This is a genomic window from Burkholderia sp. LK4, assembly GCF_001043615.1.
GTDB classification, from domain to species: domain Bacteria; phylum Pseudomonadota; class Gammaproteobacteria; order Burkholderiales; family Burkholderiaceae; genus Burkholderia; species Burkholderia cepacia.
Window position 1 is genome coordinate 1 of sequence record NZ_LDUL01000074.1, and the last position, 57347, is coordinate 57347.

The 57347-nt window shown below is 68.0% G+C and carries 50 protein-coding genes (1 of these 50 running past the window's edge); 34 read left to right on the plus strand and 16 right to left on the minus strand.

All coding sequences use genetic code 11. The features are described from left to right. Window positions 1–64: 64 nt before the first annotated feature. From VK92_RS31495 to VK92_RS31505, 3 genes are all read left to right on the plus strand, one after another. On the plus strand, window positions 65–1720 hold the full coding sequence (locus VK92_RS31495; RefSeq protein ID WP_048028247.1) for a S8 family peptidase: 1656 nt from the start codon (window positions 65–67) through the stop codon (window positions 1718–1720). A 715-nt stretch (window positions 1721–2435) separates the two neighbouring features. Then, complete coding sequence (gene mgtA, locus VK92_RS31500; RefSeq protein WP_082160828.1) at window positions 2436–5201, plus strand: magnesium-translocating P-type ATPase; 2766 nt, start codon at window positions 2436–2438, stop codon at window positions 5199–5201. A gap of 76 nt (window positions 5202–5277) precedes the next feature. Beyond that, window positions 5278–6021, plus strand: coding sequence for a transporter (locus VK92_RS31505; RefSeq protein WP_048022477.1), 744 nt, complete (start codon window positions 5278–5280; stop codon window positions 6019–6021). Between the two features lie 70 nt (window positions 6022–6091). Here VK92_RS31505 and VK92_RS31510 read toward each other — a convergent pair whose 3' ends face one another. Together VK92_RS31510 and VK92_RS31515 are read right to left on the minus strand one after the other, a co-directional pair. After that, window positions 6092–6376 carry a transcriptional regulator gene (locus tag VK92_RS31510; RefSeq protein WP_122982904.1) on the minus strand — a complete coding sequence of 95 codons (285 nt, stop codon included), beginning with the start codon at window positions 6374–6376 and terminating at the stop codon, window positions 6092–6094. 74 nt (window positions 6377–6450) lie between these two features. Continuing rightward, window positions 6451–7326, minus strand: a complete 876-nt coding sequence (locus VK92_RS31515) for a LysR family transcriptional regulator (protein ID WP_048022479.1) — start codon at window positions 7324–7326, stop codon at window positions 6451–6453. Between the two features lie 51 nt (window positions 7327–7377). Between VK92_RS31515 and VK92_RS31520 the strand changes: the two genes are divergently transcribed. Beyond that, entirely contained in the window at window positions 7378–7656 is a 279-nt protein-coding gene (locus VK92_RS31520) for a hypothetical protein (RefSeq protein WP_048022480.1), read from the plus strand. On the opposite strand, the gene VK92_RS39090 is transcribed toward VK92_RS31520, so the two are convergent. Continuing rightward, entirely contained in the window at window positions 7653–8642 is a 990-nt protein-coding gene (locus tag VK92_RS39090; RefSeq protein WP_053076257.1) for a hypothetical protein, read from the minus strand. The two genes, VK92_RS31520 and VK92_RS39090, sit on opposite strands and share 4 nt — an antisense overlap. A 230-nt stretch (window positions 8643–8872) precedes the next feature. Between VK92_RS39090 and VK92_RS31530 the strand changes: the two genes are divergently transcribed. The 5 genes from VK92_RS31530 (at window position 8873) to VK92_RS31550 (ending at window position 12842) form a co-directional block, all read left to right on the plus strand. Further along, on the plus strand, window positions 8873–9955 hold the full coding sequence (locus VK92_RS31530; protein WP_048022481.1) for a serine hydrolase: 1083 nt from the start codon (window positions 8873–8875) through the stop codon (window positions 9953–9955). Window positions 9956–9996: 41 nt separating this feature from the next. Next, the gene (locus VK92_RS31535; RefSeq protein ID WP_048022482.1) at window positions 9997–10230 is read left to right on the plus strand and encodes a DUF7661 family protein; all 234 of its coding nucleotides are present in this window, start codon (window positions 9997–9999) and stop codon (window positions 10228–10230) included. Window positions 10231–10303: 73 nt separating this feature from the next. Beyond that, window positions 10304–10759: a MarR family winged helix-turn-helix transcriptional regulator gene (locus VK92_RS31540; RefSeq protein WP_021162055.1), complete on the plus strand. Its 456-nt coding sequence runs from the start codon at window positions 10304–10306 to the stop codon at window positions 10757–10759. 68 nt (window positions 10760–10827) lie between these two features. Continuing rightward, a complete protein-coding gene (locus tag VK92_RS31545) occupies window positions 10828–11391 on the plus strand; it encodes an isochorismatase family protein (protein ID WP_048022483.1) in 564 nt (187 codons plus the stop codon). Then, window positions 11388–12842, plus strand: a complete 1455-nt coding sequence (locus VK92_RS31550; RefSeq protein ID WP_048022484.1) for a DHA2 family efflux MFS transporter permease subunit — start codon at window positions 11388–11390, stop codon at window positions 12840–12842. Before VK92_RS31545 ends, VK92_RS31550 begins: the two co-directional genes overlap by 4 nt. A 36-nt stretch (window positions 12843–12878) precedes the next feature. Here VK92_RS31550 and VK92_RS31555 read toward each other — a convergent pair whose 3' ends face one another. After that, window positions 12879–13478, minus strand: a complete 600-nt coding sequence (locus tag VK92_RS31555; protein ID WP_082160829.1) for a LysE family translocator — start codon at window positions 13476–13478, stop codon at window positions 12879–12881. Between the two features lie 95 nt (window positions 13479–13573). On the opposite strand from VK92_RS31555, the gene VK92_RS31560 reads away from it, so the two are divergent. Continuing rightward, entirely contained in the window at window positions 13574–14449 is an 876-nt protein-coding gene (locus VK92_RS31560) for a LysR family transcriptional regulator (protein ID WP_048022485.1), read from the plus strand. Between the two features lie 8 nt (window positions 14450–14457). Here VK92_RS31560 and VK92_RS31565 read toward each other — a convergent pair whose 3' ends face one another. Beyond that, a complete protein-coding gene (locus tag VK92_RS31565) occupies window positions 14458–16176 on the minus strand; it encodes a SulP family inorganic anion transporter (RefSeq protein ID WP_048022486.1) in 1719 nt (572 codons plus the stop codon). A gap of 493 nt (window positions 16177–16669) precedes the next feature. On the opposite strand from VK92_RS31565, the gene VK92_RS31570 reads away from it, so the two are divergent. Beyond that, window positions 16670–17920: a mechanosensitive ion channel family protein gene (locus VK92_RS31570; RefSeq protein WP_048022487.1), complete on the plus strand. Its 1251-nt coding sequence runs from the start codon at window positions 16670–16672 to the stop codon at window positions 17918–17920. Between the two features lie 52 nt (window positions 17921–17972). Here VK92_RS31570 and VK92_RS31575 read toward each other — a convergent pair whose 3' ends face one another. Beyond that, window positions 17973–19394 (minus strand): aminotransferase-like domain-containing protein, encoded by a 1422-nt coding sequence (locus tag VK92_RS31575; protein ID WP_048022488.1) that lies wholly within the window; start codon window positions 19392–19394, stop codon window positions 17973–17975. Window positions 19395–19549: 155 nt separating this feature from the next. Here VK92_RS31575 and VK92_RS31580 point away from each other — a divergent pair, with 155 nt between their 5' ends. Together VK92_RS31580 and VK92_RS31585 are read left to right on the plus strand one after the other, a co-directional pair. Next, window positions 19550–21874, plus strand: a complete 2325-nt coding sequence (locus VK92_RS31580; protein ID WP_048022489.1) for an FdhF/YdeP family oxidoreductase — start codon at window positions 19550–19552, stop codon at window positions 21872–21874. 12 nt (window positions 21875–21886) lie between these two features. After that, a complete protein-coding gene (locus tag VK92_RS31585) occupies window positions 21887–22807 on the plus strand; it encodes a bestrophin family protein (RefSeq protein WP_048022490.1) in 921 nt (306 codons plus the stop codon). Window positions 22808–22862: 55 nt separating this feature from the next. Here VK92_RS31585 and VK92_RS31590 read toward each other — a convergent pair whose 3' ends face one another. Then, entirely contained in the window at window positions 22863–24893 is a 2031-nt protein-coding gene (locus tag VK92_RS31590; protein ID WP_048022491.1) for an FUSC family protein, read from the minus strand. A 145-nt stretch (window positions 24894–25038) separates the two neighbouring features. Between VK92_RS31590 and VK92_RS31595 the strand changes: the two genes are divergently transcribed. After that, window positions 25039–25941, plus strand: coding sequence for a LysR family transcriptional regulator (locus VK92_RS31595; protein WP_021161341.1), 903 nt, complete (start codon window positions 25039–25041; stop codon window positions 25939–25941). A 93-nt stretch (window positions 25942–26034) separates the two neighbouring features. On the opposite strand, the gene VK92_RS43190 is transcribed toward VK92_RS31595, so the two are convergent. Next, window positions 26035–26472 carry a hypothetical protein gene (locus VK92_RS43190; RefSeq protein WP_165589120.1) on the minus strand — a complete coding sequence of 146 codons (438 nt, stop codon included), beginning with the start codon at window positions 26470–26472 and terminating at the stop codon, window positions 26035–26037. On the opposite strand from VK92_RS43190, the gene VK92_RS31600 reads away from it, so the two are divergent. From VK92_RS31600 to VK92_RS31625, 6 genes are all read left to right on the plus strand, one after another. After that, complete coding sequence (locus tag VK92_RS31600; protein ID WP_021161342.1) at window positions 26354–27913, plus strand: DHA2 family efflux MFS transporter permease subunit; 1560 nt, start codon at window positions 26354–26356, stop codon at window positions 27911–27913. The genes VK92_RS43190 and VK92_RS31600 overlap by 119 nt on opposite strands. A 175-nt stretch (window positions 27914–28088) precedes the next feature. Further along, window positions 28089–28418, plus strand: a complete 330-nt coding sequence (locus tag VK92_RS31605; protein WP_021161343.1) for a hypothetical protein — start codon at window positions 28089–28091, stop codon at window positions 28416–28418. Between the two features lie 257 nt (window positions 28419–28675). Beyond that, the gene (locus tag VK92_RS31610; RefSeq protein ID WP_021161344.1) at window positions 28676–29011 is read left to right on the plus strand and encodes a hypothetical protein; all 336 of its coding nucleotides are present in this window, start codon (window positions 28676–28678) and stop codon (window positions 29009–29011) included. Window positions 29012–29148: 137 nt separating this feature from the next. Further along, entirely contained in the window at window positions 29149–30738 is a 1590-nt protein-coding gene (locus VK92_RS31615) for an ABC transporter substrate-binding protein (RefSeq protein WP_021161345.1), read from the plus strand. 178 nt (window positions 30739–30916) lie between these two features. After that, window positions 30917–31459, plus strand: coding sequence for a class I SAM-dependent methyltransferase (locus tag VK92_RS31620; RefSeq protein ID WP_021161346.1), 543 nt, complete (start codon window positions 30917–30919; stop codon window positions 31457–31459). A 27-nt stretch (window positions 31460–31486) separates the two neighbouring features. Further along, window positions 31487–32740 (plus strand): hypothetical protein, encoded by a 1254-nt coding sequence (locus tag VK92_RS31625; RefSeq protein ID WP_048022492.1) that lies wholly within the window; start codon window positions 31487–31489, stop codon window positions 32738–32740. Between the two features lie 32 nt (window positions 32741–32772). Here VK92_RS31625 and VK92_RS31630 read toward each other — a convergent pair whose 3' ends face one another. Continuing rightward, a complete protein-coding gene (locus tag VK92_RS31630) occupies window positions 32773–34098 on the minus strand; it encodes an Nramp family divalent metal transporter (RefSeq protein WP_048022493.1) in 1326 nt (441 codons plus the stop codon). A gap of 90 nt (window positions 34099–34188) precedes the next feature. Beyond that, the gene (locus tag VK92_RS31635; protein ID WP_048022494.1) at window positions 34189–35445 is read right to left on the minus strand and encodes an oxalate decarboxylase family bicupin; all 1257 of its coding nucleotides are present in this window, start codon (window positions 35443–35445) and stop codon (window positions 34189–34191) included. A gap of 540 nt (window positions 35446–35985) precedes the next feature. On the opposite strand from VK92_RS31635, the gene sapR reads away from it, so the two are divergent. From sapR to VK92_RS31680, 9 genes are all read left to right on the plus strand, one after another. Beyond that, window positions 35986–36873: a sap1 transcriptional regulator SapR gene (sapR, locus tag VK92_RS31640; RefSeq protein ID WP_048022495.1), complete on the plus strand. Its 888-nt coding sequence runs from the start codon at window positions 35986–35988 to the stop codon at window positions 36871–36873. Window positions 36874–36900: 27 nt separating this feature from the next. Beyond that, window positions 36901–37464, plus strand: a complete 564-nt coding sequence (ddpX, locus tag VK92_RS31645) for a D-alanyl-D-alanine dipeptidase (RefSeq protein WP_048022496.1) — start codon at window positions 36901–36903, stop codon at window positions 37462–37464. Window positions 37465–37525: 61 nt separating this feature from the next. Further along, window positions 37526–39127, plus strand: coding sequence for an ABC transporter substrate-binding protein (locus tag VK92_RS31650; protein ID WP_048022497.1), 1602 nt, complete (start codon window positions 37526–37528; stop codon window positions 39125–39127). Between the two features lie 10 nt (window positions 39128–39137). Then, window positions 39138–40208: an ABC transporter permease gene (locus tag VK92_RS31655; protein ID WP_048022498.1), complete on the plus strand. Its 1071-nt coding sequence runs from the start codon at window positions 39138–39140 to the stop codon at window positions 40206–40208. A 67-nt stretch (window positions 40209–40275) separates the two neighbouring features. Beyond that, window positions 40276–41190: a nickel transporter permease gene (nikC, locus tag VK92_RS31660; RefSeq protein WP_021161354.1), complete on the plus strand. Its 915-nt coding sequence runs from the start codon at window positions 40276–40278 to the stop codon at window positions 41188–41190. Between the two features lies 1 nt (window position 41191). Beyond that, window positions 41192–42106, plus strand: a complete 915-nt coding sequence (locus VK92_RS31665) for an ABC transporter ATP-binding protein (RefSeq protein WP_048022499.1) — start codon at window positions 41192–41194, stop codon at window positions 42104–42106. Further along, window positions 42103–42879, plus strand: coding sequence for an ABC transporter ATP-binding protein (locus tag VK92_RS31670; RefSeq protein ID WP_048022500.1), 777 nt, complete (start codon window positions 42103–42105; stop codon window positions 42877–42879). Before VK92_RS31665 ends, VK92_RS31670 begins: the two co-directional genes overlap by 4 nt. Window positions 42880–43008: 129 nt before the next feature. After that, window positions 43009–43263, plus strand: a complete 255-nt coding sequence (locus tag VK92_RS31675) for a GlsB/YeaQ/YmgE family stress response membrane protein (protein WP_021161357.1) — start codon at window positions 43009–43011, stop codon at window positions 43261–43263. 328 nt (window positions 43264–43591) lie between these two features. Further along, on the plus strand, window positions 43592–43927 hold the full coding sequence (locus VK92_RS31680; protein WP_048022501.1) for a hypothetical protein: 336 nt from the start codon (window positions 43592–43594) through the stop codon (window positions 43925–43927). 68 nt (window positions 43928–43995) lie between these two features. On the opposite strand, the gene VK92_RS31685 is transcribed toward VK92_RS31680, so the two are convergent. The 3 genes from VK92_RS31685 to VK92_RS31695 form a co-directional block, all read right to left on the minus strand. Continuing rightward, the gene (locus VK92_RS31685; protein WP_048022502.1) at window positions 43996–44868 is read right to left on the minus strand and encodes a LysR substrate-binding domain-containing protein; all 873 of its coding nucleotides are present in this window, start codon (window positions 44866–44868) and stop codon (window positions 43996–43998) included. Window positions 44869–44974: 106 nt separating this feature from the next. Then, a complete protein-coding gene (gene bla, locus VK92_RS31690; RefSeq protein ID WP_048022503.1) occupies window positions 44975–45874 on the minus strand; it encodes a class A beta-lactamase in 900 nt (299 codons plus the stop codon). 219 nt (window positions 45875–46093) lie between these two features. After that, window positions 46094–46951 (minus strand): peptidoglycan DD-metalloendopeptidase family protein, encoded by an 858-nt coding sequence (locus VK92_RS31695; protein WP_021156945.1) that lies wholly within the window; start codon window positions 46949–46951, stop codon window positions 46094–46096. Window positions 46952–47472: 521 nt separating this feature from the next. Here VK92_RS31695 and VK92_RS31700 point away from each other — a divergent pair. Together VK92_RS31700 and VK92_RS31705 are read left to right on the plus strand one after the other, a co-directional pair. Continuing rightward, window positions 47473–48369: a LysR substrate-binding domain-containing protein gene (locus tag VK92_RS31700; RefSeq protein ID WP_048022504.1), complete on the plus strand. Its 897-nt coding sequence runs from the start codon at window positions 47473–47475 to the stop codon at window positions 48367–48369. A 631-nt stretch (window positions 48370–49000) separates the two neighbouring features. Further along, window positions 49001–51187 (plus strand): hypothetical protein, encoded by a 2187-nt coding sequence (locus VK92_RS31705; protein WP_048022505.1) that lies wholly within the window; start codon window positions 49001–49003, stop codon window positions 51185–51187. A 102-nt stretch (window positions 51188–51289) separates the two neighbouring features. On the opposite strand, the gene VK92_RS31710 is transcribed toward VK92_RS31705, so the two are convergent. Next, window positions 51290–52030, minus strand: a complete 741-nt coding sequence (locus VK92_RS31710) for a sulfite exporter TauE/SafE family protein (protein WP_048022553.1) — start codon at window positions 52028–52030, stop codon at window positions 51290–51292. Between the two features lie 232 nt (window positions 52031–52262). Next, on the minus strand, window positions 52263–53255 hold the full coding sequence (locus tag VK92_RS31715; RefSeq protein WP_042973001.1) for an aldo/keto reductase: 993 nt from the start codon (window positions 53253–53255) through the stop codon (window positions 52263–52265). 138 nt (window positions 53256–53393) lie between these two features. Between VK92_RS31715 and VK92_RS31720 the strand changes: the two genes are divergently transcribed. Next, window positions 53394–54305, plus strand: coding sequence for a LysR family transcriptional regulator (locus tag VK92_RS31720; protein WP_048022506.1), 912 nt, complete (start codon window positions 53394–53396; stop codon window positions 54303–54305). 43 nt (window positions 54306–54348) lie between these two features. Here the strand turns inward: VK92_RS31720 and VK92_RS31725 are convergent, their stop codons facing one another. Continuing rightward, window positions 54349–55503 (minus strand): porin, encoded by a 1155-nt coding sequence (locus tag VK92_RS31725; RefSeq protein WP_021156938.1) that lies wholly within the window; start codon window positions 55501–55503, stop codon window positions 54349–54351. A gap of 380 nt (window positions 55504–55883) precedes the next feature. Between VK92_RS31725 and VK92_RS31730 the strand changes: the two genes are divergently transcribed. Both VK92_RS31730 and VK92_RS31735 read left to right on the plus strand, forming a co-directional pair. Continuing rightward, window positions 55884–56981: an OpgC domain-containing protein gene (locus tag VK92_RS31730; protein WP_042973026.1), complete on the plus strand. Its 1098-nt coding sequence runs from the start codon at window positions 55884–55886 to the stop codon at window positions 56979–56981. A gap of 61 nt (window positions 56982–57042) precedes the next feature. Continuing rightward, a protein-coding gene (locus tag VK92_RS31735) for an alpha/beta hydrolase (protein ID WP_048022507.1) crosses the window boundary here: on the plus strand, window positions 57043–57347 show its 5' portion. Its footprint extends 628 nt past the window's final position; only the first 305 of its 933 coding nucleotides appear in the window; the start codon lies at window positions 57043–57045; its stop codon lies off the right edge, out of view.

The window sequence follows — 57347 nt, forward strand, 5'->3', positions numbered from 1 at the left end:
TCCGGGTCAGCCGGACCAGCGCCACCGCCGGCACGACGGTTATCTACGAGGATCGAGTTTCAACATGAGAACCAAGCGTTTCAATCTTGCGCTGGCGCGCTCCGCACATGCGCGCATGCTCGCCGGCATGCTGTCTGCCGCCGCCCTCCTGCCCCTCGCCGGTTGCGGCGGCGGAGGCGGCGGCGACGGCAGCAACCCGTCTTCTTCCAACGCGGCACCGGCACCTGCCCCCGCCCCGACGCCCGCTCCCGGCACACCGACGACCCCGCCCGCCTCGGCCGGCAGCAATGCATGCGCGACGCAGCAGGCCGCCGTGCAGATGGCGGCGCAGGCCGCACCGGCAGAAGCGCCGATCGATCACCTGATCGTCAAGCTGAAGACGCTGACGGCCACGCGTGCGATGGCGGCCATCGACAACGGGACGCGGCTCGACGCGGTCATCCAGCGCTCGATGACGCGCTGGACGGCACCGGTCGCCGGCAGTGCACGTGCCTATGCGAGCACGGTCGGGCAAGCCCCGGTGAATGTGCAGGTCGAACGGACGATCTCGAACGGCGCGGCCGTGCTGTCGCTCGGCCAGCGCATGGCCGCCACCGACGCAGCCGCGCTCGCGCAGGCATTCGCGGCCGATTCGGACGTGGACTACGCGGAACCGGATCACCCGATGCAGATCCGCGACACGCCGAGCGATCCGCTCTACAACCAGCAGTGGTACCTGTCCGACCCGACCGCCGGCATCGACCTGCCGCCCGCCTGGAACGTGACCAAGGGTTCGCCGACCGTCGTCACGGCCGTGCTCGACACCGGCTACCGGCCGCATGCCGACCTCATGGGCAACCTGCTGTCCGGCTACAGCTTCATCAGCAACGTCAACACCAGCAACAACGGCCTGACGCGCAACCCTGACGCGACCGATCCCGGCGACTGGGTCACGCAACAGGAACTCGACAACGCAAACGGCCCGTACTATCACTGCGCGAGCCAGCCGAGCGACAGCAGCTGGCACGGCACGCGCGTGATGGGCGTGATCGGCGCGACCGCCAACAACGGCACCGGCATCGCCGGCGTGTCGTGGCTCGGCCAGATCCTGCCGGTGCGCGTGCTCGGCAAGTGCGGCGGCGTGACGAGCGACATCGCCGACGGGATGCGCTGGGCAGCCGGCATCCCGGTGAACGGCGTGCCGACGAACCCGCGCCCCGCGAAGGTCATCAACCTGAGCCTCGGCGGCGTCGGCGCATGCAGCACGACGTTCCAGCAGGCGATCGACGACGTGACCGCGAAGGGCGTGACCGTCGTCGTCGCGGCCGGCAACGACGGCCTGTCGACCGGGCTCGACCAGCCCGCGAACTGCCGCGGCGTGATCAGCGTCGGCGCCACCGACGCGACGGGCCGCCGCGCGTCGTTCAGCAACTTCGGCGCCGATGTCTCGCTGAGCGCGCCGGGCGTCAACATCCTGTCGACGTCGAACACCGGCACCACGACGCCGGGCTCGGACACCTACGGCCTCGCGAACGGCACCAGCCTCGCGACGCCGCAGGTGTCGGGCGTCGCCGCGCTGATGCTGTCGGTGAACGGCAACCTCACGCCCGCGCAGATCCAGCAGAAGCTGCAAGGCGGCGCGCGCACGACCAAGCTCGCGGCCGGCACGTCGTGCACCGCGATGCCGGCTGGCTCGGGCATTGTCGACGCAGGGGCCGCCATCGCGGCAGCGGGCCAGTAACCCGCCCCTGCTTCCACGCGGCCGCGCGCATGCCGATCACGCATGCGCGCGGCCGTTTCATTCGCGGCAATCCGGGGCCGCGCCGCGCACACGTCACCCCGATTACGCATCTCGAAATAACACCTGACAAAAGGGTTGACGCTTCGCACAGCGAGCCATTACCATCGCTCCCGTCAAATTACATGGAGTGTTCTGTGAACACCGATGCGAGTTGTAGTTGGTGCTTGACCAACTTGACTGCTGCCTGAGGAAAACGCGCAGAGCCTCGTCTTCTGCCGCATCCCGGGAAGCAGGATGCGGCGTCTTTCCAGCCTGACCACGGGCCGGATCTCCCGCCGAATTTTCGATGTTGTCGAATGCACGCGACGCGCCCTCGCGCGTGTGCGTTCGTGTCGCGCGCGGCGCCAGCCGCGTGCGCCCTCCGTTCGCGTGCCGTCCGGCCGCGCGCCCTCGTGCGTGCGCGGCTGCCGATCGCCCGTGCCGCCTATCCGCAACCGACAGGAGTGCAGATGAACTCAGACGACAGTAGTCGATTACCGCTCGCCGGTGCGACGCTGCGCATCGCCCCTCCGGCTGCCCCGCACGCGCCGGCGAGCGTTCCATCCATCACCGATCCACAGCCGATCGCGCCTGACGCGACGCGGCGGGGAGCGCTCGTGCGTCGATAACGTCACGGTCGCTCCCCGCCCGCCGCCTCGTGCGCAAGGAGCGACTCATGACGACACGACACAACACCTCGCAGAAGAATCAGCGCGGCTTCATCAAGACCGGCGCCGGCCAGCAGAACGAACCGCGCATCATGCGCGTCGCGCAGGAAGCGGCCCGTCCGCTCGAAGACACGCTGAAGGCGCTGCATACCAGCACGCGCGGCCTCACCTACGACCAGGCCGCCGATCGCCTGCAGCACTACGGCCCGAACGAAATCGCGCACGACAAGCCGCCGCACTGGACGCGCCAGCTGCTGCTTTCCTTCCACAACCCGTTCGTCTACGTGCTGCTGGTGCTGGCCGCCATCAGCTTCTTCACCGACGTCTGGTTCGCCGCACCCGACGATCGCGACTATGTCGGCATGACGATCCTGCTGACGATGGTCACGATCAGCGCGCTGCTGCGCTTCGTGCAGGAATTCCGCTCGCTGCGCGCGGCCGAGAAGCTGAAGGCGATGGTCCGCACGACGGCCACCGTGCAGCGTTCCGTGACCGACACGTCCGAGCCGGCGCGCCGCGAAGTGCCGATGCGCGAAGTCGTGACCGGCGACATCGTGCACCTGTCGGCCGGCGACATGATCCCGGCGGACGTGCGCCTGCTCGCATCGCGCGACCTGTTCATCAGCCAGGCCGTGCTGACCGGCGAAGCGCTGCCCGTCGAGAAATACGACACGCTCGGCGCGGTGGCCGGCAAATCCGCGAGCTCGCCCGCGGACGGTGCGGCGAACGATGCATCGGCATCGCTGCTCGACCTCGAGAACGTCTGCTTCATGGGCACCAACGTCGTCAGCGGCACGGCGACGGCCGTCGTCGTCGCGACCGGCGAAGATACGTACTTCGGCTCGCTCGCGCGCAACGTCGTGAGCCACAAGCGCATCGAGACGAGCTTCGACCGCGGCGTCGCAAGCGTGAGCTGGCTGCTGATCAAGTTCATGTTCGTGATGGTGCCGATCGTGTTCATGATCAACGGGCTGACCAAGGGCGACTGGCTGAGCGCGCTCACGTTCGCGCTCGCGGTGGCCGTGGGCCTCACGCCCGAGATGCTGCCGATGATCGTCAGCGCGAACCTCGCGCGCGGCGCGGTCGCGATGGCGCGCCGCAAGGTCGTCGTGAAACGCCTGAACTCGGTGCAGAACTTCGGCGCGATGGACGTGCTGTGCACCGACAAGACCGGCACGCTCACGCAGGACAAGATCATCCTCGAGCATCACCTCGACCTGTCGGGCCACAAGAACGAGGACATCCTGCGGCTCGGCTGGCTGAACAGCTTCCACCAGAGCGGCCAGAAGAACCTGATCGACATCGCGGTCGTCGCACGTGCCGACGAGATCGGCGAGCGCGTGAAGCCGCAGGGCTACAAGAAGATCGACGAACTGCCGTTCGACTTCGTCCGGCGGCGCCTGTCGGTCGTCGTCGAGGATACGCGCGGCACGCACCTGCTGATCTGCAAGGGCGCGGTCGAGGAGATGCTGGCCGTCTCCACCCACGTGCAGGATGAGGACGGCGTGCGTCCGCTCGACTTCGTCGCGCGCAAGCGGCTGCTCGAACAGGCCAGCGCGTACAACGAGGACGGTTTCCGCGTGCTCGTGCTCGCGACGCGCACGATCCCGCGCGGCGACGAGCGCGAGCAGTACCGCACCGCCGACGAACACGACCTCGTCGTGCGCGGCTTCCTGACCTTCCTCGACCCGCCGAAGGAATCGGCTGCGCCGGCACTCGCCGCGCTGCGCGAAAACGGTGTCGCGGTGAAGGTGCTGACGGGCGACAACCCGATCGTCACGATGAAGGTATGCCGCCAGGTCGGCCTCGAACCCGGCAAGCCGATCCTCGGCACGGAGATCGAAGCGCTCGACGACGCGACGCTCGCGCAGGTCGTCGAACGCACGACGGTGTTCGCGAAACTGACGCCGCTGCAGAAGGCTCGCATCGTCAAGGCGCTGCAGGCGAACGGCCACACGGTCGGCTTCCTCGGCGACGGCATCAACGACGCCCCCGCGCTGCGCGACGCCGACGTCGGCATCTCGGTCGACAGCGGCGCCGACATCGCAAAGGAAACCGCCGACATCATCCTGCTCGAAAAGAGCCTGATGGTGCTCGAGGAAGGCGTGATCAAGGGCCGCGAGACGTTCGGCAACATCCTGAAGTACCTGAACATGACCGCGAGCTCGAACTTCGGCAACGTGTTCTCGGTGCTCGTCGCCAGCGCGTTCCTGCCGTGGGAGCCGATGCTCGCGACGCAGCTGCTCGTGCTGAACCTGATCTACGACACGTCGCAGATGCTGCTGCCGTGGGACAAGATGGACCCCGAGTTCCTGAAGAAGCCGCGCAAGTGGGAAGCCGGCAACATCAGCCGCTTCATGCTGTGGGTCGGGCCGACGTCGTCGGTGTTCGACATCACGACGTACATCCTGATGTGGACGGTATTCGGCGCGGGTGCGATGTATCACCTGAACGGCGGTTCGGGCGGCCAGATCGTGATGAACTCCGGCTGGTTCATCGAGAGCCTCGTGTCGCAGACGCTCGTCGTGCACCTGCTGCGCACGCAGAAGATTCCGTTCCTGCAGAGCACGGCCGCGCTGCCGGTGCTGCTGTCGACGTTCACCGCGATCGCGATCGGCTGCTGGCTGCCGTTCTCGCCGTTCGCGGAGTCGCTCGGCTTCATGCACCTGCCGGGCACCTTCTGGCTGTGGCTCGCCGCGACGATGGTCGGCTATATCCTGCTCGCGCAGATCGTCAAGACGATCTACGTGCGCCGCTACAAGCAGTGGTTCTGATTCCGTTCGGATGACGATGTACCGGCCCGCGCAACGCGCGCGGGCCGGCCTTTCACGACGCTCTATCGGTAATGTGATGAAAAGAATCCTTCCGCTCGCCGCCGCGAGCGCACTCCTCGCACCGTTCGACGCCTATCCGGCTCACCCGCTCGTCAGCGACGATACGGGCACGCAGGGCAATGCGAACTGGCAGTTCGAGTTCAACGGCGAGGAAACCTCGAAACAGGAAGAAAACGGCCGCCACCAGCTATGGAACGCGACGCTCACGCGCGGGTTCGGCGAACACGTCGACCTCTACGTCAACGCGCCTTACACGCATCTGCAAACGCGGACCGACGAGAACGGCGCGGGAATCGGCGATGTCGAGATCGGCATGAAATGGCGCTTCGTCGAACGCGGGCCGCTGTCGCTCGCGCTGAAACCGAAGGTGACGATGCCGACCGGCAACGACGGCCGCGGGCTCGGCACCGGCCGCGTCGGCACCGGCGCGACGCTGCTCGCGCAGGCCGACATCGCTCGCTTCTCGCTGCTTGCGAATGCGGGCCTCACTTACCAGCCGAATCGCCAGGGCGACCTGACGTCGATCTGGGCCGTGTCGGGCGCGGCGATCTACAAGGCGACCGACAAGCTGCAGATCGTGGCCGACATCGGCACGTCGCGCAACACGGAGCGCGGCGCCGGCGCGAATCCCGCATTCGCGATCGCGGGCGCGATCTATTCGCCGAAGCCGTGGCTCGATCTCGACATCGGCTACCGGCGCGGGCTGAACGACCAGACCTATCGTCATTCGGTGATGGGCGGCGTGACGGCGCGCTGGTGACACGCAGGTGTGCGGCATCGAACCGCATACCGAACCGCCAGACGACGGGCCGCTTCCAGCGGCCCGTTTTTCATTGCGTGTCGTTCGCGCCGAACAGTTGCGCGCACACGGCGCGCCCTTCATCGGTCAGCGCGGCGCTGCCGGTGCCGTCTTCGTTCAGCGTCGTCGCACTCAGGCCGGCGGCGTCGAGCTGCGTCAGCACGCGGCGCAGCGTGCTCATCGGCAGTTGCGCGCGTTTCGCGATCTTCGGCAGCGACCAGGTCTTGCCGGCCGGATCGCTCGCGGCGTCGTTCAGCGTTGCGAGCGTCGCGACGAGTGCGGGATCGAGTGGGGATTCGTCGGATTCTGAGGTCATCGATTCGGTCCGTAGCAGACAGGTATTCATTCGCGCATTCAGCGCCGATTGCGGAAACTATATCGCTTCGTCCGTCAGGCTTCCTTGATCGCGGCACGCATGAACGACACGAAGCGCGTGGTCACGGGATCGTCGCGATCCGACCGCCACGCAAGCCCGACGCGCCACTTTGCATCCCGGCCATCGAGCGGCAGCACTGTCGCATCGCGCAGCAGGTACTGCGCGCGCGACGGAATGAATGCGACGCCGACACCGGCCGCGACCGACGTCAGCACCGACTGCACGTCCTCGGCCTGCTGCGTCACGTGCGGCACGAAGCGGCGCTCGACGCACCATCGATCGATCTGCGCGGCGAGCCCCGGGCCCCGCGCACGCTGCAGCGCGATGAAGCCGATCTCGTTGAGCACGTCGAGATCGGCCGGCACGCGCTTGAAGCCGAGATGCGGCGGCACCGCCAGCGCGAGCCCCTCGTCGATCACCTTGAATGACGACAAACCTTCGTCGGACGGCAGGCGCAGAAACCCGGCATCGAGCTTGCCCGCGCGCAGCCGGCGTGTCTGCTCGGACGACGACAGGTCGCTCAACGTGACCGCAATGCCCGGATTGCGGCGACGAAACTCCGCGACCCGCTTCGGCACGATCGTCAGTACCGACAGGCAAATGCCGAGCCGCAGATGCCCGCGCTGCCCGCTGGTCGCCTCCCGTGCGCGCGCGAGGATCTCGTCGGCATCGCGCACGAGCGCCTGCGCGTCGGGCAGGAAACGCTCGCCGAACGGCGTCAGCTCCGCGCCATGCCGCCCGCGCTCGAACAGCTTGCCGCCGAGGCTCGCCTCCAGCGCGCCGATCTGCTTGCTCAGTGCCGGCTGGCTCATGTGCAGCGCATCGGCCGCGCGGCTGAAATGGCACAGCTCGGTGACGGTCAGGAACGTACGCAGCAGTTTCAATTCCATTCTTAAAAGGAATCGTAACGATTAAAACATTCATTTTACCGATCGAATGCAATGGCGTTCAATACGGGCATGCCCTTCCCGGAACCGACTGTCATGCCCCTCGATCATGCCGCCGACTGCGTGGCCGACCAGCCGTGCGACATGGCCGTCGCGAACGAACGCACCGCCGCGGCCGATACGCGTGCGCCGAAACGTCGTGCCGAACGCAGCGACGGACGCAGCCGCCGTTTTCGCTTCGGCGATGCGCTCGACGACGCGCCGCCGCGCGTGGTAACGGGGTCGATCGCGATCAGTTTCGCGGTCGTGTCGCGGCGGAACTGGCCGCGTTAAGCGGTATCGGCCGCGCAAAGCCCCGCCATGTCGATCCGATACACGTTGCCGTCCGTGCCGACAACGTAGAGCGCACGACCACGGCCGACCGCGCGTGCCACGCCCACCGGCGCCGAGCCACCATTCAGCATGCGATACGCGCGTACCGCCCGTACCTGGCCATCGGTGCCCAGACGCACGACCTGCAATACGTCGCGATCGCCGTATGCCCCGCACAACAGCGCCACGCATTCACCGTGTTGCGCCTGGTCTTCCATCACCGCGAACGCGTGACTGCCCTTGACCGGAACACGCCATGACGCAACAGGCTGCCGGTCGCGCAAGTGGACGAGCGCGAATTCGCTGTAGTAATACAGCCAGACGTCGTGGTCCCCTTGAACGTTGAGCGCATAACAGTCGTCGATCGGGCGCAGTCCCTCGGGCGGCGAGAACGCATGCAGCAGCTCGCCGCGCCGGCTCCACGCGACCAGTCCGGGCGCCCCGACCGGCGCCTCCCAGCCGAAATTGCCGAAGACACCTTCGTCGAAATAGGATGTCCAGATTTCTCCCGTGCCCGTGACCTGCACGGACTGGATGCCGTCGCCCAGCAGTATTTCTCCGCAACGCGTGCCGTCGCGGCGATAGAGGCGGCCGTTCAGGTCGAAATCGTCCGGCCCGCGATAAGAGGATCGACAGCAGACCAGCAGCAGATCGTCTCCCACCGGCTGGATCTCGTGAATATCGAACGGTTCGTTGTCGACGATGAGATCGAGCAGCGTGTCGCCGTCCCGCCATGCAATCAAGCGATGGCGCTGCGCAGCCGAGGGTGTCGTGATCGCGAACGAAGCGCCGTCGGAGCGTGCGCGGTCATCGAGCGGTTCCAGTGCAAATGCCATGTACAACGCATCGTCCGCGCCGACGTTGAAGGCAACGAGTTCACCTGTCGCGGACAGGCTGTCGATCGATGCAAGCGGCAGCACGGGCAGCGCGTGCGGTTGGCGTGACATGGGTTCTCCTGACGATGAGCTCGCCATCTTGCCGGCCGTACCATCGTTTGTCACGCCGGCGCGACATATCGACGCAAAACGCGGCACACCGCGGCGGCAGCCGGCAAAACAGCGCGCCGACGGCCGGCCGCTATCGTCATCCTCTCGCGAACGACCTTATAATTTCCCGCACCCGCTGACCGCCCATGCATTCCGCGCCGCCACTTCGCGCGTGGAAAGGAGACTTTCGCTTGACCGGCCTCATCGCGCGCGTGCCTCGCGCACGGACCATGCTGATCCTCGCCCTCTCGTTCCTGCTGCTCGCGTTCGCCGCGAACGTGTCCGCGCAGCGCGTGCAGCCGCATCGCACCGCGCAGGCCCACGCGCACCCGCACAAGAAAACCGTCAAGAAGAAACCCCACCGCAAGCACAAGGCGGTCAAGCATCGTCGCCCGAGTGCGAAGCATCAGACGATCAAGCGTCACGCCGCCCCGGCCCCGCATCGCCGCGCGAAGCGCACGAACGCCGTCCGCCCGCGCCCGGCCGCCGCGAAACCGCGCCTGATGGCAAGCTGCGGCTACTCCCCGCGCGCGCTCAATACCCTGCATTCACGTGCGGCCTACGTGCTCGACGTCGACTCCGGCACGCCGCTGCTGGCGCGCAACGCACGCACGGTGCGGCCGATCGCGTCGATCTCGAAGCTGATGACGGCCGTCGTCGCGCGCGACGCCGACCGTCCGCTGAACGGCGTGCTGCGCGTCACCGCGCGCGACCGCGACACGATCAAGTTCACCGGGTCGCGCCTGCAGGTGGGCTCGGAACTGTCGCGCCGCGAGATGTTCCATATCGCGCTGATGTCGTCGGAAAACCGCGCGGCCGCGGCGCTGAGCCGCGACTATCCGGGCGGGCGCGCCGCGTTCGTCAACGCGATGAATCGCGAAGCGCGCCGGCTCGGCATGCGCCATACGCACTTCCGCGAGCCGACCGGCCTGTCGCCGCACAACGTGTCGACGGCCGAGGATCTCGCGAAGCTCGTCGGCGCGGCGGCGCAGGACCCGCTGATCCGCTATTTCTCGACGGATACGTCGACCACCGTGCGCCCGGGCGACGGCGAGCTGGTGTACGTGAATTCCGACCCGCTCGTCCGCTACCGCCGCCTGCCGATCCGGCTGCAGAAAACCGGCTTCATCAACGAGTCCGGGCACGGCGTCGTGATGCGCATGCGTGTGAAGGGCCGCCGCGAAACGGTCGTGCTGCTCGGCGCACCGACGCGTGCGGGCATCTCGAGCGATGCCATCAAGATCCATCGCTGGCTGTCCTGCTCGATCCAGTGAGCGCGCGGGCGGCCGGCGCATTCACCTACGGGAGCGCAGCCATGCAGGACGAATACCGCTTCAACGCCTTCGGCCGTCTGCTCGCCGTCGTGCGCAAGGACGGCCGCTGGGCCGTGTTCGATCTCGGCACCGAAGGCAAGCGACGCGCGGCCAACCTGCACATTCCGTCCGCGCTCGCCGCCGACGAACTCGCGCAATACCTCGGCGACCTGCTGCACGAAAACGCGACCCCGAGATACAACGAGGTCGTACCGATCCCGCTCCGCGGCGCGTAACCGAACACCCGGCCGTACCTCGATCCGGCGGTCAATTCGACAGTTAAACTTGCAAGTTTAACTGTCGTGTTCTATGATCCGCCGCATGAACCCTCCACGCAAATCCGGCGTTTCCGCCGATATCGTCGCTGCCGACCTGACCCTCGCGGTCGGCCAGCTGATCCGCCGGCTCCGCTCCGCGATCGAATCCGACGGGCTCGGCATGTCCCAGACGAGCGCGCTCGCGCGACTCCAGCGGCACGGGCCGATGACGACCGCCGATCTCGCGCGCGCCGAAGCGATGAAGCCTCAATCGATGAAGGCGATTCTCGCGAGCCTCGAGGAAGACGGTCTCGTCGAGCGCGAACCGCATCCGACCGACGGCCGCCAGATCCTGTTCCGGCTGACCGCGGCCGGCCTCGACGCGCGGCTCAAGCGCAACGCCGCCAAGCACAAGTGGCTCGGCGCCGCGATCGAGCAGCTCGACCCCGCAGACATCGACACGCTCGCCGCCGCAATCCCGCTGATCCGCCGCATCGGCGAGCAGTGAACCCGGCCCGCGCGCCCCGCGGCATTCGCGCGCACGGCTTTCCTCGTCCCTTCCACGGAGCCCCCATCATGAGCGCAACCCGTCTCGACACGAACACGGCACTCGTCGTCATCGACCTGCAGAAAGGCATCGTCGCCCTCCCCACCGCGCACCCGGTCGCGCCGGTGATCGCCCACGCCCGCGAACTGCTCGACGCCTTCCGCAGCCGCGGCCTGCCGGTCGTGCTGGTCAACGTCGCGGGCGGCGCACCGGGCCGCACCGAGCAATCGCCGCCCGTGGCGCAGCTCCCCGCCGACTGGACCGAACTCGTGCCCGAACTGAACCGCCAGCCGAGCGACCACGTCGTGACGAAGCGGACCTGGGGCGCCTTCACCGGCACCGGTCTCGACGCGCACCTGAAGGCAGCCGGCGTCACGCAGATCGTGCTGGCGGGCGTCGCGACGAGCATCGGCGTCGAATCGACCGCGCGACAGGCGCACGAGCTCGGCTACAACGTGACGCTCGCCATCGACGCGATGACCGACCTCAAGGCGGACGCTCACGTCAACAGCGTCGAGCGGCTGTTCCCGCGCCTCGGCGAAACGGGCACGACGCAGGACATCGTCGCGCTGCTCGACCGGCGCGGCGCGTGAGCGACCCACGCATCCAGCCGGCGCCGGGCCACGCGGCCGGCCGGCTCGATCCGTCGATCTGGAAAGTCAGCACGGTCGCGACGCTCGGCTCGCTGCTGTCTCAGCTCGATGCGACGATCGTCAACGTGTCGCTGTCGAGCCTCGCGACCGACCTGCATGCGAGCCTGTCGACGATCCAGTGGGTGACGAGCGGCTACCTGCTCGCGCTGACGCTGGTGTTGCCGCTGAGCGGCTGGCTCGTCGACCGCATCGGCGCGAAGGCGCTGTACCTGTGGTGCTTCTCGGCGTTCACGCTCACGTCGGCCCTGTGCGGGCTCGCGTGGTCCGCGCCGTCGCTGATCGCCTTCCGCGTGCTGCAAGGGGTCAGCGGCGGGCTGCTCGCGCCGATGGCGCAGATGATGATCGCGCGTGTCGCCGGCCAGCAGATGGCGCGCGTGATCGGCTACGCGGCCGTGCCCGTGCTGCTCGCGCCGATCCTCGGCCCGGTCGTGGCCGGCGCGATCCTGCAACATGCGTCGTGGCGCTGGCTGTTTCTCGTGAACCTGCCCGTCGGCGTGCTGGCGCTCGCGCTGGCCGCGCGGTTCCTGCCCGCCGATCGCGACGACGCGCCACGGCGCACGCTCGACTGGGTCGGCCTCGCGTTGCTGTCGCCGGGGCTCGTGCTGTTCCTGTACGGCATCGAGCGGATCAACGAAGCGCCCGGCATCGCGGCGATCGTCGTGTCGGCGCTGTTGCTCGCCGCCTTCCTGCGGGTCGAGACGCGCAACGGCGACGATGCGCTGATCGACCTTGCGCTGTTTCGCGGCAAGGTGTTCGGCGCGGCCGCGTCGACGCAGTTCCTGTCGAACGGCGCGCTGTTCGCGGGCCAGATGCTGATTCCGGTGTTCCTGATCCAGGCGTGCGGGCGCACGCCCGGCGAAATGGGCTGGCTGCTCGCGCCGATGGGCCTCGGCATGCTCGTCACGTATCCGTCGATGGGCGCGCTGACGAGCCGGTTCGGCGTGCGCCGGCTGGCCTCGGCCGGCGCGTTGCTCGCACTCGCCGCGACGCTGCCGTTCGTGTTCCTCGCGCTGACCGGCTACGATCCTTACCTGCTCGTGCCGGCACTGTTCCTGCGCGGCATGGGCCAGAGCGCGATCGGCGCGCCGTCGATCGCCGCCGCGTATGCGTCGGTCGAGCGCCGCAACCTGCCGATGGCGACGACCTCGCTCAATATCGTGCAGCGTCTCGGCGGCCCGACGTTCACCACCGTGTGCACGCTGTTCCTCGCATGGCGGCTGCAGGTCGAATCGGCGGCGGGCGGCGGCACGCCGGCGAACGCGTATGCGTGGGCGTTCGGCCTGCTTTGCGTGCTGCACGCGGCAAGCGTCGTCACGACGCTGCGCCTGCCGTTGTGGTCGACCGGTGCGGGCGGGCAGCCGGCCGGCACCGCGCGCGCCGGTTCGCGCTGACCTTCGGGCGACCGCAAGACACGTGCGGCCGACCCGCTACGGCAGCCACATCGGCACGATCGAGATCACGAGCAGCACGCCGAGCGCCGCATTCAGGCAGTGCCACTGCCGCTCCGTGCGTAGCACCCGCGCGAACAGCAGCCCGGCGAAACACCAGAGCGACAGCGACGCCATCGCGGCCACGCCGAACGCCAGCCCGAGCAATATGCCGAGGCGGGCCGGGCCGGACGCGAGCGCGGCAAACGACGCGGCCGCACCGAGCGTCATCGCCCAGCCTTTCGGGTTGTGCCAGAGCATCCAGACGCCGCTGAGGAATCCCTGCGGCCGGTGCACCTCCGCATCGAGCCGCGGCTTGCCGCCGCGCCCGATGCGCACGGCCAGCCACGCGAGGTACACCGAACCGACCGCCTTCATCACGAGTTGCAACGCGGGCAGCGCGAGCAGCACGCCGCCGAGCCCGGCCGCCGCCGCAGCGGCCATCGACGCCAGGCCGGCCGCGATGCCCGCCATCATCGGCAGCGAACGCCGGTAGCCGAAATGGGCGCCCGACGCAGTGGCGAGCGTCGTCGCGCCGCCCGGCGTCACGGTGGACACGATCACGAACAGCATCAGCGGCAGGTAGTCTCGGAACGGCACGGAAGCTCCCGGTCGGCGTTGTCGAAGCCCTGTTTTACGCGCGATCCCGCCATTACGACAGCGAAAGCTTTTTATGCCTGTCATTAGCGCTCATAATGCGTCGCATGGCACGTCATCTCGACCTCGCGCTGCTGCGCGCCTTCGTCACGGTCGCCGATCATCGCAGCATGACGGCGGCCAGCCGCGCGCTGCACCTGACGCAAGGCGCGATCAGCCAGCAAGTTGCACGGCTCGAAACGCTGGCCGGCCCGCTGTTCGTCCGCGAGCACCGCAACCTGCTGCTCACGGCGGACGGCGAGCGGCTGCTCGAGCAGGCGCGCCGGCTGCTCGCCGTGCACGATGCGCTGCTGGCCGACATGACGGCCGGCGCGGTCGACGGCACCGTGCGCCTCGGCGCGCCGCAGGATCTCGTCGGCACCTGTCTCGCGCCGATCCTGAAGGGTTATGCGCAGGCGCATCCGCAGGTCGCGCTCACGCTCGTGTGCGAGGCGTCGCCGGAGCTGCACCGGGGGCTCGCGCAGGGCGAACTCGACGTCGCGCTGATCGAGGCGCCGGTCGGGCCGTCACGCGGCGAGTGCATCGCCGTCGACCGCCTGGTCTGGGTCGGTGCGAAAGGCGGCACCGCGTACCGGAACACGCCGCTGCCCGTATCGATGGTCGCGCCGACCTGCGCGTTCCGCCCGACGGTGCTCGACGCGCTGCGCGGCTGCGATCGCGCGTGGCGCACCGTGTTCGAGAACGGCAGCATCGACGCCACCACCGCGACCGTGCGCTCCGACCTCGCCGTGACCACATGGCTCGCGTCGACCGTGCCGGCCGACCTCGATATCCTGCCGGCCGACAGCGGCCTGCCCCCGCTGCCGAACTTCGCGATCAACCTTCATCTGCCGCGCGGCCAGCACACGCCGGCCGCGACGGAACTCGCGCGCCACCTGCGCAACGGCTTCGCGCGCTTGCGTGCGGCCGCATAGGCCCGACACTACACGGTGCCCGGCTCCTGTGGCGCCGGCGTCGTGCCGGCGGCCTCGAGCGCCTGGTGCAGCGTCGGGAAGATGCACGACGCGCCGACGATCTCCGTGATCCGGTGGCGATCCATGTCCGCGCGCAGGTAGCGGTTGACACGCCCGAACAGCACGCCGATCCCGCGCGCGTGCAGCATCCTGACGAGATCGGTCAGCGTGCGTGCGGCCGAATAATCGATGTCGGTGACGGCCCCCGCATCGACGACGAACCAGCGCGCCGGCACCGGCGCCGCATCGACGAGCTCGGTCACTTCGGCGGCGAACAGGTGATCGTTCGCGAAAAACAGGTCGGAGCCGAACCGGTAGATGATCAGCCCCGGCGCCGTCATCGCCCCCCGCCGCGTGGGCACCGGCTGCCACCTTCCGTTCCCTTCGACCGGTTCGAGCACCATCGTGTGCGGCTGGTAGCTGTGGCGCACGTGCCGCATCAGCGACAGCGCGACGGCCAGCAGGATGCCGTGCTCGACGCCGACCGTCACGACGGCCACGGCCGTGACCAGCGCAAGCGTGAACTCGCCGGGGCTTTCCTTGCGGATCGCGGCAAGGCTGCGCACGTTGATCAACCCGAGCGCGATCGTGAACACGATGCCGGCCAGCACCGCATGCGGCAGATACTGAAGGTAGGTGCTGAAGAACAGCAGCACGACGGCGACGACCGCCGCAAACGCGAGATGCCCGATCTGGCTGCGCACGCCCGCGCCGTCGGCCATCGCCGTCTGCGTCGGGCTGCCGTTGACGACGAACGCGCCGCCCACCGCCGCCGCGGCGTTCGCGGCCGCGAGGCCGAGGATGTCGGCATTGGTATCGACGTCCTCGCGATACTGCTGCGCGAACACGCGCGCGGCGGCCGCGCTCTGCGCAATGATCATCACGAAACACGACGCGGCGACCGGCACGAGATCGAGGAACTGCTGCCACGTGACGGACGGCCAGCGCAACGGCGGCAGCCCGCCCGCGACCGGCCCGAGCACCGCGATGCCGTGCGCGGCGAATCCGAACGTGCCGCTCGCCGCGATGCTGCCCGCGACCGCGATCATCGGCATCGGCACGCGCGGCAGGAACCGCTTGCCGGCGAGAATCGCGACGACGACGAGCGCCGCGAGCGCGAACGTCGGCCGGTTCGTGTGGACGAGATGCGTGACGACGTAGTCGAGCTGCGCGAGGCTGCGCGACGCCGGGTACGGTACGGCCAGCCCGAGCATGTCGCCGAGCATCGCGATCGACACCTGCACGCCGACGCCGGCGAGAAAACCGACCAGCACCGTGCGCGACAGGAAATCGGCGAGAAAACCGAGCTTGAAGATGCGCGCGAGCAGCAGCATCGCGGCGGTCAGCAGCGCGACCATGCCGGCCAGCGCCACGTATTCGGCGCTGCCGGCCGACGCCATCGACGACAGCCGGCTCGCGAAGATCGTCGCGGTCGCGGAATCGGCGGCCACCACCAGATGCCGCGACGCGCCGAAGATCGCGAACGCGACGAGCGGCAGGAACACCGTGTAGAGGCCCGTGACGGCCGGCATGCCGGCGATGCGCGCGTAGCCAAGCACCTGCGGGATGTCCATCGACGCGAGCGAAATGCCCGCGAGAATGTCGCGGACGGCCCCGCCACGGCGGACCGGGAGGATGCCTTTCAGCAGCCGCACGCCTGACGGGCGGCTTTCGTTGGAATCTTGCATGCGTGAAGTGCGTGAATACGGGGTGACGTGGTTCGCGAAGTCGTTCGCGCATCGTGCCCCTGGCAGGCATCGCATGGCAAGTGCGCGAAGGCGGCACGTGTCGCTCACCGTCGACGGAGGGCCCGCGCGCCAAGGCGGACGGCACGTCGACAACCCTGCGACGCCCGCATGATTGCATGGATCGCCGTGCACGCGCATTGAAGCGCACAGGCCCGCCGCAGCGGCGTCGCGCCGATTCCGGACGAACCGTCGGCGCATCCGGCAACCCGCACGCGCACCGGCTTGCGGTGACGCGCTCTCGTCATCCTCCGTCACCCGATTGCAGAGGAGACCTGCGCAATGGTGAGCCGATCCGGGAGCCGCGCGCCGCGCATTCACGGCGACGTGCCTGGAACCCGATGGCACAATCACGGTCCCTTTCATGTGCCCTTCACCGGGCGCGCGTCGCGTCGCGGCGCCGATTCAACGCACGAGAAGGCCCCTGCTTGCCCCTATGACCCTGAACGAATCCTGGTTTGAGCCGCTCGTCGGCATCCTCATCCTGCTCGCCGCCGCCGGCGCGATCACCACCGTCGTCCATTTCCTGCTGTTCCGCGTGGTCGCGCGGCTTGCGCGGCTTTCCGCCACGCGCGTCGACGACGCGCTGTTCGAGTTCGGCGCATTCAAGTGGCTGAACCGCATCGTCCCGTTCGTCGTGATCAAGCTCGGGCTCGGCGCGGTGCCCGGCATTCCCGATACGGCCGCGCAGGTCGCCGACAAGGCGCTGTTCGCGCTGATCGTGTTCCTCGTGACGATGACCGTGAGCGCGACGCTTTCGGCGCTCGAACACGCGCATCGCACGTACCAGCGCGACCAGCCGCGCCTGTCGCTGAAAGGCGCGATGCAGCTCGTCAAGCTCGTGATGTTCATCACGGCCGCGCTCGTCGTGATCGGCGACGCAACCGGCAAGCAGATCGGCCTGCTGCTGTCCGGCATCGGTGCGATGTCGGCGGTGCTGATGCTGATCTTCAAGGACACGCTGCTCGGCCTCGTCGCGGGCGTGCAGCTGTCGTCGAACGACATGCTGCGGATCGGCGACTGGATCACGATGCCGTCGGCCGGTGCGGACGGCACGGTCATCGACATCACGCTGAATACCGTCAAGGTCGCGAACTTCGATCACACGATCATCACGGTGCCCACGTGGAAACTGATCACCGAGAGCTACCAGAACTGGCGCGGGATGACCGAGGCAGGCGGGCGCCGCATCAAGCGCGCGCTGTTCGTCGACGCGACGAGCGTGCGTTTTCTGTCGAACGACGAGATCGAACGGCTCGAACGCCTGACGCTGCTGAAGGACTATCTCGAGGACAAGGTCGACGCGATCGAGCAATGGAACGGCACGCTCGGCGCGGCCGGCGACTGCCCGGCGAACCGCCGCCAGCTGACGAATCTCGGCACGTTTCGCGCGTATGTCGCGAACTACCTGAAGGGCCATCCGCGCATCCGCCGCGACATGACCTGCATGGCGCGGCAACTGCCGCTCACGGCCGAAGGCATTCCGCTCGAACTGTACTGCTTCACCGACACGACGACCTGGGTCGACTATGAAGCCATCCAGTCCGACCTGTTCGATCACCTGATCGCGGTGCTGCCGGAATTCGGGCTGCGCGTGTACCAGCACCCGTCGGGTTTCGACATGCGGCAGATGGCCGGCGCCGGGCAAGCCGTGCAAGCCGGGCTGCAGGCGCCGCACGCGGGATGACGCGCGACACGGCGGCCGGTCATCGGCCGCCTGCCGCCGGGCATGGCGGCGCTCACCGCGCCGCGCACTCCGACGCGAGCCGCCCGAGCACCTTCAGCGCATCCTCGATCTGCCGCGACCATGGATAGCTGTAGTTGAGCCGGATGAAATGCCGGTAATCGGTGCCGGCCGAGAACATGTGCCCGGGCCCGACCGTGATCCGCTCCGCGAGGGCCAGCGCATACAGCTTCATCGCGTCGACCTGCTTCGGCAGCTCGACCCACAGCACATACCCGCCCTGCGGCTGCGACAGCCGCGTACCCTCCGGGAAGAAGCGCCGCACCATCGCGCTCATCAGGCTCGCCTGCTGCGCATACAGCTTGCGCATGCGCCGCAGGTGAAAGTCGTAGCCGTCGTGTTTCAGGTACTCGGCGATCGCGAGCTGCTCGATCGCGGGCGTCGCGAGCGTGTTCAGGAATTTCAGCTTCTCGACCTGGTCGCGGTAGCGGCCCGGCATCGCCCAGCCGATCCGGTAGCGCGGCGACAGGCTCTTCGTGAACGACGCGCAATGCAGCACGAGCCCGTCGCGGTCGAACGACTTCAGTGCGCTCGGCGTCGTGTCGCCGAAGTGCAGCTCGTGATAGACGTCGCTCTCGATCGCCGGCACGTCGTGCTTCGCCAGCAGCTCGACGAGCGCGCGCTTGCGCGCGTCGGGCATCTGGAAGCCGAGCGGATTCTGGAAATTCGGCATCACCATGCACGCGGCGATGCGCTCGCGTTCGAGGACGCGTTCGAGCGCGTCGAGATCGATGCCGTCACCCGGGTGCGTCGCGACTTCCAGCGCACGCATGCCCATCCGCTCGATCGCGTGCAGCATCGCGTAGAACGTCGGCGACTCCACCGCGATCGTGTCGCCCGGCCGCGCGACGGCCTGCAGGCACAGGTTGATCGCCTCGGTCGCGCCGATCGTCACCACGATCTCGCCGGGTTCGACCGCGATCCCGCGCTCCGCGTAACGCCGCGCGATCTGGCGGATCAGCTCCTGGTTGCCGGGCGGCAGATCGTCGATCACGCCCCAGCGGGTGCGGCGGCGGCCGATCGTCTGCGCATAACGCGCGAGACGCTGCACCGGAAACTGCGACGCATCGGGATACGGCGAGCCGAGCGGCACCGCGTCGTCGCGCGCGATCGAACGCAGCGTCGACAGCACGAGCCGGCTCACGTCCACGGCCGACGGTTCCGCGGCCGGCGCCGACATGTGCAGCTCCGCCTCGGCGGGCACCGACGCGCGCGCACGGACGAAGTAGCCCGATTGCGGCCGGCTCTCGATCAGGCCGCGGCTTTCCAGCACGAGGTACGCACGCAGCACGGTCGTGACGCTGAGCTGCTGCTGCCGGCTCGCCTGCCGCACCGACGGAATCCGCTCGCCCGGCCGGTATACGCCACGCTCGATCTGCGCCTGGAGATCGTCGGCCAGTTGTTCGTAACGCTTCACGCGCCTCCCTTTCAACTTCCCTTCAACAACACAGTTGCGATCCGCACTGCCTGAATGGCCGCAACTGTACTCTTTTTTGAAGCGAACAGGTGTACACACAGCCGGACGGGGCCCGCGCGTACTCTGCGGCCATCGACCCCGACACCCGTTGCATCATGAAAAAGAAATCCGCTACCGCGCGCATCGAACCGTACACCCACCCGGCCGCCGGCTGGGGTGCGCTGAAGGCCGTCACGATCAACCTGATCAAGGAAAAGGTCGCCGGCGGCAACTACCGCACGCTGCTGCGCCAGAACCAGCCGGACGGCTTCGACTGCCCGGGCTGCGCATGGCCCGACCGCCAGCACGCGTCGACGTTCGAATTCTGCGAAAACGGCGTGAAGGCCGTGGCCGCCGAAGCGACCAGCAAGCGCGTGACGCCTGAATTCTTCGCCGCGCACACGGTCACCGAGCTGCTCGAACAGACGGACTTCGAACTCGAGCAGCACGGCCGGCTCACCGACCCGATGGTGTACGACGCGCAGACCGACCGCTACGTGCCGATCGCGTGGGACGACGCGTTCGAACTGATCGCGCGCCACCTGCGCGCGCTGCCCGATCCGAACCAGGCCGCGTTCTACACGTCCGGGCGCGCGAGCAACGAAGCGGCGTTCCTGTACCAGCTGCTCGTGCGGCTGTACGGCACGAACAACTTTCCCGACTGCTCGAACATGTGCCACGAGGCGACGAGCCGCGGGCTGCCGCCGTCGGTCGGCGTCGGCAAGGGCACCGTCACGCTCGACGATTTCGAGCACGCCGACACGCTGCTGATCTTCGGCCAGAACCCGGCCACCAACCACCCGCGGATGATGGGCGAGCTGCGCGAATGCGCGAAGCGCGGCGCGACGATCGTGTCGATCAACCCGCTGAAGGAGCGCGGCCTCGAACGTTTCGCCGATCCGCAAAGCCCGATCGAGATGCTGACGATGTCGGGCACGAAGATCGCATCGACGTTCATCCAGCCGACGATCGGCGGTGACTTCGCGCTGATCAAGGGGATGGCGAAGCGCGTGCTCGAACTCGACGACGCCGCGCGCGCCGCCGGTGCGCCGCGCGTGCTCGACACCGCGTTCATCGGCGAGCACACGGCCAGCTTCGACGCGTTTGCCGACGATCTTCGCAACGAAAGCTGGTCCGCGCTGACCGCCGAAAGCGGCGTGCCGTACGAACAGATCGACAGCCTCGCGCAGCTCTATGCACGCAGCGAACGCGTGATCGCGACGTGGGGGATGGGCATCACGCAGCACAAGCATTCGGTCGCGACCGTGCAGATGCTGACGAACCTGATGCTGATGCGCGGCAACATCGGCCGCCCCGGCGCCGGCCTGTGCCCGGTGCGCGGCCACTCGAACGTGCAGGGCAACCGCACGGTCGGGATCGAGGAAAAGCCGTCGCAGGCGTTCCTCGACCGGCTCGGCCACGTGTTCGATTTCGAACCGCCGCGCCACCACGGCTACGACGTCGTCGAGACGATCGAAGGCATGCTCGAAGGCCACGTGAAGGTGCTGATCGGCCTCGGCGGCAACTTCGCGATGGCGACGCCCGACACGCCGCGCACGTGGGAAGGCATGCGCCGCTGCGATCTTTCCGTGCACATCACGACGAAGCTGAACCGCAGCCACCTGATCCACGGCCGCGACGCGCTGATCCTGCCGACGCTCGGCCGCACCGAGATCGACCTGCAGGACAACGTCGCGCAAGGCGTGACCGTCGAGGATTCGATGAGCATGGTCCACGTGTCGTACGGGATGAACAAGCCGGCCTCGCCGAACCTGATGTCGGAGCCCGCGATCGTCGCGCACATCGGCCATGCGCTGTTCGGCAGCGGCAAGGTCGACTGGCTCGCCTACAAGGACGATTACGCGAAGATTCGCGACGCGATCGAGGCCACCCTCGACGGCTTCTACGACTACAACACGCGCATCGCGCGGCCGGGCGGCTTCCACCTGCGCGTCGCGTCGCGCGACCGCGAATGGCTAACGCCGACGGGCAAGGCGAACTTCATCGCGCACCCGCTGCCCGCCGACACGCCGATCCAGCGCGCCCGCGCGCTGCACGGCGAACGCCTGATGACGCTGATGACGACGCGCTCGCACGACCAGTACAACACGACCGTCTACGGGCTCGACGACCGTTATCGCGGCGTGTTCGGCCAGCGCCGCGTGGTGTTCGCCAACCGCGACGATCTCGCGATGCTCGGCCTGAAGGCCGGCGAATGGGTCGACATGGAAACCGTGTGGCACGACGGCATCGAGCGGCGCGCGGACGGTTTCCTGCTCGTCGAATACGACATTCCGCGCGGCTGCATCGGCGCGTACTACCCGGAAACCAACCCGCTGGTGCCGCTCGACAGCGTCGGCGACGTGTGCAACACGCCGACGTCGAAGTCGGTACCCGTGCTGCTGCATCGCGCGGCCGCGCCGGCAGCGATCGCCGCCTGACGGAGCACGGCGATGATCGTTCGTCCGCGCGAGCACTGGCTGCGGATGCTGCTCGTCTGGAACGGGTCGGTGCTGCCGACCATCCTGCCGCAACTCGTGCTGACGCTCGCGATCAGCGTCGTCGCGGTGTGGGGCGGCGGCCGCGTGCTCGGCGAGAAAGTGCCGCTGAACCCGACGCCGTTCACGCTGATCGGCCTCACGCTCGCGATCTTCGCGGGGTTTCGCAACAATGCGAGCTACGAACGCTACCGCGAGGGCCGTCAGCTGTGGGGCGGCGTGCTGACCGCCACGCGCACGCTGGTGTCGCAGGCGCTCTGCTACGGCGCGATCGACGATGACGACGCGTCACGGCAGGCGTTCGTGCGCAAGGTCGTCGCGTTCGTCTATGCGCTGAAGCATCAGCTGCGCGGCACCGATCCGGCGGCCGACCTGCGCACGCTGCTCGACGGCGCCACCTCTACGCGCATCGCCGCCGCCCGGTATGCGCCGGTCGCGATCGTTCACGAACTGCGCGAAGCATTCGCCGCGCGCGCCGACGCCGGGCGTCTCGCCGATACGCGACTGTGGATGCTCGACGCACGCCTCGACGATCTCGTCGCGATGGTGAGCGGCTGCGAGCGTATCGCGTCGACGCCGATCCCGTTCTCGTACGACGTGCTGCTGCACCGGACGATCTATGCGTACTGCGTGCTGCTGCCGTTCGGCCTCGTCGATTCGATCGGCGCGGCAACGCCGTTCGTCACCGTGTTCGTCGCCTATACGCTGATCGCGCTCGACGCGATCGCGCATGCGATCGCCGAACCGTTCGGCGACGGGCCGAACCATCTCGCGCTCGATGCAATGACGCGGACGATCGAGCGCACGCTGCTCGAACTGAACCGCGAGCCGCTACCGGCGGAAGTGACGCCCGGCAAGGCCTATCGCCTCAGTTGACGCACGGGCCGCCGCGCGCGCCCGTCCGCCCGTCCGCCCTCCGCCTCTCAGTCCCTCAATCCCGGCGGCCGCGCAGGAAGCGGTCATGCGCGGCCGCCGTCTCCGCGATCGTCCGCAGCAGCACGACACCGCGCAGCAGCGCGCGCCCGTCGTCGCTGTCGACCTCGGTCACGCGCCGCAGCAGCACGCGGGCCGCCGCGCCGCAAGCCCGCTCGAGCCCGGCGAAATCCGCGCGCCCGACCCGCCCCCGTACCAACGCGACTGCACGGCGCGCCGCCGGCTCGCGCGCGGCCAGTTCGGCCAGCGCCAACAGGCTGTCGCCGATCGTCCAGGCCGCGAGCAAATCGCGCAGGTCGCGCTCGATGAGGGTGGCCGGCAGACGGCCCGCGAAGCCGAGCTCGCGCCCGAGACGGTCGGCCGTGCGGCTCAGCCACGCGCTCGCCGGCCACGCCCGCGGATTGCGTGCGATGCGGGCGAGGTCGCCGCGCACCGCGCTATGCAGGCGCCGCCGGCTCGCGCCGGGATCGCCGGGAAACACGAGCGCGAACACCATCGCGCCGAACGCGATGCCGAGCAGCGTGGCGAGCGCCGAATTGAGAAAGGCGGCGTCGCCGATGCGCGCCGTGTTGTCCGGCGACGTGAAATTCCAGAAGAAGATCGAGAAGCCGCTGCCGATGCCGGCCGCACGCGGATGGCGCATCGCGATGCCCGCGCCGATCGTGAACACGCCGAGGATGTACGCGAGCATCTCGAAGCCCGACACCGCCGGCAGCAGCACGAAGTTGCAAAGGGCACCCGCGACCGCCGCGCAGGCGGCGCCTTTCAGGAAGCCGACGGTGGCGCCCACCGAGTTCGGGCGCGTCGAGAACAGCGCGCAGACCACCCCCGTGATCGCGACGAACCCGGTGCCCGACGGCCACGCCGTCACGATCCAGAACACCGCGGCGACCAGCACCGCGATGAACGCGCGCATCCCGTTGTGCCACGCGAGCACCGGATCGTGGTGGAACGCATAACGCACCTGCGACGCCGGCGGATTCGGCAGGTCCAGCTGCGCGTTGCCCGCAAAGGCGGCGTCGAACCCGGCAAGCAGCGCCGCCAGCCGGTCGAGCGTGAGCAGGCGCGACGGGTCCGAGCCGGCCGGCTCCGCGGCCTCGGCGCGCACCGCGTCGTCCACGCGCGCCCGCAATGCGGTGAGCGCGGCGCCCGCTTCGCCCGACGCCGCCACGCCGTCGAGCACCTGCGCGGCCTCGGCGACCAGCGGGTCCGGCGTGCCGCCGCTGCGCGCCGCGTGATCGTGCAGCGCCTGCCCCGCGGCCTGCGCGGACAGCACGCCCAGCACCGCCGTGCGCAGATGGCCGATCGCGTTGCGCACCGGCGGCGCGCCGGTGGCCGCGTACTCGGCCGCCGTGTCGAGTTCGAGCGCATCCGCGAACAGCCGGTGCACGGCCGCGACGTTCGGCTCGCGGCGCAGCGCACCCGCGCCGACCGCCGCCGCGCGGTCGAGATAGCGCTTGAGGCGCGTACGGACATCGTCCAGCGGCGTGCCCGGTGCGAAGACCGTATCGAACAGCGCGCCGCACAGGATGCCGACCACCACGTAAAGGAACCGCGCGACCGCGATGTCGAACGCGTGCAGCGGCGCGGATACCGCATCCATCGCGACGATCGCGGCCGTGTAGCCGGCGAGCACCGCCGCGTAGGCGCGGAAATTCCGCTGGAACGTCGCGACGCCCGCGCACAGGCCGATCCAGGCAGCGAGCGCCGGCAGGAACAGCTCGGGGGTCTGCGCGAATGCACCGGTCAGCACGAGCGCGACGGCCGCGCCGATCGCGGTGCCGAGAATCCGGTACTGGCTCTTCGACAAGCCCATCCCGCGGCTGCCCTGCGCGACGATCCACACCGTCGATGCGGCCCATTTCGGGTCGTCGAGATTCATCCGGAAGGCAATGTAGAGCGCGAGCAGCGACGCGGCCGTGTTGCGCAACGCGAAGGCGACCGCACCGGGCGGCAGCGTGGGCCGTGCGTCGCGCAGCACGGTGCGGAAGGCCGCAAGCGGCGGCAGATCGGGCAAGGCGAATTTCATGCGGCGAGCATACGGGGGCGCGCCGCCGCCACTAAGACGCGTGGACGGGATGCGTTATTGCACCGGGCAGGATAATCGCCGCCGCACGGAGCGATCCGGCCGGCGAAGGTAAGATGCGCGCAGGTCGAACACGGAAGCACCCCGTATGAACTTCGAAAGCATCCGCATATTCCTGCGCGTGGTCGAGCGCGGCAACTTCACCGCCGCCGCCACGCAACTCGACATGCCGCTCAGCCGCGTGAGCCGCAAGGTCAAGCAGCTCGAGGACGATCTCGGCGTCCAGCTGCTGTACCGGACCACACGCCGCGTGTCCGTCACCGAGGCCGGACGCGACTACTACGAGCGCTGCCTGCGCGCCGAGGACATCCTCCTCGACGCGGACCGCCAGGCCCGCGCGCTGCGCATGGCGCCGGAGGGCACGCTGCGCGTGCTGGTGCCCTACTCGATCGGCCTGTTCGAACTGGAGCCGGCGCTCGCCGAATTTCGCCGGCGCTACCCGCTCGTCCAGCTCGTGCTGATCTACGACAACAACCCGCTCGATCTCGTCGAACACGGCTTCGACGTCGCGCTGCGCGCGGGCGTGCTGACCGACTCCAGCTACATCGCACGCTCGCTCGGCTGGTCGCAGGCGAAGCTCGCGGCGAGCCCCGCCTATCTCGACCGCGTCGGCCGGCCCGCCACGCCGCAGGACCTCGCGCAGCACGACCTGCTGCTCGTCGGCCGCGACGCGCCCGGCCAGACGCTGCGGCTCACCAATGCGGCCGGCGAAGTCGCCGACGTGCCGGTGCGACCGGTGCTGATCACCAACGAATCGGTGACGGTGCTGCGCCAGGCCGCGAGCGGCGGCGGCATCGCGCTGGCCTCGACGCACTACACGGCCCGCCGGCTCGAACGGAACGAACTCGAAATCGTGCTGCCCGACTGGCACCGGGCCGACGACGTCGAGCTGCACGTGCTGTACCCGCGGCGCGCGACGCTCGACAGCAAGGTGCGCGCGTTCGTCGATTTCCTCGCGGAACTGTTCACCGCATGGCGAACGGCCCCGTAACCGGTACCGTTCGGCCCGGTTCGCACGCCGATTATTGCGCGGCGCGAAATCGATTAATGAGCCGGCCCGTGTTGATGGCGGCACGCCACATCGTTAGCCTGTCGCGATGCACAACGACTCCACCGGCGACGCCAGCCGCCTGACCGCTGCCCGCAGACGCGTCACGCGCGTCCCGCCTTCCTGACCGGCAGCATCCCGCCTTCCGAAGCCCGCCACGGCTTCGTGCATCCGATCGAGCCGCACGTCGCACGCGTCGGCCCCGGCTACCGGGCCGCGTCGCGCGCCGTGCGCTTTCCGTTCAGCAGCCGCGCCGCGCCTGCGTCGCGTTCGCACGCGTGCGTGCGCGGTGGCGCGTGCCCGCCGCGACGGGCCGCAGCCGTCAAGCACCTTACGCTTCTTACGCAGGAAACCCATGTCCACACCGTCATCTCCCGCCCCGCTTTCGGGCGGCAAGCTCGCGATCGGCACGATCGCCGTATCGCTCGCGATGTTCATGAACGTGCTCGACTCGTCGATCGCGAACGTCGCCATTCCGACCATCTCGGGCGACCTCGGCGTGTCGGTCGACGAAGGCACGTGGGTCATCACGATCTTTGCGGCCGCGAACGCGGTGTCGATTCCGTTGACGGGCTGGCTCACGCAGCGCTTCGGCCAGGTACGCCTGTTCGTCACGTCGATCCTGCTGTTCGTGTTCGCGTCGTGGCTGTGCGGGATCGCGCCGAACCTGCCGACACTGCTCGCCGCACGGATCCTGCAGGGCGCGGTCGCCGGGCCGCTCGCGCCGCTGTCGCAGGCGCTGCTGCTCGGCGCGTGGCCGCGGCAGAAATCGTCGAGCGCGCTGGCGCTGTGGTCGATGACCGCACTCGTCGGCCCGATTGCGGGGCCGTCGCTCGGCGGCTGGATCACGTATGACTACAACTGGTCGTGGATCTTCTACATCAACATTCCGGTCGGCTTCTTCGCGGCCGCCGTCACGTGGATCGTGTTCCGGGATCGCGAATCGGCCACGCGCCGCCTGCCGATCGATACGGTCGGCCTGCTGCTGCTCGTGCTGTGGGTCGCGTCGCTGCAGATCATGCTCGACAAAGGCAAGGATCTCGACTGGTTCAACTCGCCCGTCGTCGTCGCGCTCGGCATCGTCGCGCTGATCGGCTTCGCGTTCTTCCTCGTGTGGGAGCTGCACGAGGCCAACCCGATCGTCGACCTGCGGCTTTTCACGCAGCGCAATTTCGCGGGCGGCACGATCGCGATCTCGGTCGCGTACGGGATGTTCTTCGGCACGCTCGTGCTGCTGCCGCAATGGATGCAGGGCTATCTCGGCTACCGCGCGGTCGATTCGGGGCTCGCCACCGCGCCGCTCGGGGTGTTCGCGATCCTGCTCACGCCGGTCATGGGGCGCCTGCTGCCGCGCACCGACCCGCGCTACATCGCGACGCTCGCGTTCGTCGGCTTCGCGGTCGTGTTCATGATGCGCACGACCTTCTACACCGACGTGTCGCGCTGGGACCTCGTGCTGCCGACGCTGCTGCAAGGCATCCCGATGGCGATGTTCTTCGTGCCGCTGACGTCGATCATCCTGTCCGGGCTGCCGCCGGAAAAGATCCCGGCCGCCGCCGGCCTGTCGAATTTCGGCCGCACGTTCTGCGGCGCGGTCGGCACGTCGCTGATCAGCAACGCCTGGAACGACCGCACGATCCTGCACCACGCGCGGCTCACCGAACAGGCGAGCATCGACAACCCGACCTTCGCGCAACACGTCGACACGACGCGCTCGCTGCTGCACCTGAGCCCCGATTCGGCGCTCGCGCTCTTCAACACGTCGGTCGATTCGCAAGCGGCCGTGATGGGGCTGAACGACATCTTCTATGTATCGGCGATCATCTTCGTCGCGATCATTCCGCTGATCTGGATCACGAAACCGTCGCGCTCGGGCGGCGGCGACGCCGACGCGGCAGCGGCCGGCGCGCATTGATCCGGATGCGCGCCGGCCGGGCCCCGCGTCGCGCACGCCGGGCCCTGCGTCGTCACCCGCCCGCGTAATAAAGACTTGCAATCGATACAGGCGGAAACGTCAACAGCCGGTGCCCGCACCGCGTTTTCTGGACAAGCGCTCACGATCCGGGCGCGCAACGACAGGAGAAAACACCATGCGAGCCTTGACGCGCCATCTCGCGATTGCCGCCACCCTGATGTCGGTACTGACCGGCACCGCGTTCGCCGACACGCCGTGGCAACAGGCGCATCCGCGCCGCGAAGAGGTCAACCAGCGCCTCGCAAACCAGAATCGCCGGATCCATCACGAAGTGAAGGAAGGCGAGATGTCGCACGCACAGGCCGCGCGCCTGCACCGTGACGACCGCAAGATCCGCCGGGAAGAGCGGGACATGGCTGCGCAGGACCGCAGCCACATCACGAAGAGCGAACAGCACGTGCTGAACCAGCAGGAAAATGCGGTCAGCCACCAGATCGGCCAATAAGATCGACAACACCGGCAGGTGCCCATTCGCCACTACCTGAAACGCCCGCTGCCGCCGCGCGGCAGCGGGTGCTTGTTGTGTATCGAATCGTTTCAACGCGCCAACGGCTTCAAATGCTGCGGGTATACTCCGTCGTCAGCCGCCTGCCGCATCGTCGTCCGTCAAACATGGCCCGATTCCGGGCGGTTTCGTCGCGAAGCTTCGCGTTTCGCCTACCCCGCGCCCCAGCCTCGATACGAGACCCACGACGACCCACCATGAAACGATTCCTGCTGCTCCTTCCCGCCGCCCTGCTCGCCGCCTGCGGTTCCGCGCCGTCGTCCGACTCGGCCGCCTCGTCCGGCGCGGCGCCGATGATGTACGTGTCGTCGCAACGTCCGGCCTACGCGATCGCCAACTGCCTCGACAGCCGCCTGCCGGGCACCGAGCAATCGCAGCACAACGGCGTGACCGATATCGCCGTCGGCTCGAACTCGTACTTCGTCACGCTGACGCCGTCGGGCAACGGTTCGGTCGTCAAGGTCGTGCGCGGCTCGGGCAGCGAGCCGCCCGAGGAAACGATGCGCTTCGCGCTCGCACGCTGCCTGATCTGATCCGAACCCCGCCGATGCCGGGCGCCCGCCCGGCTCGCTCCTGCGCGCCGGCCCGCCGGCCCGCACGCCGAATATTTTCATCCGGGTGGCCGTCGATGAGAGAATCGCACCCACGATTCCCTTTCAACGGAGCCCGCATGAAGCACCTGCTGTCCCGGCTGTTCGTCAGCGCCGCGCTCGTCGCGCTTGTCCCGGCGCTGCCGGCGCAGGCGGCCACGCCGCCCGGCATCTTCGTCGTCGCCACGCAGCTCGGCGAATTCACGACCCTCGACCCGAGCGGGATTTACGAACTGGTGCCGTCGGAGTACGTCGCGAATACCTACGAACGGCTCGTGCGCGTCGACCTGAAGGACCCGACGCGCTTCGACGGGCAGATCGCGCAATCGTGGACGGTCGGCGCCGACGGCGTGACCTACACGTTCAAGCTGCGCCCCGGCCTCACGTTCCATTCCGGCAACCCGGTCACCGCCGACGACGTCGCGTGGTCGCTGCAGCGCACCATCCTGCTCGACAAGGGGCCGGCCGGCGTGCTCGCCGACCTCGGCCTCACGAAAGCGAACGTGGCGCAGAAGGTGCGCGTGGTCGACCCGCAGACCGTCGTGCTCGAAACCGACCGCAAGTACGCACCGAGCTTCGTGCTCAACGTGCTGAGCGCATGCCCGGCATCGGTCTTCGACAAGAAGCTGCTGCTGTCGCACCAGCAGGGCAACGATTTCGGCAGCGGCTGGCTCCGGACCAACGACGCGGGCTCGGGCCCGTACCAGCTCGTCAAGTGGACGCCCAACGAAAACATCGTGCTGCAGCGCTTCGAGAAATACCGCACGCCGTACCCGATGAAGCGCGTCGTGCTGCGCCACGTGCCCGAAGCGTCCGCGCAACGGTTGCTGCTGGAGAACGGCGACGCCGACGCCGCGCGCAACCTGAGCCCCGACAGCCTCGCCGCGCTGACGAAGGCCGGCAAGATCAAGGTCGCGTCGTGGCCGGTGTCCGCGCTGCTGTACCTGAGCCTGAACACGAAGAACCCGAACCTCGCGAAACCCGAGGTGCAGCAGGCGATGAAATGGCTGGTCGACTATGACGGCATCCAGCGCAACATCGTCAGCACGACGTACAAGGTGCATGAAACCTTCCTGCCCGAAGGCTTCCTCGGCGCGTCGAACGCCCGCCCGTACAAGCAGGACGTCGCGAAGGCGAAGGCGCTGCTCGCCAAGGCCGGCCTGCCGAACGGCTTCGACGTGACGATGGACATGCCGAACGACTATCCGTACCTCGAGATCGCGCAGGCGCTGCAGGCGAACTTCGCTCTGGGCGGCATCCGCGTGAAGCTGATTCCGGGCGATGCGAAGCAGGCGATCGGCAAGTATCGCGCGCGCCAGCACGACATCTTCGTCGGCGAATGGTCGCCCGACTACATGGACCCGAACAGCAACGCGCGCGGCTTCGCGTGGAATCCGGACAACTCCGACCAGTCGCCGACGAAGATGCTCGCGTGGCGCAACAGCTGGGACATTCCGCAACTGACGAAGGACACCGAGGCCGCGCTCGTCGAGCCGTCGCCCGCGAAGCGCGCGCAGCGTTACGAAGCGCTGCAGAAGGCCGTGCTCGCGAACTCGCCGTTCATCATCATGTTCGAGAAGGTCGTGCAGGTCGCGACGCGCCCCGGCGTGACCGGGCCGGAAATCGGGCCGATCAACGACCTCGTGTCATACCGCACGCTCGCGAAATAATGGCGCCCGCCCGCGCGCCCGGCCCTGCCGGCGCGCGGGTAATCGCCGCGGGCCGCCGCGGCGGTGCTATGCCGTGCGGCGCGGGCGATCTACAATGCGCGACGCCACGGACGCCGGCCGCGACCGGCGACGATGGGGACCACCGAATCCGCTAATCCGCTTCGCCAAGGAAAACAGGATGCGCACGCTACAACAACTGCGAATGGAGTTCCTTCAGTACAAGATCGAGCCGATCGGCTGGCTCGGCGACAGCCCTTCCCGCTTCGACTTCTATACGCAAACGGCCGCCGGATGCGACACCATCCTGGAGCTCGGCGTGTTCACCGGGCTGACCACGACGGCCTTCCTGCTCGCGCAGCCGAAGCGCCTCGTGTCGGTCGACATCTCCGACGAGTATTTCCAGATCCGGCCCGAACTGGAGCAGGCGGCGAAAGACCTGTCCATCGACTTCGAATTCCGGATCGCCGACGATCTCGCGATGGAGCCGCTCGCCGCCGACCTGCTGTTCATCGACACCACGCATACGTACGAGCAGACGCTCGCCGAACTGAACCGTTTCGGCCCGCTGGCGCGCAAGAAGATCGTGCTGCACGACATGACCGTGGCCGGCGTGTACCAGGCGGTGTTCCAGTGGCTGTGGGACAACAAGCAGTTTCATATTACGTATCACGACAGCCGCGGTTGCGGCGCGGTCGTCTGCGAGCGCCACGTCGGCTACTGAGCCGGGCGCGCGCAACGGGGGGCGAACATGCAATCGAGCGAACACGCGGTCTGCGTGGCGATCAACGACAACAACCGCGCGTGGTACGAGATGCTCGTGCCGTTCCTGCTGTCGCTGCGGCACACCGGCTACGACGGCCGGATTGCGGTGATCGGCTACGGGCTGTCCGAACGCAAGCGGCAGATCCTCGCGAGCCAGTCGGTCGACGTGATCGACGCGTCGAGCGCGTATGCGCTGCCGGTCGGCCGCTTCATCGAGGCCGCCGAGTATTGCGCACGCAACCCGCAGATCCGCAAGCTCGCGCTGTACGACGCCGACATCTGGTTCTGCGCGCCGCCGTTCGACCTGTTCTCGCAGATCGGCGACGACCGGCTCCACGCGTGCCCCGACCCGCTGTTCTGCACGTTCGTCGTCACGCCGCTGATCGGCGAGCGGCGCGACCATCACTGGCGCCTCGTCGTCGATGAAGTCTCCGCCCGCCACGGCAGCGCGTTGCAGGCCGGGCTCGTCGCCGGGACCGCCGACGCGTGGGCACGCTACGCCGGCCACCTGCGCGACTGCACCGCCCGCATCGGCACCGATTTCCAGGAATGCTTCGGAATCGATACGACGTTCCTGCACCTGTGGAGCGCCCAGGGCGAAACGGCGCTGCTCGATCCGGTCCAGAACTTCGTCAGCAAGTACGGCATTCACGAAGCGTTCGATGCAGGCACCGGCACGACGACGCTCCGGTATCACGGCGAGCCGATCCGCGCGCTCCACATGACCGGCGACATCCGCTTCCTCGACCGCTGGCGCTACTACGCGAACCACGTCGACGCCGCGCTGCGCGACGGCGTGCCGTTCGCGCTGTCGGACGGCACGCGGGCACAGTCCGATACGGTCGCCGCGCGCATCGCGGCGACCGACTACGTGCGCTCGGCCGGGCTGACCGTTGCGGCCGCAACGATCGAGACAAGCGCGGGCGCCTACCTGCAGGCGATCGACGAACCCGGCGGCACGATGCTGATCGGCAGCGGGAACCACGAGGTCGTGTTCACCGCGACACGCGACATCGCGCGGCTGAACGTCTACGTCACGCACCCGTCCGGGTCGCCGTCGCCGCTGCTGTGCGAAGTGCTGGTCGACGGGCAGCCGCAGCGGAAAGGCACCGAGCTGACGGCGCATTTCACGTACCGGATCGCGCCCGGCACCGTCATCACGCTGCGCTCGACGAGCCTCGGCGGCCAGCAGTGCAATGCGATCTGGCGGCTGCGCGAGGCGCCGGACATGCAGCAATAGGCAGCAGGCAGCAGGCGGCGGCCCGCCGCCGGTCAATGGAATGCCGCCCACACCAGGTACGCATTCAACCCGACGATCACGACCGTCGCCGCGCCGGCGACGATCCGCAGCGGCATCCGCATCGCGTAAGCGCCCATCACGTCCGCCCGCGCCGACAGCATCAGCAGCGCGATCATCGGCATCGGCAGCACGAAACTCAGCACCACCTGGCTCGCGACCATCGCGCGCGTGACATCGCAGCCGAGCGCGACCACCGCGAACGCGGGCACGACCGTCACCGCGCGCCGCACCCAGACCGGCACGCGGCGGTGGATGAAACCCTGCATCACGACCTGCCCGGCCATCGTGCCGACCACCGAACTCGACACGCCCGAGGTCAGCAGCGCGACGAGAAACAGCGCGCCGGCCGCCGGCCCGAGCACCGGGATCAGCGTGTGATACGCGTCGCCGATGTCGGTCATGCCCGGCGCGCTCGCGTGAAACGCCGACGACGCCATCATCACCATCGCGAGATTCACGAACCCGGCCAGCCCGAGCGCGACGACCACCTCGCGATTCGAGAAGCGCACGAGCCGCCGCCGCTCCGTATCGTCGCGCGGCGCGGTGCGATCCTGCGTGAGCCCCGAATGCAGATACAGCGTGTGCGGCATGATCGTCGCGCCGATGATCCCGACCGCGATCGTGAGCGCCGCACGATCCGGAATCTGCGGGACGACCAGGTGGAACGCGGCCGCATGCCAGTCCTGCGGCGCGATCAGCAGTTCGCCGAGATAGCACGCGCCGATCACGCCGACCAGCGCTGCGATCGCGGCTTCCAGCGGCCGGAAGCCGCGCTTTTCGAGCGCGAGGATCGCGCAGGTCGCGAGCGCCGTCGCGATCATCCCCGCGAACAGCGACAGGTGGCACAACAGCCCGAATGCAAGCGCGCCGCCGAGGAATTCGGCGAGATCGGTCGCCATCGCGGCGATCTCGGACGCGACCCACATGCCCCATACGACCGGCGCGGGAAACCGGTCGCGGCACAGCTCCGCGAGATTGCGGCCGGTCACGATGCCGAGCTTCGCCGACATCGCCTGGAACAGCATCGCGATCGCGTTCGCGGCCAGTACGACCCACAGCAGCCGGTAGCCGAACGCGGCACCGGCCTGGATGTTGGTCGCGAAGTTGCCGGGGTCCATATAACCGATCGACGCAATCACGGCCGGCCCGACGAACGGCAGCAGCGCGGCGACGCCGGTGCAGCGCCCTTCCAGCGCGGCACGCGCCGCGCCGTCGGTGTGGCCGGTGTGGCCGTTGTGCCCGGTAGGCAGGCCCGGCAGCGCGAAGCCGCCGGCAGGTTTGTTCGTGACGGGAATCATGGCGGTGTTCCGTTCGAATGAGGAAGGATTCCTGAAGGTCGGGCGCCACGGCCGGCATCTCGGCTGCCGGCTGCGGCGCCCGCGGCGGCGTTACAGCGGCACGACGTCGGGACGGTTGCGCGGAAACTGCGCGATCACGTCCGGCGCGACGTTCAGGTGCGCTTCGACGAGCTTCGGCGGCGTATGCGCGAGCCAGTCGGACAGCGACACTTCCGCATAGCGGTCGGTCTTGAAGATCTCGAGGAACACCAGATCGGTGTTGCCGGTGTTCTGCACGTAGTGCCCGAGGCTTGTCTTCACGTAGCCGACGTCGCCCGCGCGGAAGTCGGCCGTCTGCGCCTTCGGCCCCGTGTCGAACACGGTCATCCGTGCCTCGCCCTGCAGGTAGTACTGCCATTCATCCGCGTTCGGGTGCCAGTGGAGTTCCCGCATGCCGCCCGGATGCACGGTGACGAGCGCCGCCGCGACGGTCGTCGACACGTTGAAGTTCGTGCTGTCCGCGATCCGCACTTCACCGCCGCGGGTCTTCCTGACCGGCTTCATGTCGCCGAGCGGGAAGATGAACGGATGCGGCGGCGCCCCTGCCGCCGACGCCGACGCGCGCTGGGCTTCCGCGAGCGGGCCCGGTTCGTCGCCCTGGAAGATCCACAGGTTGTCGAGCGGGATGTTCCGGAATGCGTCGGCCGGCACGCCGAAGTTGAGTGCGAGCACGTCGGGCGGCGTGTGCGCGACCCAGTCGGTCAGCAGCAGCGTGTTGAATTCGGATGCGCGGCCGTTATCGAACGCGAGCAGGAATTCGGCGCCGTCGGTGCCGAGGCCCTGCAGCGAATGCGGCAGGCCGGGCGGGAAATACCAGAGATCGCCGGTTTTCACGTCCTGCACCGATGGCCGCCCGAGTTCGTCGAGCACCGTGATCCGGCACCGGCCGTCGAGCATGATGGCCCACTCGGCCTGCTGGTGCCAGTGCATCTCGCGAATGCCGCCGCGCGTCAGGCGCATGTTGACGCCGGAAATGGTTTCGGAAATCGCAAAATCGTCCTGGGTGACTTCACGCGCCCATCCGCCATTTTGAATTCTTTTATGCGCATTATTGAACGAGGCCCAGAATAACGGCATGCCGTTGATATCGGTGGCAGGCGGATCCTGAAAGGACGGAAACTGGTTGGCAATAGCCGGATTTTTAGGCCCCGGATCGGTCAGGCTCTGGCGGTTGCGCGCATTGACCGCGCCTTCCGGCGGACTGTCCGGATTGCCGAACGAGGCGGCCTTCGCCGATACCGCAATACCGGCGGCGGCAATGGCGCCGGCCGTATTCGCCAGCATCCTGCGTCGAGAAAGATTCGTCATGACTTCTCCTTCATTCTTGCGATCAAGTGAATTCCCATTACGGAACACATGCCGTTTTTCGGATTATCGAAAATCGAACATCCCGTCACGCAAGTTAAATACAATTCGACGAATAAATTAAATGAATTATTAACCTGAATTAATGATTTAAGCTGATCGACTTTAATTTTGTAATTATTGCGGTGCAGCGGGATGGCGGGCAACGATCGAGGGCGGCAAATCGGTCAGATCCGATGAGCCCGGTCGTGAAGTGCGACTGACGGCAAGACGAAATGGAGGCACGTAGCGGACGATCGCGGTTCGATTCGATCAACATGCCTGACAGACATAAACGCAAATTATCTCTGTCAGGAATAAACGCAAAATATGCCTGACAGAGATAAAACCATTCCCCTTCCGGCGCGAACCGCCCCGCCGTCGAACGCACTTCCGACCCTATCACCTATCCTCACACCATAGTTTTTATCCGCTGGCGCGAATGATTTTGGCTTCGTTAGATGGATGACATTCGATCATCAGACGACAACGATCTAACAGCCGATGACCTGCGCGTTCGCCCGTACCGTCGAATCCCGCTATGCCGAGCTCACGCCGACCGCGAAGCGCATCGCGAGCTACATGCTCGCGAACCTCGACCGGCTCGGGCTTGAAACGGCCGACCAGATCGCCCGGCAGGCCGGCACGAGCGGCATCTCGGTCGGGCGCTTCCTGCGCAGCGTCGGCTACCGCAATCTCGACGACCTGAAACGCGAGCTGCGCGGCGGAGGCGATCGCCCGTGGATGATCACCGACCGGCTCGACGAATACCGCCGCGTCGCGGGTACGCAACCGGCCCACCGCAACGGCAATGCCAATGCCGCCAACAGCCCGCTCGCATCGTCGCTCGAGCGCGAGCTCGATGCGATCCGCCACGTGTACCGCCTCGCCGAAGGCCCGGTGTTCGCGCAGGTGGCCGACCGGATCGCGCATGCGGACGCGGTATTCATCCTCGGCATCCAGTCGACGCGCGGGATCAGCAATGCGTTCAGCAGCTACCTCGAGTACCTGCGCCCGCGCGTGTTCTATTCCGACGGCCAGTCGGGCTCGTACGTCGATTCGCTGAACTCCGAATTCGAGCGGCCGTACTGCATCGTCACCGACACCCGCGCGTATTCGCGCAGCGCGCGCCGCTATTGCCAGGCGGCCGCCGAGCGCGGGCAGCCGTTCGCGCTGGTCACCGATCTCTCGTGCCCGTGGGCGCGCGACTGGCCGGCCGACCTGCTGCAGGTGAAGACCGACGTCGGCCAGTTCTGGGATTCGCTCGCACCGCTCACCTGCCTGTTCAACCTGCTGATCACGGCCGTGGTCGACCGCCTCGGCCCCGCGATCGACCGGCGCGTCGCGCGCAACCGCGAACTGCAGCACACGTTCGACCAATTCGAATCCTGAGCGAGCCCGACCGAACCCGAACCGCCAATGAACGACCACCGCCTCGTCGAAATCACGCCCACCACCCATCGCGTCGACATCGACCTCGTCTACGCGACCGACCGCAACCTGACCGGCAAGCCGATCTACCGCCGCGCGCACTGCCTGCTGCTGGCGCCGGCCGAGGCCGCGTTGCGCCGCGCGGTGAACGTCGCCGCGCAGGCCGGCTTCACGCTGCGCATCTACGATGCGTACCGGCCGCCGCAGGCGCAGCAGGTGCTGTGGGATTTCCTGCCCGACCCGAACTTCGTCGCCGATCTCGGCCGCGGCTCGAATCACAGCCGCGGCACCGCGCTCGACCTGACGCTCGTCGGCGCGGATGGCGAGCCGCTCGACATGGGCACCGGCTTCGACGAGATGGTCGCCGCATCCGGCCACTTCCACGCGGGGCTGCCCGAAGCCGTGCAGCGCAACCGCCTGCTGCTGCTCGGCGTGATGCACGCGGCCGGCTTCGCGCACATCGACAGCGAATGGTGGCACTACGAACTGCCCGGCTCGCACGCATTGCCGCAGATCGACAATGCGGCAAGCGGCCCGTGGCGCCTGATGTGATGGCCCGGCGCATGCCCCCCGACGTTCACGTTCAACGACTTCAACGACACATGGAGCGCAGATGAAACCCCTGACATCCCGGCTCGTCGCGGCGCTGGCCGCCGCATCCGTCCTCGCCGCCGTTCCGCTGTCCGCCGCGCACGCGGAGACACCGAAGGACATGTTCGTGATGGCCACGCTGCTCGACGAATTCACGACGCTGGACCCGGGCGAGGTCTACGAGCTGGTGCCGGAGGAATACGTCGCGAACACGTACGACCGGCTCGTGCGCGTCGACCTGCGCGACCCGTCGAAATTCAACGGCGACGTCGCGCAGTCGTGGACGGTGAGCACCGACGGGCTGACCTACACGTTCAAGCTGCGCCCCGGCCTCAAGTTCCACTCGGGCAACCCGCTGACGGCCGACGACGTCGCGTGGTCGATCCAGCGCGCGGTGCTGCTCGACAAGGGGCCCGCGGCCGTGCTGACCGGCATCGGGCTCACGAAGGCGAACGTCGTCGCCAACGTGAAGAAGCTCGACGACCTGACGGTGTCGGTCACGACCGACCAGAAGTACGCGCCGACCTTCGTCCTGAATGTGCTGGGCTCCTGGCCCGCCTCCGTGCTCGACAGGAAGCTGCTGCTGTCGCACCAGCAGGGCAGCGACTTCGGCAACGCGTGGCTGAAGACCAACGAGGCCGGCTCCGGCGCGTACAAGCTGGTCAAGTGGACCGCCGGCGACAGCGTCGTGCTGCAGCGCTTCGACGGCTACCGGCTGCCGCTCGCGATGAAGCGCATCGTGCTGCGCCACGTGCCCGAAGCCGCGAGCCAGCGCCTGCTGCTGGAGAACGGCGATGTCGATGCGGCACGCGACCTGAGCCCCGACGATCTGGCGTCGGTCGTGAAATCCGGCAAGGCGAAGGTGTCGGCATCGCCGCAGGCGACGCTGCTGTATCTCGGCCTGAACACGAAGAATCCGACGCTCGCGAAACCCGACGTGCAGGAAGCGCTGAAGTGGCTCGTCGACTATGCGGGCATCCAGGGCAACGTGGTGAAGACGACCTACAAGGTCCACCAGACGTTCCTGCCCGAAGGTTTCCTCGGCACGCTGAACGCGAACCCGTACCGGCTCGACGTCGCGAAGGCGAAGGCGCTGCTCGCGAAAGCCGGCGTGCCGAACGGGTTCTCGGTGACGATGGACGTGCGCAACGACTATCCGTACACCGAAATCGCGCAGGCCGTGCAGGCGAACTTCGCGCAGGCGGGCATCAAGGTGCAGCTGATCCCCGGCGACAACAAGCAGACACTCGCGAAATACCGCGCGCGCCAGCACGACATCTACATCGGCGAATGGTCGGCCGACTACATCGATCCGCACAGCAACGCGCAGGGTTTTGCGTGGAACCCCGACAATTCCGACAAGTCGAGCTATAAAATGCTGGCCTGGCGCAACAGCTGGGACATTCCGCAACTGACGAAGGAAACCGACGCCGCGCTCGCCGAGCCGACCGCCGCGAAACGTGCGCAACGGTATCAGGCGATGCAGAAGGAGATGCTCGCGCGCTCGCCGTTCGTGATCATGTTCGAGAAAGTCGCGCAGGTCGCGACGCGGCCCGGCGTGAGCGGGCTCGAAGTCGGGCCGATCAACGATCTCGTGTCGTACCGCAACCTGAAGAAGCAATGAGATTCACCGCATGTCGACTCCCGCCTCCTCCCTCGAAGCCCTGCGCACGCTGCCCGCGCGGCACCCGGCCGTGCGCTGGGCACTGCGCGTGCTGCGCTGGGCGCTCACGCTCGCCGTCACGTTCGCGGGGCTGCTCGCGCTGACGTTCGTGATCGGCCGCAAGGTGCCGATCGATCCCGTGCTCGCGATCCTCGGCGATCGCGCGTCGGCCGACGCGTATGCGGCCGAACGCATCGCGCTCGGGCTCGACAAGCCGCTCGTCACGCAGTTCCTGATCTATGCGCGCGACGTGCTGCACGGCAATCTCGGCATGTCGCTGCTGACCGCGAACCCGGTGCTCGACGACATCAAGCGCGTGTTCCCGGCCACGCTCGAACTGGCGACGATCGCGACCTTGATCGGCATCGCGATCGGCGTGCCGCTCGGCGTCGCGGCCGCCGTGAAGCACAACCGTCCGATCGATCACATCGCGCGCTTCGTCGGGTTGATCGGCAATTCGGTGCCGGTGTTCTGGCTCGGGCTGATGGGGCTGCTGCTGTTCTACGCGCGGCTGCACTGGGTCGGCGGGCCGGGCCGGCTCGATCCCGTGTACGACGGGATGGTCGATCCGCGCACCGGCAGCCTGCTGATCGACGCGGCGCTCGCGGGCGAATGGGACGTGTTCCGCAACGCGGTATCGCACATCGCGCTGCCGGCCGCGATTCTCGGCTACTACTCGGTCGCGTATCTCAGCCGCATGACGCGCTCGTTCATGCTCGACCAGCTGAGCCAGGAATACATCGTCACCGCGCGCGCGAAAGGCTTGCCGGAGCGCCGCGTGATCTGGCGGCATGCGTTCGGCAACATCGCGGTGCCGCTGCTCACCGTGATCGCGCTCACGTACAGCAACCTGCTCGAAGGCTCGGTGCTGACCGAGATCGTGTTCGCGTGGCCGGGGCTCGGCTCGTACCTGACCGGCGCGCTGCTGAACGCCGACATGAACGCGGTGCTCGGCGCGACGCTCGTGATCGGCGCGATGTTCATCACCGTCAACCTGCTGACCGACGCGCTGTACCGCGTGTTCGATCCGCGCGCGCGCTGAGGCGCCGACACGACATGACCGCTTCCACCCTGCTTCTTTCATCGCCCATGCCGAAGGTCGTCCAACCATGAACGCCGAGCGTCTCACGCTGCGCGCGTGGCTGCTGTCCGACGCGCCCGCGTCGCGCTCGCAGGCCGCGCTCGGCCTTGCGTATCGCCGCTGGCGCCGTTTCGCCGCCAACCCGCTCAACCTGTTCGGGCTCGCGATCCTCGTCGCGCTGATCGTCGTCGCGATCGTCGGCCCGCTGATCATGCCGCACGATCCGCTGCGCCAGGTGCTGTCCGACCGGCTGCTGCCGCCCGGCTCGCCGTCGCACTGGCTCGGCACCGACCAGCTCGGCCGCGACATCCTTTCGCGGCTGATCGCCGGTTCGCGCCTCACGCTCGGCATTGCGCTGCTCGTCGTCGTGATCGTCGTGCCGATCGGCCTCGCGATCGGCACGACGGCCGGCTATTGCGGCGGCTTCGTCGACAGCGTGCTGATGCGCATCACCGACATCGCGCTCGCGTTCCCGAAGATCGTGCTCGCGCTCGCATTCGCGGCCGCGCTCGGGCCCGGCGTGATCAACGCGGTCGTCGCGATCTCGATCACCGCATGGCCCGCGTATGCGCGGCTCGCACGCGCGGAGACGATCCGCATCGCGCAGGCCGACTTCATCCACGCCGCCCGCCTGCAGGGCGCGTCGGGCCCGCGCATCCTGCTGCGCTACATCGTGCCGCTGTGCATGTCGTCGGTGATCGTGCGCGCGACGCTCGACATGGCCGGCATCATCCTGACCGTCGCGGGCCTCGGCTTCCTCGGCCTCGGCGCACAGCCGCCGAGCCCCGAGTGGGGCTTCATGGTCGCGTCGGGCCGCAACGTGCTGCTCGACGCATGGTGGGTCGCGACGCTGCCCGGCATCGCGATCCTGCTCGTGAGCCTCGCGTTCAACCTGCTCGGCGACGGGCTGCGCGACGTCTTCGATCCCCGCCATGGAGCGTGACATGCCGATGAATACCGCCACCGCGCCCGCGCCGCTCTGCGAGATCGACGGGCTGAAGATCGGCTTTCGCGGGCACGACGGCACCGTCACCGATGCCGTGCGCGACCTGTCGCTGACGCTCGCGCCCGGCGAACGCCTCGGCATCGTCGGCGAATCGGGCTCCGGCAAATCGCTGACGGGCCGCGCGCTGCTCGGCCTGCTGCCCGACGCCGCGCGCTGGTCGGCGCGCACGATGCGCTTCGCGGGCCACGACCTGCTCGCGATGTCGCCGCGCGAACGCCGGCGGCTGTGCGGCAGCCAGATGGGCATGATCCTGCAGGACCCGAAATATTCGCTGAACCCGGTGATGACGGTCGCGAAGCAGATGGGCGAAGCGTTCCGGCTGCACGAGCCCGGGCTGCGCGGCCGCGCGCTGCGCGAGCGGATCGTCGAGGCACTCGAGGCCGTGCAGATCCGCGACCCGGCGCGCGTGGCCGATGCGTATCCGCACGAGCTGTCGGGCGGCATGGGCCAGCGCGTGATGATCGCGATGATGGTGTCGACCGGCCCGCGCCTGCTGATCGCCGACGAACCGACCTCCGCGCTCGACGTCGCCGTGTCGATGCAGGTGCTCGCGGTGCTCGACGCGATGATCGCGCGCCACGGCACGGGCCTGATGTTCATCAGCCACGACCTGCCGCTCGTGATGTCGTTCTGCGATCGCGTCGCGGTGATGTACGCGGGCCGCGTGGTCGAAACCTGCGCCGCGCGCGACCTGCGCAACGCTTCCCATCCCTATACGCGCGGGCTGCTCGCGGCGAACCCGCCGCTCGCGAATCCGCCGGACGAACTGCCCGTGCTGCGGCGCGATCCGGCGTGGCTCGAACCCGCGCCGCATGCCGGCACGCCCGCCGATCGACAGGAGGCCGCACGATGATCGACGTCGATCACGCATCGATCCGTTTCCCGACCCGCACGGGTCACGTCGACGCCGTGCGCGACGCGAGCTTCGCGGTGCGCGACGGCGAGGTGTTCGGGCTCGTCGGCGAATCGGGTTCCGGCAAGTCGACGCTGCTGCGCGCGCTGACGGGCCTCGTGCCGCTCGCGTCCGGCAGCCTGTCGATCGACGGCCGGCCGGTCGGCGGCACACCCGACCGTGCATTTCGCCGCCACGTGCAGATGGTGTTCCAGGACCCGTATGCGTCGCTGCATCCCCGCTTCACGGTCGACCAGACGCTGCGCGAACCGCTGTCGATCCACGGCATGCGCGACACCGATGCGCGCATCGCACGCGCGCTGTCCGAGGTCGGGCTCGGCCCCACGTTCCGGTTTCGTTATCCGCACCAGTTGTCGGGCGGCCAGCGGCAGCGCGTCGCGATCGCACGCGCGCTGATCGTCGAGCCGCGCGTGCTGCTGCTCGACGAGCCGACGTCCGCGCTCGACGTGTCGGTGCAGGCCGAGATCCTGAACCTGCTGCGCCGGCTGCATCGCGAACGCAACCTGACGATGATCCTCGTCAGCCACAACCTCGCGGTGATCGGCTTCCTGTGCCAGCGCGTCGCCGTGATGCAGCAGGGCGAGATCGTCGAGCAGTTGCGGATCGAGGACGTGCGGGCCGGACAAGTGGCGCGCGACTACACGCGCACGCTGCTGAATGCGACCGAAGGCTATCGCCGTCTCGAGCCGGCGCCTGACGCGCCGGCCGCGTGACATCCGCACGTCGCGCCGCCATGCGATACTCGGCGGGCCACGCGCTGGCTTGCCGCCGCATGGAACCCTTGTGCACTGCACGGGTCAATTTACTTTCGTCAACAGCTCAACAGCAATAGGGAGGCGTTCATGCTGCAATTCATCGAAACCCTGGTCGTCGGGCTCATCGTCGGCCTCCTCGCCCGCGCGCTCAAGCCCGGCGACGACAAGATGGGAATCCTGATGACCGTCGTGCTCGGCGTCGTCGGCTCGCTGGTCGCCGGCTACGTCGGCCGTGCGGCCGGCTGGTATGCGCCGGGCCAGGGCGCGGGCTGGATCGCGTCGATCGTCGGCGCAATCGTGCTGCTCGTGATCGTCGGCGCGGTACGCAAGCGCATGAACTGAACCGCGCACCTTCGCCCCAACGCAAAACGCCGCTCGAGACGAGCGGCGTTTTTGCTTTCCGGGCGGCGCGAGGCCGTTGCCCGCACAACGGTCGCGGCGACCGTTCGCCGTTCGATCTTATCTCCCCCGGCTTTTCCCTGACTTGCGATTGCGCAGATTCGGCCTACATTGGTTCAAGCAATTCGCAATCGTTTGCCCATAGCCATTATTTCGATTTTCTCATTCAAGAGGTCCGATGGTTCTGCCGTTTACGCATACAGCATCGCGGCGTTGACGGACTGCCACCCGAGCGGCCCCGCTGCGACGCGCTTCCTCTCTGGAGCCTGTCATGAAGCATCGCCATATCGCCGCCTCGTTCGCCCTGGCTGCCTCGCTTCTGGCCACTTCCTCGTCCTTCGCTGCCGGCGCGTCCGGCATCATCCACTTCTCCGGCATGATCGTCGAGCCGCCCTGCTCGTTCGCGCTCGATACGGCCGATGTCGCCAACGGGCGCGTACGCGCCGACTGTCCGCGCCCGGCAACCGGCCAGATCGCGTTCGTCGACGCGGCGAGCCAGCAGGCGATCAAGACCACGACCTTTACTCAGGCCTCGCGCGCAATCGTTTTACCGAACCGTCCCGGCAACAATCACGCACCGATGATCGCGGTCGTGACATACCAGTAAAGCCGCTCGCCGGCGCGACGCCCGGCGGGTTCCGCCCGCCGGTTCGATGAACGTGCGCGCGTCGCCGCTCAGTCGCGATGGCGCGCGATCCAGTCGCTGAACGCGCGGATCTTCTGCTGGCTGCCGATGGTCTCGGGATACACGAAGAAGTAACGCGCGCCGGTTTCGAGCACGATGTCGAACGGCCGTTCGAGCCGGTGAGCGCTGACGTCGTCGTCGACGAGCGTCACGTCGCCGATCGCGACGCCGAAGCCCTGCATCGCCGCGTTCGTCGCGAGATCGAGCGTGTCGAACGTCGGCCCGCGCGCGGGATCGACACTGCGCTCGCCCGCATGATCGAGCCACGCACGCCAGTCGCGATGGTCTCGCGTCGGATGCAGCAGCGTATGGCGCGCGAGATCGCCGACCGCATCGAGCGGCGACGCCTGCCGCAGCTCGGGCGCGCACACGGGTGTCAGCCGCTCGTCGAACAGCGGCAGTGCGAACACGCCGGGGCCCGGCGCCGTGCCGTAGACGACGGCCGCATCGAACGGCTCGGTCGAGAAATCGACGACGTGCTGCCACGCGGTCGTGATCTGCACATGGAGATCGGGATGCTCGCCCTGGAAGCGCATGATGCGCGGCAGCATCCAGCGCATCACGCAGGTGGGCACCTTCAGCGCGAGATCGGTGCGCTGGCGCGTGAGCTTCATCGAGATGTCCTCGATCCGCGCGAAGCTCTCGTTGACGACCGGCAGCAACTGCTCGCCCTCCGCCGTCAGCGTGAGCCCCTTCGCATGCCGCTTGAACAGCGGAAAGCCGTAATGCGCCTCGAGCGTCTGGATCTGCCGGCTCACCGCGCCCTGCGTGATGCACAGCTGCTCGGCCGCGCGCGTGAAGCTGCGGTGGCGGGCCACCGTCGAGAAGATCTGCAGTGCGTGCAGGGGCGGAAGTCGGCGCATGAAGAAGGCAAACGCAAAAACGGCGCGGAAGGGCCGCGCGCCGGCTCCGGCGCGCGCTGTCCGACACGATAAGCCAAACGCCGGTTTTACGCGAGGAGCGACGCGCTCAGGCCGTCGCGGTGAGCGCACCCGCCACGATGCGCGCCGCCGACACGACGACGTCCGCGCGGGCCGCCGCCGCGGCTTGCGGCTGCGTGAACGACACGGCCATCACGATCGGCGCACGCGACGGCGGCCACAGCACCGCGACGTCGGTCGTCGTGCCGTAACCGCCCGTGCCGGCCTTGTCCGCGATGCGCCAGCCGGGCGGCACGCCGGCCGCGATGCCGGTCGCGCCGCGCGCGCCGCCGACCATCCATTCCGTCAACTGCGCGCGCTGCGGGTCGGGCAGCGTGTTGCCGAGCAGCAGCCGCTGCAGCGTGTCGATCATCTCGACCGGTGTCGACGTGTCCCGCTCGTCGCCGGGCGCCGCGTGATTCAGTTCGGGTTCCCAGTGGTCGAGGCGGAACGACGTGTCGCCGCTCGCGCGCGCGAACGACGTGACGGCCTGCGGGCCGCCCAGCACACCCATCAGCAGGTTGCCCGCCCCCTTGTCGCCCGACTGCAGCATCGCCACGCACAGCTGCTCGATCGTCATGCCCGTGTCGACGTGGCTTTCCGTGACCGGCGAGCCCGACACGATTTCATAGCGGCGGTAAAGAATTCGGCGCGGCAGCAGCGACGCATCGAGCGAGCCGCGCGCGAGCATCGCGGCAGCCGCGACGACCGCATACGTGCCGCACAGCGGGAAGCGTTCGCGCGCATGGTGAGCGATGCGCACGCCGTTCGACGTATCGAGCGCGGCGACACCGAGCCGGCCGTTCGACGCCTTCTCGAGCGCGGTCAATTCGGCCTGGGCGGTATGGGCGCGCCCCTGGTCGGCGACCGGCGCGGACGTGCACGCGGCGACGAACGGCGCGGCCACGGCGGCAAGCAACAGCGAGCGGCGTGTCGGAGAGTGTTCCATGGATGAGGTGTGTTCTGTCTTCTGTCGGAAACGGTGGCACGAAGCAACGCGGGCGCGCTTCAACGAAGCGCCCGCGTTCGCGCCGGCGGCCGGCCCGCGACGGCATTCACCGCGCATCCCCTGAAGATGGCCGTCGGCCCCGCGTGAAGCACGGGATTCGCATGAACAGCCCCTAGCGTAGCAGCGACCGCCGCCACGTTCCAGCGAAACGACCCCGCCTCACCCTTGCGACGAAGGCAGGTACGGCATCGGATTGACCGGCTTGCCGTCGCGCCGCACTTCGAACAGCAACGCGACACGCGAGTTGTCGAGGTCGCCCATCTCGGCGATCTCGTCGCCCTGGCGCACGATGTCGCCTGTCTTCACGAGCAACCTGCGGTTATGCGCATAGGCGGTCAGGAAATCCGCGTTGTGCTGGACGATGATCAGGCTGCCGTAATCGTTCAGGCCAGTGCCGGCGTACATCACGCGACCGTCGGCCGCAGCGCGGACCGGGTCGCCCGGCCGGCCGGCGATCTGGATGCCGCGGTTCTGCCCCGGCCGGAACCCGTCGACGATCTTGCCGTTGGCGGGCCACTTGAGCGCGACACCGCCTGCATGCCGCTTCGTTTCCTTGACGACCTGACGGTCGCTCGCGGTCGACGCGGTGGCCTGCGCCGATGCCGGGCTGCTCCCCGCGCCATTGCTCGCAGCCGACGACGCGGCCTGCATGCCGGCTGCGCCCGGCGGCGGCAACGGCTGCTGCCTGACGATGCGCAGCACCTGCCCCATGCGCAGCCTGCCGTTCGCGCCCAGCTTGTTCCAGGTGCGCAGGTCGGCAATGCTGCAGCCGTTCGCGGACGCGATGCCCGTCAGCGTGTCGCCGCGCTTCACGATGTACTTCTGCGCAACGAGAATCGGCGCGGGAGGCGGGGTGACGGCCGCCGGCGCAACGGCCGGCGGGCTCGACGGTAATGACTGTGCCGCCAGCGTATCGCTCGGCGGAACGGACTGCGTGCTTGCACAACCGGCCATGACGAGCACGGCGGCCAGGCCCGGCAGCCACGCCGCGTGACGGTGAATCTCGCGCGATTTCATGGACGATCCGACTCCGGTTTGACAATCTTTCAAGCATCTCAAAAACGGAACGGCCGACGTGTAACCGGATGAAAACAATGATGACAAACGATCACGAACCGGATGCCGGCCGGCATTCGCTACCGGTAATACGGTCCGATTCGGAAAAACTTGATGGTCTTTTCGCGTGGAAACGGAAGAATTTTCGTTCTGTAAAACTATGGTGAACTCATTTTGATAGGCGACGCAGCGTGCCAATGCGGCGCGCCGCGACGCTCAACGCAGCCACGCGGCGAGTTCGGAACAGGCCCACGCGATGCCGATGCACAGGAACAGCACGTGCAGCGCGATCTTGAACGACACGCCCCACGATGGATCGATCCGCATGACAGGCTCCCCCGGTTGATGTGCGGCCATGATCCGTCATCGATCGTGCCCCGAAAATTCGGAACCGGCGAATCGGGCCTCAGGCCAAGCCTGAGACCCCGGCCGCGGTTCCCTGCTAACTTATCGGCCATTCCAACACGATCACCCCCACCCTCATGCGCTTCGACCTGACCGACCTGCGGCTCTTCCTGAACATCTGCGAGGCCGGCACGATCACGAGCGGGGCCGAGCGGACCCACATCACGCTGCAGGCCGCGAGCGAACGCATCCGCGGCATGGAGGACGAGCTCGGCGTACCGCTGCTGCACCGGACCAAGGCGGGCGCGCAGGCCACCGACGCAGGCCGCGCGCTCGAACACCACGCGCGCACCGTGCTGCAGCAGATCGACCACATGCGCGGCGAACTGCAGCAATTCGGCCAGGGGTTGCGCGGGCATATCCGGCTGCTGTGCAACACGGCGTCGCTGAGCGAATACCTGCCCGATGCGCTGGCCGACTACCTGCCGCATCATCCGAAGCTGTCGATCAGCGTCGAGGAGCGCTCGAGCCAGGAGATCGTGCATGCGATCCGCAACAAGACGGCCGAGGTCGGCATCGTCGCCGATTCGGTCGGGCTCGGCGGGCTCGAACAGAAGCCGTTCCGCGAGGACTGGCTGATCGTCGTCGTGCCGGCCGCGCATCCGCTCGCGTCACACGACAAGGTTGCGTTCGACACGATCGCCGACGCCGACTTCATCGGCCTCACCGACGGCAGCGCGCTGCAGGTGCATCTCGCCGACCAGGCGCGCGCGCTCGGCAAGCGGATCCGCTACCGCGTGCAGCTGAAGAGCTTCGACGCGATCTGCCGCGTGATCGCCAGCGGCGTGGGCATCGGCATCGTGTCGCGCCATGCGGCCGAGCGTGCGATGCAGACGATGGACGTGCGGCTCGTCGAGCTGTCCGATCCGTGGAGCCACCGCCGCCTGAAGCTGTGCGCGCGGTCGTTCGACGCGCTGCCGAAGTACACGCGGGAGTTCGTGGCGTTTCTGTCCGGCGAAGCAACGTCGCGGTAACGCCCGCCGCATTCGCCCCCACCCCTGCGACACACGGAAGCACGGCTCTGGCCGACACCGATCTTGCCACCCGCTTCCGCGCGTATATCGACTGCCTGAACCGACAGGCCGGGTCGGTGATCGACAAGGCGGCGGTCGAGGCGCGGCTTTAGCAGCACCGACCGCGACCGACGCCCCGATGCGCGACCCGACACCATTCGATCCATACGGATAACGTTTTCTCTCGATCTCGAACGAAAACGCATAACCAGACAGCCTTCCTGCCCGCCGCATTCACGCCTGCATTCCACGCCGCACTGCACCACCCATCGAAAAAATCCGGTAATTCCCGCGCAATCCTGACCTCCCCCTCCTCCCTCCGCGCCCACTATCCGGGTTTCTACCCGCGCCTCCATCGTGAAAGTTCATTGACATCGCACCGTCCAATGCCTAAATTTGGAAAACGTTTTCCAATGCATCCGCGCGACGCCGGTCACGGCCCGTGCAGGGAGAACGCTTGCCCGCTCGAGTGGTGATTCAGGCCGTCCGTCTTCAGGGATCAGGGTTGCAAGGCGGCGGCCACGCACGGGCATCGAGCACGGCAACGGCCACACCCGCCCGTCCGTCATCACTATTCAAAACTGGAGACACAATGCATCCGCGCAGCAGATTCGCGCTCGGCGCCGCGCTCAGCGCCCTTTCCGTCCTGTTCGTCAGTGCCTGCGGCGGCAACGACATCACCGATCCGCCGTCGTCGTCGTCCCCGCCATCGAACTCGACGCCGACGTCGCCGCCCGCCTCCGCGCTCGCGGCGAACTCGCTGCAGGCGCTCGTCTACGGCGCGGCCGACACGAGCGTGCCGGCCGGCACGGACACGCCGATCACGATGATGGGCCAGATGCGCGCGCTGTTCGACCTGATCCGGAAGTCGCCCGACTTCACGCAGGTCGTGATGGATCTCGGCGACGGCACGCCCGTCCACGTGCTCGACACGAACACCGGCGACAAATTCCTGCCCGGCAAGCTCGCGCTCGGCCTGTCGTACATCCTGATCGACATGAAGTCGAAGAACGATCCGCAATACGCGAGCTACCTCGCGACCTACCAGAAGATCACGACCGCGATGATGGCGCAGTCGGGCGGCAACTATACGTATGCGAATACGTCGTGGGGCGAGTACTACTATCTCGTCGCGCTGAACAACCTGCAGGCGCACGGGATGCTCAACGAAGTCTTCAGCGACGCGATGCTCGCGACACTGCAGCAGCGGCTGCGGTTCTGCGACATGTTCGGCCCCGACGCGAGCGGCAAGGTCGACACGTGCCCGGCCGCCGGCACGCCGATCGACATCGCGTCGCTCAACACCGCACAGAACTACTATGCGGTGTCCTACGGAATCGCCGGGCTGCGCCAGAAGCTCGGCTGGAGCAGCCCGTCGTTCGCATCGAAGACCGATCCGTCCGTCGCGACGATGGGCGCGCGCGACGCGCTGCTGTACACGCTCACGAACCATATCCGCAACGACTCGTCGGGCGGGTTCTCGGACGAAGCGTCGAACACGCACACGACCTACTACGACCAGGCGCGCTTCGACCGCTACAGCACGCTGCTGATCGGCGAAGTGACCGAGCGCACGTTCGAGATGGGCAACGAAGCGAATTTCACGCCGGAACTGAAGGGGTATCTGCGCAAGTCCGTCGACCTGATCCTGCCGCAGCTGAACGGCGACGGCGAAGGCTTCAACTACGGCCGTTCGATCGGCCCGTACGGCGATTCCGCGTTCATGGAAGTGCTGACGGCCGCGGCCAACGCCGGCGTGCTGTCCGACCAGGAGAAGCAGGTCGCCTACACGTTCATCACGAAGGCGGCGCATCGCTTCGATACGTTCTGGTACGACCCGTCGCTGCCGACGCCCTCGGTGAACATGTGGGTCAAGGGTCGCGGCACGGACGCGTATCGCGGCAAGCCGCGCGTGATGGGCGAGAACTTCAGCCTGCTGCACCAGTACCTGTACGTGAACGCGTGGTGGAACAAGCTCGGCTTCGGCGGCAAGGCACCGATGGCCGACGCCGACTACAACGCATGGCTCGACGCGCGCCCGCACTACACGCTCACCTGGTACAACCAGCCGAACGACCCCGCGCATCCGTACAGCGCGGCGCTGGTGACCGTGCGCGACGGCCGGCGCGTGATCAACCTGAACCTCAGCCAGGCGCCCGACTACAACTCGTACACGCCGTACTACCCGGTGCCGTCCTCCGACAAGCTGACCTACGGCACGACCGATCTCGGCTACGCGTTGCTGATTCCGCAGGTGTCGTACAACGGCAAGACCTACATTCCCGTCACGTACTACAAGAACCTGAATGTCCAGCAAGTCAACGGGCAGGTGATCGTGTCGTTCGATACCGCGAAGTTCCGGCTCGCATCGAAGAACGCGGCGTACACGACGGATCTCGACCTCCAGGTGCACACGGTGCTGACGTTCGCGCACGGCTCGGTGGCGCGCAGCGACACGCTGAGCACCGGCACGCTCACCGGCAACCTGTCGGTCGAAACGGACTTCACGTCGTTCGCGGATTTCGCGTCGACGCAGGCCAACGGCGACGGCGTGTCGGTCGCGTACGCGAACAGCCCCGCGACCGGTTATGCGGCGACCGGGTTCGACAACTGCGCGCTGTCCGCCTTCGATACGGTGAACGGCACGACGAATCCGCTGTCGACGACGCCGATCGGCCAGTTGCATTCGAACTTCGCGTGCACGACGAAGCCGTTCGCGCTCGGCGCGGGCGCGACCCGTACGTTCGGATGGACGCTGAAGTACGCCGACCCGGCCTGAGCGGGGTGACCCGCGCCCGGTGAATGCGCCCGAAGCCGGTTTCGTCAGCCGGCTTCGGGATCGTCACGGACAGCGGGCATCACGCTCGCCGGCGATGCCCGCTCACCGCCACCCCGAAGCCGCCATGTACGCGCCGAGCGCGATCAGCCCGACGAAGAAGCAGCGCTTGAACGCCTTCTCGCTCATCACGCGCCGTGCATACTGCCCGCCGGCCATACCCGCCAGCGCCGGCACGAGCGCGAGCGCCGACACGCCGAGATCGACCGTCTCCAGCGCACCCGTCACGCGCAACTGCAGGCCAAGCACGATCGTCGAGGCGGTGAACGACAGCCCGAGCGCCTGGATCAGGTCGTCCTTCGACAGCCGCAGCGCCTGCAGGTAAGGCACGGCCGGCACGACGAACACGCCGGTCGCGGCCGTCACGACACCCGTCAGGTAACCGACCACGGCCGACAGCCATTTTTCGTGGCGCCCCGGCGCGGGCAGCCGCGCGGCGGCGAGCCCCCACAGCCCGTAGAGGACCAGCACCACGCCGAGCGCCGCATGCGTCCAGGTGCTGCCGGCCGCGAGCGCGGGCAGCCCGCCGGTCAGCGTGCCGATCGTCAGGCCGGCGAGCAGCGGCCACAGCCTGCGCAGCAACGGCCCGAACGACGGGCCGAGCCACAACTGCCACACGTTGGTGATGAACGACGGCACGAGCAGCAGGCTCGCGGCGGCCGACGGCGGCATCGCGAGCGTCAGCAAGCCCATCGCGATGGTCGGCAGGCCGAGCCCGATCATTCCCTTGACCGCGCCGGCCAGCAGGAAAACCACCGCGACGATCGTCAGCGTGTGAATGTGCATGAAAGGCATTCCGTCCGGTTGAGTACGGCGCCGATGGTGAACCCCGATCGCGCCGCCCGCCATCTGGCTTTGCCTGAGGCTGGCTCGGGCCTGCCGCGCGGAGCCGGCGCGGCCGGCGCACGTGCGCATTCGCACACCGCGCCACCGTCCGGCGCACGCCCGCCTTCGTTCAACGCAGGTCGCGTGCGCCGGCTACCGGCCCGGTCGATCCGTCCCCGTGAAATGCCCCCCGTCACTGCTCGCTGTCGAGGTGAGCCATCTGTGCGGCCGGATAGCGCTCACCGGCAGCCGCCCCGGCGGGAACCGCCGCTTCGATGCGCATGATGTCGTTGACCGTTAGTTGCATTTCAGCCGCCTGTAACGCGTCCTGGAGCTGCGTGCGCTTGCGCGCGCCGATCAGCGGCACGATATCGCCGCCGCGCGACAACACCCACGCGATCGCGACCTGCGCGGGATTGCTGCCCTTCTCGTCGGCGATGGCGCGCAGCGCATCGACGAGCGCGAGGTTGTGCGCGAGGTTCTCGCCCTGGAAGCGCGGGCTCGCCGCGCGGAAATCGCGCTCGCCCTGCCGCGCCGTGCTCCAGCGCCCGCCGAGCAGCCCGCGCGACAACACGCCGTAGGCCGTCACGCCGATCCCGAGTTCGCGGCACGCGGGCAGGATCCCGGCCTCGATACCGCGCGACAGCAGCGAATATTCGATCTGCAGGTCGGAGATCGGCGCGACGGCCGCCGCGCGGCGGATCGTGTCGACGCCGGCTTCCGACAGGCCGATATGGCGCACGTACCCGGCCTTCACGAGATCGGCGATCGCGCCGATCGTCTCCTCGATCGGCACCGCCGGATCGACGCGCGCCGGCCGGTAGATGTCGATGTAATCGGTGCCGAGCCGTTTCAGCGAGTACGCGACGAAGTTGCGGATCGCCGCCGGCCGCGCGTCGTAGCCCGCAAACCCGCCGGCCGGATCGCGCAGCGCGCCGAATTTCACGCTGATCAGCACCTGGTCGCGCGCCCGGCCGCGCAGCGCATCGCGGATCAGCATCTCGTTGTCGCCCATTCCGTAGAAATCGCCGGTGTCGAGCATCGTGATGCCGTGGTCGAGCGCCGCGTGCAGCGTCGCGATGCTCTCGGCGCGATCGGCCGGCCCGTAGAAGTCCGACATTCCCATGCAGCCCAGCGCGAGCGCCGATACCCGCGGGCCCGACCGGCCCAGTTCACGCCTATCCATGTCCGTTTCCTCGAGTGATGAATCAACAGGCAGGATTCTGGGCGCATCGCGACGCGCGATAAATGCGAAACACTCCACCAAACCATTCGACGCTGATTAACAATGGAGCCTGTCCATCCGCCCACACCCCCGCCCCGCATGGATCATCTGCATGCAATGCGCATCTTTGCGCGCGTCGCCCATCTCGGCAGCTTCACGAAGGCGGCCGAGCAGTTGCAACTGCCGCGCCCGACGGTCAGCAACGCCGTCCAGTATCTGGAAAAGCACCTGAAGGTCCGCCTGCTGCAGCGCACGACGCGGCGCGTCGCGCTGACGGCCGAGGGTGCGACCTACTACGAGCGCTGCATGCGGTTGCTGGCCGATCTCGACGATGCGGAAACGCTGTTCGAGGACGCCGGCGCGACGCCGCGCGGCGCGATCCGCGTCGACCTGCCCGAGCGCTTCGCGGTGAACCAGATGATTCCGGCGCTACCGGATTTCCACGCACGCTACCCCGACCTGCGCGTCGTGATCGGCACGACCGACCGCTTCGTCGATCTCGTCGCCGACGGCATCGACTGCGCGGTGCGGGTCGGCACGATGTCCGACACGTCGCTCGTCGCGCGGCGCATCGGCGAGCTGGCGCAGATCAACTGCGCGGCGCCCGCGTATCTGGCGCGCCACGGCACGCCGCGCTCGCCGGACGAGCTGCCGGACCACGTCGCGGTCGGCTATTTCTCGAGCCGAACGGGCCGTGAGCTGGACTGGGAATATGCGGACATGGATACGGGCGAGCTGCACGCGGTCAAGATGCGCAGCGTCGTGTCGGTCAACAGCTCGCAGGCGTATCTCGCGTGCTGTCTCGCGGGCCTCGGGCTGATCCAGGCGCCGCGCGAAGGGCTCGGGCCGCTGCTGGCGGACGGCTCGCTGGTCGAGGTGCTGCCGGAATGGAATGCCGAGCCGCTGCCCGTGTCGGTGGTGTTTCCGACCGGGCGGCATCTCGCGCCGCGCGTGCGGATTTTCGTCGACTGGCTCGCGGAGACGCTCGGCGGCCCGTACCGGGCGGGCTGACGCGGGCTCGGGCCGGGGCGCCGGCCCCGGCCGGTCGAACCGCTCAGAACTTGTGGCGGATCGCGGCGCGCACCGCGAACTGGTTCGACGACGCCGACGGCCCGTCCGTCCCGACCACGTAGCCGCCGTCGGCCGCGGTGCCGGTCTTGTCGCCGGCAACCTTCTGCCATGCGCCCTGCAGGTAGACGTCGGTGCGCTTCGACAGGCTGTAGTCGGCCATCAGGCCGACCGTGTGGTATTTCGGCTTGAACGATCCGGCCGCGGCATCGAACTTGCCGTCCGTGTACACGTACTGCGCGCCGAGATAGAAATCGGGCGTGAGCTGGTACTTGCCGTTGATCTCGAAGTTCTGGAACTTCGTCGCGGTCAGCCCGAGGCCGGCGAACGTCGAAGCCGGCAGGTAGACCGTCGATACCGGATTCTTCACGTCCGTCTTCGTATAGACGAAACCGACCGTGGCCTGGCCGAACGTGTAGTTGACGCCGCCGCCGAAGATCCGCAGGCGGTCGGCGACGAAGTTCGCGTCATCCGCGGCGATCGCGCCCGCGTTGCCGACCCCCGGGTTGTTCGCCTGCAGGTACGCAGCCGCGACCTGCAGCCCGGCCAGCGAATACTGCGCACCGAGGCTGTACTGCCGGTTGTTCGAGAAGCCGGTGCTGTTGCTGAAGCTGTACGTGCCGCCGAACGTCAGGCCGTTCCAGTCGGCGCTCGCATACTTGACCGTGTTGTTGACGCGGAACGAGTTGTCCGTGTTGTCGTTGTCGAACGGGTGCGAGAACAGCGTGCCGCCCCAGTTGCCGTTGGCCGTGAGCGGCGCCAGGTAGTCGACGACGGAGTCGTACTGGCGGCCGAAGGTCAGCGTGCCGAAGCGCGACTCGGAGAGCCCGACGAACGCCTGGCGGCCGAACATGCGGCCGCCTTGCCCGAGCCGGCCGTTGTTGACGTCAAAACCGTTTTCCAGCGTGAAGATCGCCTTCAGCCCGCCACCGAGATCCTCGCTGCCCTTCAGGCCCCAGCGGCTGCCCTGCGCATAACCGCTCGCGAGCTGGTAGTTCGACTTTCCGACCCCATTCACATTCACGTTGTTCGTGTAGTTGAAGCCTTCGTCGATCACACCGTACAGCGTCACGCTGTTCTGGGCGAAGACCGGCGCGGCGAAAGCGGCCAGCGCGGCGGCAAAAATGACGTGCTTCTTCATGACGGATCTCCGGAGCCGGGGCCGGGCGAGTCGCGCGCCCGGCGAATGTTTGATCTGTTGTATGGGTGGCCCGCAGGGCGGACGACGCGGTGTGCGGCCGCGTGAGGACAAAATGGTGTCACGTCGCAAACCGTCCGTCCATCGGGGCATGTGAACCCTGCGCAAAACGTTGCGCTCGTCCAACTGCCCCGCCGCGCGGACAACCTGACCCGGCTTATCGGCAGCGGCGGGACGCGCCGCCATCCGCGTAAACCCGGGGCCCGGCGCATCGGTGGCACAATGCGCATCCGTTCGTCATTTCTTCACGAAGTCATGCTTCACCCCGATTCATGTGCGGCGCGTGCCGGCCGTGCACGCGGCCCGCGCCGGAAGGCGGCCCGATGACCGCGCCGGCCCGGGCCGGCCGCTACGCCGAGCTCGATTTCTTTCGCGGCCTCGTGCTGCTCGTCATCGTCGTCGACCACATCGGCGGCAGCATCCTGTCGCGCGTGACGCTGCACGCGTACGCGCTGTGCGACGCGGCCGAGGTGTTCGTGTTCCTCGGCGGCTTCGCGACGGCGATCGCGTACAACTCGCTCGCCGAGCGGCACGACGAAGCCGCCGCGCGCCAGCGCTTCATCCGGCGCGCGTTCGAGATCTACCGTGCATTCCTCGTGACGGCCGGCCTGATGCTGCTGATCACCGCCGTGCTGAACGCGTTCGCGATCGACGGCCCGAACATGCCGACCAACGATCTCGACGGCCTGCTCCACAAGCCGCTCGCCGCGCTGCGCGACATCCTGCTGTTCCGCCGCCAGCCGTACCTCGCGTCGGTGCTGCCGATGTACGCGTTCTTCGCGCTGCTCGTCCCGCTCACGCTGCCGCTCGCACGCACGCAGCCGTGGCTGCTGCTCGCGTTCAGCGGCTCGCTGTGGTTCGCGGCGCCGCACGTCGCGCGCTTCCTGCCGACCGTCGAAGGCGCGCCGTGGGACTTCAACCCGTTCGCGTGGCAGTTCCTGTTCGTGCTCGGCGTGATCGCGCGCTGCCAGCCCGTCTACCAGACGCTCGCGCCCAAGCCGCAGGGCTGGCTGCTGACGGCCGTGTCGCTCGCGATCGTCGCGGCCGGCGCGTACTACCGGCTGCGCATCGAACCGTTCCCGACCGATCCGTCGATCAAGCAGAACCTCGGCGCGCTGCGGCTCGCGAACTTCCTCGCGATCGCGTGGCTCGCGGCCAAGCTCGTCCACCTCGGCTGGATGAAGAAGGTCGCGCACGCGATGCCGTGGATCGGCACGATCGGCCGGCAGGGGCTGCTGTGCTTCGTCGCGGGCACCGGCATCTCGCTCGCGGTCGATTCGCTGCTTTACCAGGCGACCGAGGGCTATCTCGACGTGAAACTCGGGCTGACCGCCGACGTCGTCGCGATGGGCCTGCTGTATCTCGTCGCCAAACTCTACGGGCCGCTCGTCGCGCGGCTGCCGTTCCGATCGCGGCGATGACGCGCCGCGCCGTCATGCGCCGCTGCTACGATAGCCGGCGCCTCTCCTGAAACGATTCGACATGCGCCGACTCGCCCTTCCGTTCGCCCTCGCCCTGATCGCCGGCTCCATCGCCACCGCCCGCGCCACGCCGCCCGCGCCGGCGGCACCGCCCGCGCCGCCGCCGGCCCTCCAGACCGCGACGACCCCGTCGGCCGCCCAGGAGCCCGCGCTCAATCCGGGCAGCAGCGTCGTGCTGCGCACGTTCCGGTCGGCGTCGCTGAAGCGCGACTGGTCGTACACGGTCTACCTGCCGCCCGGCTACAACCCGGAAGGCGCGCGCTACCCGGTGATGTACCTGCTGCACGGCAATGCCGGCAACGCGAA

What these genes read in the sequence shown, in the direction of transcription:
- VK92_RS31510 (WP_122982904.1), bottom strand. Translation starts at nt 6,376, where the DNA reads ATGACCTCAGAATCCGACGAATCCCCACTCGATCCCGCACTCGTCGCG.
- VK92_RS31515 (WP_048022479.1), bottom strand. Translation starts at nt 7,326, where the DNA reads ATGGAATTGAAACTGCTGCGTACGTTCCTGACCGTCACCGAGCTGTGC.
- VK92_RS31715 (WP_042973001.1), bottom strand. Translation starts at nt 53,255, where the DNA reads ATGGATAGGCGTGAACTGGGCCGGTCGGGCCCGCGGGTATCGGCGCTC.
- VK92_RS31720 (WP_048022506.1), top strand. Translation starts at nt 53,394, where the DNA reads ATGGATCATCTGCATGCAATGCGCATCTTTGCGCGCGTCGCCCATCTC.
- VK92_RS31705 (WP_048022505.1), top strand. Translation starts at nt 49,001, where the DNA reads ATGCATCCGCGCAGCAGATTCGCGCTCGGCGCCGCGCTCAGCGCCCTT.
- VK92_RS31725 (WP_021156938.1), bottom strand. Translation starts at nt 55,503, where the DNA reads ATGAAGAAGCACGTCATTTTTGCCGCCGCGCTGGCCGCTTTCGCCGCG.
- VK92_RS31625 (WP_048022492.1), top strand. Translation starts at nt 31,487, where the DNA reads ATGCAATCGAGCGAACACGCGGTCTGCGTGGCGATCAACGACAACAAC.
- VK92_RS31680 (WP_048022501.1), top strand. Translation starts at nt 43,592, where the DNA reads ATGAAGCATCGCCATATCGCCGCCTCGTTCGCCCTGGCTGCCTCGCTT.
- nikC (WP_021161354.1), top strand. Translation starts at nt 40,276, where the DNA reads ATGAACGCCGAGCGTCTCACGCTGCGCGCGTGGCTGCTGTCCGACGCG.
- VK92_RS31585 (WP_048022490.1), top strand. Translation starts at nt 21,887, where the DNA reads ATGATCGTTCGTCCGCGCGAGCACTGGCTGCGGATGCTGCTCGTCTGG.
- VK92_RS31615 (WP_021161345.1), top strand. Translation starts at nt 29,149, where the DNA reads ATGAAGCACCTGCTGTCCCGGCTGTTCGTCAGCGCCGCGCTCGTCGCG.
- VK92_RS31610 (WP_021161344.1), top strand. Translation starts at nt 28,676, where the DNA reads ATGAAACGATTCCTGCTGCTCCTTCCCGCCGCCCTGCTCGCCGCCTGC.
- bla (WP_048022503.1), bottom strand. Translation starts at nt 45,874, where the DNA reads ATGGAACACTCTCCGACACGCCGCTCGCTGTTGCTTGCCGCCGTGGCC.
- VK92_RS31655 (WP_048022498.1), top strand. Translation starts at nt 39,138, where the DNA reads ATGTCGACTCCCGCCTCCTCCCTCGAAGCCCTGCGCACGCTGCCCGCG.
- VK92_RS31700 (WP_048022504.1), top strand. Translation starts at nt 47,473, where the DNA reads ATGCGCTTCGACCTGACCGACCTGCGGCTCTTCCTGAACATCTGCGAG.
- VK92_RS31505 (WP_048022477.1), top strand. Translation starts at nt 5,278, where the DNA reads ATGAAAAGAATCCTTCCGCTCGCCGCCGCGAGCGCACTCCTCGCACCG.
- VK92_RS31635 (WP_048022494.1), bottom strand. Translation starts at nt 35,445, where the DNA reads ATGACGAATCTTTCTCGACGCAGGATGCTGGCGAATACGGCCGGCGCC.
- VK92_RS31565 (WP_048022486.1), bottom strand. Translation starts at nt 16,176, where the DNA reads ATGCAAGATTCCAACGAAAGCCGCCCGTCAGGCGTGCGGCTGCTGAAA.
- sapR (WP_048022495.1), top strand. Translation starts at nt 35,986, where the DNA reads ATGACCTGCGCGTTCGCCCGTACCGTCGAATCCCGCTATGCCGAGCTC.
- VK92_RS31650 (WP_048022497.1), top strand. Translation starts at nt 37,526, where the DNA reads ATGAAACCCCTGACATCCCGGCTCGTCGCGGCGCTGGCCGCCGCATCC.
- VK92_RS31675 (WP_021161357.1), top strand. Translation starts at nt 43,009, where the DNA reads ATGCTGCAATTCATCGAAACCCTGGTCGTCGGGCTCATCGTCGGCCTC.
- VK92_RS31730 (WP_042973026.1), top strand. Translation starts at nt 55,884, where the DNA reads ATGACCGCGCCGGCCCGGGCCGGCCGCTACGCCGAGCTCGATTTCTTT.
- mgtA (WP_082160828.1), top strand. Translation starts at nt 2,436, where the DNA reads ATGACGACACGACACAACACCTCGCAGAAGAATCAGCGCGGCTTCATC.
- VK92_RS43190 (WP_165589120.1), bottom strand. Translation starts at nt 26,472, where the DNA reads ATGGCGACGTTCGCGATCGACGAGTCGAGCACGTTCATGAACATCGCG.
- VK92_RS31545 (WP_048022483.1), top strand. Translation starts at nt 10,828, where the DNA reads ATGAGCGCAACCCGTCTCGACACGAACACGGCACTCGTCGTCATCGAC.
- VK92_RS31535 (WP_048022482.1), top strand. Translation starts at nt 9,997, where the DNA reads ATGCAGGACGAATACCGCTTCAACGCCTTCGGCCGTCTGCTCGCCGTC.
- VK92_RS39090 (WP_053076257.1), bottom strand. Translation starts at nt 8,642, where the DNA reads ATGTCACGCCAACCGCACGCGCTGCCCGTGCTGCCGCTTGCATCGATC.
- VK92_RS31520 (WP_048022480.1), top strand. Translation starts at nt 7,378, where the DNA reads ATGGCGTTCAATACGGGCATGCCCTTCCCGGAACCGACTGTCATGCCC.
- VK92_RS31580 (WP_048022489.1), top strand. Translation starts at nt 19,550, where the DNA reads ATGAAAAAGAAATCCGCTACCGCGCGCATCGAACCGTACACCCACCCG.
- VK92_RS31560 (WP_048022485.1), top strand. Translation starts at nt 13,574, where the DNA reads ATGCGTCGCATGGCACGTCATCTCGACCTCGCGCTGCTGCGCGCCTTC.
- VK92_RS31710 (WP_048022553.1), bottom strand. Translation starts at nt 52,030, where the DNA reads ATGCACATTCACACGCTGACGATCGTCGCGGTGGTTTTCCTGCTGGCC.
- VK92_RS31495 (WP_048028247.1), top strand. Translation starts at nt 65, where the DNA reads ATGAGAACCAAGCGTTTCAATCTTGCGCTGGCGCGCTCCGCACATGCG.
- VK92_RS31695 (WP_021156945.1), bottom strand. Translation starts at nt 46,951, where the DNA reads ATGAAATCGCGCGAGATTCACCGTCACGCGGCGTGGCTGCCGGGCCTG.
- VK92_RS31685 (WP_048022502.1), bottom strand. Translation starts at nt 44,868, where the DNA reads ATGCGCCGACTTCCGCCCCTGCACGCACTGCAGATCTTCTCGACGGTG.
- ddpX (WP_048022496.1), top strand. Translation starts at nt 36,901, where the DNA reads ATGAACGACCACCGCCTCGTCGAAATCACGCCCACCACCCATCGCGTC.
- VK92_RS31605 (WP_021161343.1), top strand. Translation starts at nt 28,089, where the DNA reads ATGCGAGCCTTGACGCGCCATCTCGCGATTGCCGCCACCCTGATGTCG.
- VK92_RS31600 (WP_021161342.1), top strand. Translation starts at nt 26,354, where the DNA reads ATGTCCACACCGTCATCTCCCGCCCCGCTTTCGGGCGGCAAGCTCGCG.
- VK92_RS31620 (WP_021161346.1), top strand. Translation starts at nt 30,917, where the DNA reads ATGCGCACGCTACAACAACTGCGAATGGAGTTCCTTCAGTACAAGATC.
- VK92_RS31630 (WP_048022493.1), bottom strand. Translation starts at nt 34,098, where the DNA reads ATGATTCCCGTCACGAACAAACCTGCCGGCGGCTTCGCGCTGCCGGGC.
- VK92_RS31665 (WP_048022499.1), top strand. Translation starts at nt 41,192, where the DNA reads ATGCCGATGAATACCGCCACCGCGCCCGCGCCGCTCTGCGAGATCGAC.
- VK92_RS31595 (WP_021161341.1), top strand. Translation starts at nt 25,039, where the DNA reads ATGAACTTCGAAAGCATCCGCATATTCCTGCGCGTGGTCGAGCGCGGC.
- VK92_RS31540 (WP_021162055.1), top strand. Translation starts at nt 10,304, where the DNA reads ATGATCCGCCGCATGAACCCTCCACGCAAATCCGGCGTTTCCGCCGAT.
- VK92_RS31590 (WP_048022491.1), bottom strand. Translation starts at nt 24,893, where the DNA reads ATGAAATTCGCCTTGCCCGATCTGCCGCCGCTTGCGGCCTTCCGCACC.
- VK92_RS31570 (WP_048022487.1), top strand. Translation starts at nt 16,670, where the DNA reads ATGACCCTGAACGAATCCTGGTTTGAGCCGCTCGTCGGCATCCTCATC.
- VK92_RS31670 (WP_048022500.1), top strand. Translation starts at nt 42,103, where the DNA reads ATGATCGACGTCGATCACGCATCGATCCGTTTCCCGACCCGCACGGGT.